The sequence below is a fragment of the Saccharothrix sabaoui genome (assembly GCF_051756985.1).
Taxonomy (GTDB): Bacteria; Actinomycetota; Actinomycetes; order Mycobacteriales; family Pseudonocardiaceae; genus Actinosynnema.
The window spans coordinates 57,672-104,726 of the sequence record NZ_JBPKJK010000009.1 but is presented as its reverse complement, the minus strand read 5'-3'; the positions used below and the strand labels follow the sequence as shown (position 1 = coordinate 104,726).

Here is a 47,055-nt window from a genome sequence, read left to right as displayed (position 1 = left end):
GCACCGAGCCGGATCGGCACCCCGGCCGGCACCTCGACCGGGGTGTTGGGCTCGATCACCTCGGTCGTGCCACCGACCGAGGTGCCGTTGGTCGAACCGAGGTCGACGACGTCCCAGCCTCCGTCGGACCGGGCCACCAGCACCGCGTGCTGCGAGGACACCCCCGGATCCAGCGGGGGGCTGCCGAGGTCGATCTCCGGGTTGGTACCGCGCGAGCGGCTCCGCCTGCCGATCGTGACCTGCTCGCGGTCCAGCTCGAACCGGCGTTCCGGGTGGTAGAGCGGAAAGTCCATCCCCGCCGCCTCCGAACCCTCACGGCGGCGGACCTCGTCGAACCACGCGCGGTCCGCCCGCACCACGGCCGTCCAGCGCGACCGCGCCAGCTCGGCCGCGACGGAAGGTGGCGGAGGCGCGGGCAGGTCGTTGTCGAGCCCGCACTCCTCGCAGAACCTGCCCTCCCTCGCCACCCCGCAGCCGGCACAGGTCATCCCGGCCTCCGGCGCCGGAGCCACCGACGCCGCAGGTCCCGACCTCTCCGGGAGCGGTACCGGTGGCGAGGCGGCCCCGAGCACGAGGCCGCAGACGTCGCAGTAGTCGGTGGCCGTCGAATCGTGCCCGGCCGCGCATACCGGCACGGCTCAGCCCTCGCCGCGGACCCGGCTGGTCCGCCGCGATCGGATGTCCAACTCCATCTCGGCCTCGTCGGAGACCTTGCTCTTCAACCGCACGGTGCCGGTCGCGGCGTCGTCCACGTCGACCACCTTCGCCAACATCTCCAGCTTCTCCCGGTCGCCCGCCGCGGTGGCCAGCGCGACCGCGCGACCGAGGCGCAGCGTGGCCGTGTGCTCGTCGCCGTCGCGACGGGCGGCGAGCCCGTGCTCGACCGCGTCCGCGTACTCCGACTGCCCGGTGTAGTGCGCGACCTTCCTGCTGACCTTGGCCGACAACGCGTCGTCGTCGGTCCACAGAGCCCGGACCAGGCCCTGCGCGAGGGTTTCCGCGGAGCCGCCGCGGACCACCATCGCCCGGCAGGCGAGCATCTCCGCGCCGACCGCCTGCGTGGGCACCTCGACGCACACGTGGTACTCGCGGCTCTCCGCGCCCCACGCACCGAGTGGGTAGTCGCCGTGCATCGGCCCGGTCTGCACCCGCTTCGCGGTCAGGTCCTCGACCTCCGGCGCGACCTGCTTGATGAACTTCACCTGCGCGCCCTTCGGCGTCCACAGCCGCAACGACACGTCCGCGACCCGTTTGCCCATCGCGGAGTTCATGATCGCGTGGAAGTCTGCGGCCAGGTCCTCCGGCTTCGCCACGATGTCCACCGTGCCCAGCAGGGCGGACGCGATCTTGCGCACCTCCGCGACGTTCCAGTCGGTGCCGACGCCGCGGCAGTCACAGCTGAACACGCCGACGCACTCTTCGACGGTCTGCTCCAGCACACCGGGACCGTCGCCGTTCTGGCCGTCGGTGAGCAGCAGCGCGTGCCGGATCGCCCGCGGGTGCTGCTCGGCGATCTGCCGCGCGAGGTTCAGCCAGTTGGAGAACGCGGTGCCCCCGCTCGCGGAGAGCTTGCGCACCGCCGCGACGGCCTCGGCCCTGGTCCGGGGGTCGGCCCGCGCCGCGCCCCGCTTCGGGTAGACCTGCCGTGCGCCGGTCGCGCCGGAGATCACGGCGAACAGCACACCGTCGCGCAACTGCTCGACCGCGACCGCGGTGGCCGCGCGCGCCGAGGCGATCCGGTCGCCCTGCATCGACCCGGAGGTGTCGATGATCAGCAGCTCCAGCGCCGCGGTGGCCACCGCGGGGGTCGCGTCCCCGGTGGCGGTCACCGCCACGACCGCGTCCACCCTGGTCGCCCCCAGCGAGAGGTAGGCGTTCTGGTCGACGGTGACGACGAACTCTGCTCCTGCACTCATACCTGCACTCCTTCCAACGGGATGACGACGACGCTGATGTTGTCCCGGCCGCCGGCGGCCAGTGCGACCTCGGTGAGCCGGTTGGCGACGGCCAGTGGTGTCGCCCCATCCCCCGCACCCGCCGCGAACCCGCCGATCCGTTCGGCCTCCGGCACCTCGTTCCACAGACCGTCCGAGCAGACGAGCAGGGTTCCCACGCCGTCGTGGGGCACGGAGACGACGTCGGGATCGGGCCGCGCGTCCGGGCCCAGCCAGCGGGTGATCGTGTGCGCGCGGCGGTCGGCGAACGCGGTCGCCTCGTCCATGAGCCCTTCCGCGACGACCTCGGCGGCCCACGAGTGGTCGCGGGTGAGCAAGCGGCCGGCCGGGCCGGCGAGCCAGTACGCCCGGCTGTCACCGACCCAGCCGACGGTCACCTCGCCGTCGGCGACGTAGGCGGCCACGAGCGTGCAGGACGGTCCGTCCGGCGAGGGGTTCGAACCGTCCAACGTGGCCACAGCGGTACCCGCGGCCTCCACCGCCGCGCGGACGCGGGAGACCGGTTCCACCGGCGCGTCCACGCCGAGCAGCACCGCCAGCGCCGCCTCGGACGCCGCGCGGGCGGCGCGTTCGGGTTGCCTCGTGGTGGACACACCGTCACACACCACAGCGGCGGTGGTGCCGTCGAGCAGGCGGCCGAGCGCGATCGCGTCCTCGTTGCGGTGGTGCACCAAGCCCCGGTCGCTGACACCGGCCAAGGCGCCGAGGTCGATGGTCGTCCGATCGGCCGGGTCCGGCAGGCGCAACCCGCACTCGTCGCAGTACCCGGTCGTGGTCCCGCTCACCGTGCCGCACGCCGGGCACTTCCGCACGACGTCCTTCGTGGCGGCCTCGGCGGAGGTGCTGCCCCTGCGCAGCAACGAATTACCGCACGCCTCGCAGAACCGATCCCCTCGCCCGACCGGTTCGGCGCACGCCGGGCAACCGCCGGCCCGCGCGTTCACACCCATGACACCGGCCGGATGGCGTTGGCCAGGTCGACCAGGTCGACCCTGGTGTCCTCGTCGGCGGCCAGCCGGGCGCCCGCCCGCAGCTCGGTCTCCAAGGCGGCCCGTACGCCGTGCTCGGTCCAGGAACTGCCGAGCAGCGGCGGGCGAGTCCCGTTGGTCGCCGTGACCAGCGGTAACGCGGCCCTGAACACCGACGCGCGCACCTCGTGCCCCGTGGCCCGGTCCAGGGTGAGCCTGCCGACCCGGTCGGCGGCCGCGCGCAGCACGCCCTCGTCGACCGGACCGCCGATCACCACCCGCACCGCGACGGTCTGCGCGGTCACGTACTGGCTCGAGGTCGGCGCGATCGTGTCCAGTGCGGCCAGCGCCACCTCGGGCCGACCGGCGCGCAACGCCACCCGCGCCTGGCCGAACGCCGCGTCGGCGACGTCCGGATTCGGCCGGTTGACCTGGAGGTAGTAGCGGCCGGCCACGGCGTCGTCGCCGGCGCACTCGGCCGCCGCGGCCAGCGCCAGCTTCGGCGCGGACTCGCCGGGCAGCGTCGCGAGCACGGTGTCGAACGCGGCAGTGGCGGCCCGCGCGTCACCGGCGGTCAAGGCCGCCACCCCCGTGAACCAATCACAGCGCCAGTCGCCGGGTAAGTCGGTTCGCAGCCGCCGCAACGCTTCACGGGCCGAACCGACGTCGCCGACTTCCAGGTGCGCGCGAATCACCCGCAGCCGCAGTTCGACGCTGGGCGTCGGGGTGACGGCCGCGAGGCGCAGGATCTCCTCCGGCGCCGCCGACGACGCCGTGGCGAGCAGCCCGGCCGCCGGGTCGGTGGTGTCCACGAGCGGAACCGGCAGCGCCGGGGCGACCGCCACCGGGTCGGGGCGGCCAGGGCTGCCCACGTCGCCCAGCAGGCCGATGCCGAACACCGATGGCGACGGACCGAACACCGTGGACACACCGGGGCGCGCTTTGCCGTCCTCGGCGGCGAGCACCTCGCGCAGCACGCCGGTCAGCTGGTCGGCCATCTCCTCGGCGGAGGCGAAGCGCCGCTTCGGATCGGGGTCGGTGGCGCGCAGCAACACCCGGTGGAACGACTCGTGCTGGGCGAGCAGCCGCTCGGTCGCCGGGTCGGGCAACGGCACCGGCTTGCCGCCGCGCAACGGCGACGTGCCCAGCGCCATCACCATGAGCGTGCGCCCGACGGTGTGGATGTCGGCGGCCGGCGACGGTCCCCCGGACTCGAAGTCCGGCGCCTGGTAGCCGGGCGTGCCGTACCAGTCGAAGCCGTCGGCGTTCCCGAACGGCACGACCGCGCCCATGTCGATCAGCTTGAGCCGGCGTTCGTACTGGATCACGTTGTCCGGTTTGAGGTCGCAGTAGGCCAGGCCCTGGCCGTGCAGGTAGCCGAGCGCGGGCAGGATCTCCAAACCGTAGGAGATGACCTGGGGCAGCGGCAGCGGCGCGAGGCGCTGACCGACTGCCTTGCCCCGGTCCTCCACGAGCTTGCGCAGCGACGAGCCGCCGACGTACTCCATCACGATGTAGCCGACGGGCTTGCCGTCGTCGTCGGGGTGCTCCACGAAGTTGTGGATCATGACGATGTTCGGGTGGTTCACCTCGGCGAGGAACCGCCGCTCGGCCTCGGCGGCGGCGCGCGCGGCCGGGTCGTCGATGTCGAGCAGTCCCTTGAGCACGACCCACCGGTCGTTGACGTTGCGGTCGGTGGCGAGGTAGATCCAGCCGAGCCCGCCGTGCGCGAGGCAGCCCTGGACGAGGTACTGACCGCCGACGAGCGTTCCCCGGGCGAGCGACGGCACGAAGTTGAACGGGGTGCCGTCCGTGGGGCAGAAACCGCGCAGCCGACCGGGTTTGCCGTCCTTGCCGCGGCCGACGGGCTGGTCGCACTTGCCGCAGTACCGCTTGCTCTCGGCGACCTGCGGGTCTTCGAGGATGGCCGCGACGGGGTCGACCACGGGCACCGGGGGGACGTCGACGAGCCCGGCGCCGAGACCGCCACCGCGCCGGGACGAGGCATGAGCGGTGGAGGTGGCGCCGGTCCGCCGCGACGCCCGGCCGCTGAGCCTGCTGGTCGAGGACGAGGCGGCGGTCTCCGACCTAGCGGAGGCCGCACCGGCCATCCCGCACGTGTCGCAGTAGCCGCCGTCGATCGCACCGCCACAAGCCGGCTGCGAACACGCACTCGACACCGGCTGCGACACCGGTACGGGCACGGGCGCGCTCACCGGCACCGCACCGGCCATCCCGCACGTGTCGCAGTAACCGCCGTCGATCGCACCGCCACAACCCGGCTGCGCGCAACGATCCCCCTGGCTCATGCCGACCTGCCTCCGGTGTCCGTGCCGGGCTCCACGAGCAGCCGGCGAAAGTCCGCCAAGTCCCTGGTGGCAGCGGCCAGATCGGACGGCCGCCGCCACAACGCCGCCTTGATGCGCTCGGCGACGACCATCACCGCGTCTTCTTCGGCCAACCCCAGCCGAACAGCCCGGGCCTGGTAGGCGCCGAATCGTCCGCGCAGTTCCTCGCGCCGCTCCAACAACCCCGTGGCCAGCTGACGGGCCGCGCGCAGTTCCGCGGCGGCGGCCGCGAGATCACGCCGCACCTCGATCACCTCGGCATCGCGCTTGACCCAGCTCAGGTCGTCCAGCCGCGCTACCGCGGCCTGGAGTCGCGGTGCTCTGTCGACCGGCAGGGCGGGCAATTCGCCGACGACCCGCTCGGCGGCGGCCGCGTAGTCGTCGGCGGTGGCCACCCGCAGGTCGGCGAGCGCTCGCGCGGCATCGACGAGGTCGGTCCGCGCCTGCTCCCAGCGTTCCCGCAGCACGAGCACCCGGTCGACCCGCGCGCGTTCCTCGGCGAGTTCGGCACCGAGCCGGGCCAGGGTGTCGTGGAGCGATCGGTCGGCCAACGCAAGTGGGTCGTTGCCCGCGAGCTGTTCGATCTCGTGGACTCGCAGCACCACCGGGGCCGGCTCTTGTTCCAGCGCGGCGTCGTCTTCGGCGAGTCGTCGCGCCTGCTCCAGCAGCGGCGCGAGAGCCTTGAGGGTGGCGGTATTGAGCTCGTCGCACCGCACGGCCAGCTCGCTGACCTGCCGGTACCCATCGTTCATCCGGGCTGCCAGCGCCGCGAGGGTGATCGACTCGATCTGCTCGGCGGCCCCGGTCAACCCGCGCTCAGGCAGCGGCACGGCCCGCCGGGACACCTCGACGGACGGTTCGACCAGCAGCTGTCGCAGTTCGGCGACCTCCGCCGGCCCGAGTTTGGAGCGCCGTCCCCGAACCCGTTCGGCGGCGTCGAGCACCGCGCGGTAAGTGTCGAAGTCCCGCCACAAGCCCGCGAAGACGACCTCAGCCGCGGTCCACCTCTCGGCGGTGATCCCCGAGGACAAGGTGGAGGTGAAGAGCCGGTGCCCCGGGTGCCCGTCGAGTTCGACGAGCGCGTTGGCCATGGCAGTCGCGTCGACCTGGTGCCGGTCGAGGGCCCTGACTAACGCAGCAGCTTCGTTGTCCGTCAACGCACGTCCGTTCGAACGATCCTGTACACCATCCGCGTCAACGACTCCGTGAGCGTCTTCGCAGACTATCCGACACCCCGCCCGCCAAGGACCTCTTCGCGCCGGCCTGGTCCGGTGCCCCGAAAGCCCCCGCCACCCCGGCGAGCCCAGGCGGTCGAAGCATTCACTTCGAAGAGCTCGGCGAACACCCCGCCGGGGATGGTGACGCCCTGGGGGAGGAACTCGCGGACGACGCGGTCGAGGTTCTCGTCGAACACCGACCAAGCGGCGGGTTCCTGACGCGGAGGTCCGAACGGTGCGCCTGCCGACAACTCCGCCCAGGCAGGTGGGAAGCGCGGTCAGGACACGGCCCCGGAATGGCCCGCGGGCATGCTGCTCCCCATGAGCGACCGGGACGAGGACGTGGAAATCCTGGCGCTACGGCACCAGGTCACCATCCTGGAACGGCAACTCGGAGACGCCCGCCCGCGGTTCTCCCCGGCGACCGCGCATTCCCAGCGGCACCGCTGCACCGACTCCCGGCCGCCACGCTTCATCGACTCCGACTGCTGGTCCGTCCGGAGACGATCCTGCGCCGGCACCGCCTCGGCATCAAGGTCGCCGCCTCCACCGTCTGGCAGATCCTCCAGAACGCCGGGATCGACCCCTCTCCCGAGCGCACCTCGACGACCTGGTCGACCTTCCTCCGCTCGCGAGCCGACGCGCTACCGGCCTGCGAATTCCTCGAAACCCGCACGTCGAACGGTGTCCGCCTGTACGTGCTCGCGGTGATCGAGCACACCAGCCACCGGATCACAATCCTCGGCGCCACCGCACACCCGACCGCCTCCCGGGTCACCCAAGCCACCGGGAACCTCGTCGTGGACCTCGAAGACGAGAGCCGACACGTGCGCTTCCTGATCCGCGACCGAGCGGCATCCTCAACGAGTACCACCACGCCGCCTGAACCGCACGGATGACGTTTTCGGCAGGTACACGGTCAGGTGGCGACGGCTCGCACACCGCGCAGGACGACGTCGAGGACCGTGTCCGCCTCGGCGCGAGCGGCCTGCGGATCGGCGGCTCGGGCGATGTACAGCGCTGAGCCGTAGAGGCCGCCCAGCGCGACGTGCGCCAACGGGTCGAGCGCGACGTCTGGCAGGGTGCCGGTGTCCACCAGCGCGCTCAGCACGGTACGCAACATCGGAAGCTCGACGCCCTCCATGCCGCCTTCCCACGAGTTGGCGGCCAGCACTGCCACGCTGTCGATGATCACGACCCGCCGGAACGCCGGCTGCAAGCAGGCATCGAGGAACGCGGACAAACCCGCTCGCACCGCGGCCCACGGATCGTGTTCGGCCATCGCCGCGGCCAACACGGTCTCGGCGGTCTCGTCCAGCACGACGTCGTAGACCGCCTTGAACAGCGCGTCCTTGCCTTTGAAGTGGTGGTAGAGCGCACCCTTCGCGATGCCGGCCCGCTGCACGATGTCGTCGATCGCGGTCGCCGCGAAGCCCTGCTCTACGAACCGCTCCCGTGCGATCGCGATCAGCAGCTCACGCGTCGCCTCTGCTTGCCGGTCCCGAAGCCGCTTGACACTCATCCGGCAAGCATAAAGACTGACCGTCGGTCGGTGAACGACCGTCGGTCGGCGAGGGGGCCGCGATGATGAAGACACTTCCGCCAGGGCAACGCCGCGTGGAGGGACTTCCGCGTTTTGGAACACACCTGCACCGGCCGCCGCCTCCCGTACCCGAGGACCCGGTGATCACCATCAGCGGCGCGGTGCGAACCTCCGCCGAGGTGCGGCTGGCGGACCTGTCCCAGCTGCCCCGGAACGAGATCGTGGCCGACTTCCACTGCGTTGCCGGCTGGACCGCGACCGACCTGCGTTGGGAAGGCGTGCGGTTCGCCGACTTCTGTCGCCGGTTCGTCGAACCCGAACTGGAGCCCGGGATCACCGTCACCCACCTGGCGTTCGAGGGCATGGACGGCGTCGCGTCCGTGGTCGAGTGGCGGGACGCGCTCGCCGACGACGTACTGCTGGCCGACCGGCTGAACGGACGCCCTCTCGACGGTGACCACGGCGCTCCGATACGGCTGGTAAGCCCGGCGCAGTACGGCCACATGAGCATCAAGCACCTCCGCATCGTTGAAGTGTGTTCGGCGCTGCCGACACACCGTCTCGGTGCCGGCATCCTCGACCGGGTGGTCGAGGCGCACCCGCGGGCACGCGTCTGGCACGAGGAACGCCACAGCCGCATCGCCGGACGGCTGGTCCGGCCGTTCTTCCGCGCCCTCATCCGCCCGATCCGCTATCTCTGCGCGAAAGGAGCGCAGGGAAAGTGAAAGCACCCGATGACATGTCGAAGACCCAGCGATGGATCATCGACGACATCGTCCACGACTTCGACGTCGAGGACGTCTGGGCCCTCCCCGTCACTGGCGGGCCCGACGACTTCGGGGCCGTCATCGACCTCATGAAAGCCATGGACTTTCCCGGCTCGGCGCCGCTGCCGGTGCGCCTGCTGTGGGGAATTCGCGACCTGCTCGGCCGCGTGTTCGGACTTGGGCGCATCTCGACGTCGGCGGACGACGCCGGCGCCTGGCCGCCCATCCCCGGAACCGACGAGCCGTCGCTGATCGGCCGAGTGCCGGCGGAACTCCGCGACACGGTGACGGATTCCCACCTCACGGACAAGCCATTCCGTCCGCTGTACCTCACCGACACCGAGTTGGCCGACGAGATGTCGAACCGGACGACGTACGGCGTGATGCACCTCGCCTGGGTGGACCAGGGCGGTGGCCGGTATCAGGGGCAGATGACCGTCTACGTCAAGCCGCGCGGCGCCGTTGGCAAGGCGTACATGGCGTTCATCAAGCCGTTCCGCCACGCGATCGTCTATCCGGCGCTCATGCGATACCTCGAACGGTCCTGGGCCGAACGACGCGGCGCGCGTTAGCCGAGATCTTGCACGCGGCGTTGTCGACACGGCCCTCCCGTCCGCGGGCACGCTGCGCCTGCCGAAAACTCATCCGCGCAGGCAGAGGACGTACATGTCCTCAAGAGGCGTCAAGCGCTCACGGGCACAACTGCCATCCGCAGTGCCGTCGGCCGACGCGGCATGATGACCGGCTGTGCTGCTCCGACTGGCCTACCTGAGCGTGACCAACACGTTCGCGCTGCTGCGCCTGCGCCCATGAGCGACCGGGACAAGGACCTGGAGGTTCTGGCGCTGCGGCACCAGGCCACTGTTCTGCAACGCCGACTCGGTGGCACCGCGACCTACTCGCCCGCCCCCACGCGGCCAGGTCACGACCCAAGCGTCCCGGCCGACCACGAACCGTCCGCTCCTGGTGCTGCGTCTGGCGCGCAAGAATCCCACCTGGGGCTACCGCCGCATCCACGGCGAACTCCTCGTCCTCGGCATCAAGGTCGCAGCCTCCACCATCTGGCAGGTGCTCCAGGACACCAGGGTCGATCCGGCTCCCGAGCGCACCCCGACGACCTGGTCGGCCTCTCTCCGCTCGCAGGCCGACGCATGTTGAACGGAGCCCGCCTGTATGTGCTCGCGGTGATCGAACACTCCAGTCGCCGGGTCCGCGTCCTCGGCGCCACTGCACACCCCACCGCACCCTGGGCAAGTTCCCGGCACTGTTCGACGCCGCCCTAGCCGACGCGGGCATCCAGGCCGTTCTCAGTGGAGTCCGGGTCCCGCGCATCAGCCGCGTGGTGCACGACGGCGAGGAAGCCGTGCGGTGGCCCACCGCCCGACCGACCGGCTGAGGTCACGATCTACGCAAGGCCGCGACCAGTTGTGGGGTGTGGCGGTCGAAGGCGACGCAGCGCGGACACTTCCGCTGCGCCTGGCTGCATGGGCAAGCCACTGGCCAAGCGTCACGGACGCCGCGTGGCAACGAGCCCTGACCGCTGCGAACCCAACCGCGCCGAGCACGCCCGCGCTGGTTCGCCGGTACGAACGCATTTCGCTCGGGGTGCACCTGCTCGACCGACACCGGCTCGGCCGCCGGCTTGGCGGGCGTCCCGCGGCGCTTCGGCGGCGCTTCAGCGGCGGGCTCTTCACTGCCTCCTCCGGTGGCAGTTCCTCGGTCGTGCCGTCCGCACGGGTCGCGCTGACCGGTCCGGCCGGTGGTGGATCGGCACGTGGACGAGTCCCGTGACGCTCCGCAACCAGCTCCGATGTGGACGGACGGGTGACACACGCCGCCGAGGAGCCCGCCATGCTGTTGATCGTCGCCCGTGCCGCCGTCCTCCCTGCGCTCGTGCTGCTCGCCGCGTGTACGGGGCCGACCGCTGAGACCACCGGTCCGGCGCCCAGCCCGACCCCGAGCAGCACTGCAGCTGCCGCGGCCACCACATCGGCCAAGAAGAGCCTGGCGGCGCAGGGTTCGTGTCGAAGAAGATCGGCGAACTGGCCGGGTACGAGTGCGAGGACGTCATCGACCCGTTCTCGCTCAAGGGTCTTGGCGCGGACGGGTTCGTTCACGACGCCCGGCCCGGCTCGTGCATGGACCAGGCGGGCGGGCTCTCGCACACGATCCCGCCCAACCCCGGGTACGCGGGAACGGTGGAAGTCGATGTGCCGGAGTCCGCCACCTCAGAGGCGTCTGCGTGGCCGGTGTCTGCCCGGGACGGTAGCCGCGGCTGGGTCCGGCCGGTCGATTGGGGCCACTCGATCCGGAGACCACCGGGAGCCGACGAGTGTCGGCGTGCGGCAGCCGCCGGCAGAGGTGTGCGCAGGGACCACCGTCCGGTCACCGCCCCGGCGGCCCGGAGCCGGGCGATGTGTCCGCTGCCGACGCCAAGGCACGTGCAGTCCGCTTCCGCACTGCGCCCGGGGCCGAGCCCGGTAGCAGGGTCAGCGCGGCGGTCAGCAGGAAGACCGCGCCCTCGTACAGCAGTGCGAGCCGGAACCCGGTGCTCAGGTCGGCGGGCACGGCGAAGTACACGAGCCCGGCCAGGGTGACCCCGATCGAGCCGCCGAGCTGCTGAGCGGTCGGGAGCAGACCCGCGGCCGACGCCGTGGCGTCGGCGTCGACCTGGGCCAGCACCACGGTGAACGCCGAGGCGGTGAAGGCGCCGAACGCGGCACCACCTGCTGCCAGCGCCACCGGTGCCACCCACCCGTGGGACGCCGATCCGATGACGGCACCGAGCGCGGCCATCACCGCAGCCAGCACCAGTGCCGCAGCCGTGAGCAGCCGGGTGCCGTGACGGCGGGAGAGGCGCGGGGCCGCCCGGCTCCCGATCACGGCCGCTGCGGCGAACGGCGCGGAGAACAGTGCGGCGGTGAGCGCGGAGTGGCCCAGCGCGGACTGCAGGTGGAGGAACAGCAGGAAGGTGAACGAGGGCACGCCCGCGTTGAACACGAAGACGAGGACGAGGCCCGATCGTGTCGTCCGGTCGCGGTAGACGGCCGGGTGCACCAACGGGTCGGGCCTGCGGCGCTGGGTCACGGCGAAGGCTCCCAAGGCGAGCGCGGCCCCGGCGAGGCACGCCCAGGTCCATCCCGGCCACCCCGCCTCGCGGCCGAGGGCGAGCGGGAGGACGAACAGCCCGAACCCGCTCGTCGCCAGCACCGCGCCGAGCCCGTCGAGCGGTGACGGGTGAGTCGTGCGCTGCGGCGGCAGGACCACCGCCCCGGCGAGCGCCACGACCGACACCGCGAGGGTCACCAGGAAGATCGGCCGCCAGCCGAGCCCCATCAGGTCCGCCCCGATGACGAGACCACCGAGCAGCGGTCCGGCCAGCGACGCGACCGCCATGGTGGCCCCGAACGCGCCCAGTGCACGCGCCTGCCGCGACGACGGCAGCGCGGTCCGGATGAGCGAGAGCACCTGGGGCGCCACCAGGCCGCTGCCCGCTCCCTGGACGAGCCGGGCCGCGACCAGGGCACCCGCGGAGGGGGCGACGGCGCACGCCGCGGAGCCGAGCGCGAACACGGCCATGCCCACCACGAACACCCGCCGGTAGCCGTACCGCTCCCCGAGCCGCGCCGCGACGAGGAGCAGGCAGGCGTAGGTGAGCGTGTAGCCGGCGACGACGAGCTGGAGCGCACCGGAGTTCGCCCCCAGGTCCTGCTGCATCGCCGGCGCGGCCACCTGCGCGATGGTGACGTTGAGCAGCTGCACGAACGTCGCGCTCAGCACCACGGGCAGAACGAGCGCACGAGGTTGCGCGGCGGGTTCGGACGGTGTCATCTCAGTAGGCGTGCGTGCGCAGACCGGCAGCCGCGATCAGCTCGTTCGCGAGTTCGACCGGGTGAGCGGCGAACGGCGTGTGGCTGGACGCGAGCGTCGCGACGACGAACGGGTTGTCCGGCATCGCCTCGTCCGCCTCGGTGATCATCAGGTCCTGCAGGGCCGGCGGCGCGGCCCGGTCCTCGCCACAGCGCAGGTAGGTGCGCGGGATCCGCCCCCACCGCTCGCGGGTCACCTCGACCGGGCTGCCGGGGATCGCGAGCGGCAGGTCGGGGCTCAGCGCGAGGCGCCAGCGGTCGAATCGTTCGGGCGGGGTGTCGTGGTAGTGGGTGCGGCGCAGCTCCTCCACGTACGCCGGGTCGTCCGAGTGCGGGTTGATGCGCACCGCGCCGATCACGGCCGGATCACCCAGCGGCAAGCCCTGCCCGAGCGCGCCCGCGTTCTGCTCTGCGCTGAGGTAGTCGAAGAACCGCGGGCGACCGGCCGGCACGAACGCCGAGAGGTACACCACCCGGTCGACGAGTCCGGGGGCACGTTCGGCGGCCAGCGATGCGGGCCCACCACCCGCGCTGTGCGACACGAGCACGACGGTGCGGTAGTGCCGCACGCGACGCAGGGTGTCGATGATCGCGTTGGCGAAGTCGTCCATGGTCATCGCGGCCAGCGCCGACTTCTCGGTCGACAGGCCGGGTTGGCCCGGCCGCAGGTAGCCCGAGGGCAACGGCGCGTCGAAGCCGTGACCGGGGAGCTCGACGGCGACGCTCGCGACGCCCGCTCCGGCCATCGCCCGCTGGGTCGCCGCCCACTGCCAAGAGGCGTGCCAGGCGCCGTGGACGAGCACGAACACGGTGCCGGCCGGCCCACCACGCCCGCCGGTCAGGGAGTTCACGGTCATGGAACCAGTTGACGTCCGCCCGCCGCCGCTATCGACTCACATATCTGACGAATGGGCTTTCGATATCTTCTGGGTATCGCGGCCGGCACTGGGGAGGACCGATGGAAGCACGTCACCTGCGCTACGCCCTGGCGCTCGCGGAGCACCGGCACTTCGGCCGGGCGGCGGCCGCAGTGGGCATCGCCCAACCGCCGCTGTCCAAGCAGATCGCCGCGCTCGAACGGGAAGTGGGCACGCAGCTGTTCGACCGCACACCAGGAGGGGTCTTCCCCACCGCCGCGGGAGAGGCGTTCCTGGTGAGGGCACGCCTCGCCCTCGCCGAGATGGCGGCCGCCACGACCGACGCGGGCCGCGCCGCGAGAGGCGAGACCGGGCACCTGCGGCTCGGCTTCATCGGCTCCGCGTTGCTGGACCCCCTGCCGGGGGTGCTCGGCCGTTTCGGCCGGGACCGTCCCGACGTGCGGCTGGGCCTGCACGAGATGGCGACGACGCGGAGCACCGCGGCGCTCGTGGCCGGCGAGCTCGACGTGGCGATCGGGCTGGGTGCGCCACGAGGCCCCGGGACCGAAGGGCTCGTGTCCGTGATCATCGGACGCGACCACCTGGTCGCCGTGGTGGACAGCGCCCACCCCTACGCGGGCCAGGCGAGCGTCGGGGTCGAGCAGCTGCGGCACCAGCACCTCGTCGTGGCGCCCGTCGATGACGAACCGGTCACCCTCGGCGTGCTGCGGACCGTCTTCGGGGAAGGCTCGACCGCGCTCGCCGACGCCACCGAGGCGCGCGATGTCCACACGATCATCGGGTTGGCCGCCAGTGGCGTCGGCGTAGGTCTCGGGCCGTCGCGCATGCGGATCGCCGCCCGTCCCGGCACCTGGTTCTGCGACGTGCTCCCGCACGTGCCCCTTCCCGATCTGACCCTCTCGTTCCGCGCGGCGGACCGCTCCCCCGTACTGGCCGCCTTCCTCGACACGGTCCGGGAACGGTGTCCCGACGTGGGCCGCGCACTCGACCGGCGACTCGGCCCACGCTGAGCACGGGTGGGAGGCCGAGACAGGAGGCCAGAGCCGCACCGGGGCTCGGGTCGACGCCCGGCTCGTCCTGCTCGGTCAATTCCGTTGCGATCGAGCGGACGCCCCTGCCGGGAGCCGTGAGTGACCGCTCGCGCGGCTGCCAGTGGACGAGGGTCCCACCGTCGGTGGGCTTCAGTTCGACTCGGCCCGGTAGTCACGGGTGATCGGCAGGAACTCCGCTTCGTAGGCGGACAAGGCCGGCTCCCGCAGTTCCGTGATCTGCTCCCGGCTGACGTTCTCCACCGCGCTGGACACGACTGCGCTCATCGATCAGCGCCATGCGCAGCGCGCAAGTGGTCACCGGTACCGGACACGGCCGGAGCCGGACTTCCGGACGACTCGGCGACGAGCCGACGGTGGATGATCCTGCGGGCAACACCGAGGATGAACGCGCGCAACGCCGCTGCCGGCTTGCTCGAAGGGACGAACCTCTGCTGCTTGATCTTCGCGGTGCGCTGTTGCTCGGTGATGAACGGGCGAAGCCCGGTCTCCCACGCGTTCAGGGCGTCGTCGAGATCGTCGGGGTGCTCCTGCACGGCCTTGCCGAGAGCAGCGCCGCCGCACAGCGAGGCCGAGGCGCCCATACCCGAGTAGGTGGTCAGGCACCACGCCGCATCACCGAGCAGGACCACCCGGCCCGAGCTCCACCGCGACATCCGCACCTGGTGGACCGAGTCGAACAGGACGTCGGGGGCATCCTCCAGGGAGTCCAGGACGTGGCGCACCACCGGGTCGTCCATTCCCGAGTAGACCGACCGCAGCTGCTCGATCCGCGATCCGCTGAACTGCTTCTGGATGTCATCGGTCCGGTACGTCAGCAGCGTCGTGGGCGCGTGATCAGCGAACCCGAACACCCACGCCGCGCGCTTGGCGCGCGGGACGACGACGGTGTCGGTCGGAGCGAACGAGGGCACGTGCTCCTTGAGCTGGAAGGCACACACCATCGCGTTCCAATCCGTCAGGTAGTCCTCGTCCGGGCCGAACACCGTCCGGCGCACGGTCGAGCGGAGCCCGTCCGCTCCGACCACGAGATCGAACGTCTCGCGGTACTGCGCGCCGGAACCGGCGCTTTCGAGCAGGACCTGCACTCCGTCGGCGCTCTGGGTGATCTCGACCGGGGTGGTGGCGAACCGCACCTCGACCGGGTCCTCGACACCACCGTCGGTGATGCTCTGCCACAGCGCGGCCTCGATGTCGCCGCGCAACACCGCCGCCGGACCGGGCTGGTCCAGAAATCCCAGTTCCGGCTTCGGGTTGCCGCGACGATCCAGCGCCCAGGTGTTCCCGCCCTCCTTCCACGCCGGGTTGCGGGTGTGCAGGTGGTCGGCGATGCCCAGGTCGGCAGCTGCCTGGCGACCCTCCGGGAACAGGAAGATGAAGTAGCCCCCGGTCCGACGCTCGGCAGCCCGCTCGATGATCACCGGCGTCCATCCCGCTCGGCGCAGCCCGATCGCCGCGGACATGCCCGCGATCCCCAGCCCGACGACCAACGCACGCTTCTGCATGGTGTGTTCCCCCTTCTGGTCCAGCTGGTTGTCCCGATGACGGAGGCGACGCTCACAACGCCTGGCAGGCAGCTGTTCCGTCGCCTCCGGAAGCTCGCCCCCGCTACCTCTGCGGGCCGGCCGGGTAGGTGACGCCGGTGAAGCCGGGCAGCTCGACGAGTTCGGGCCTGTTCCCGTTGGCGCTGAGCTGGTCGAGCACGAACTGCATGCCGGCGGTCGCGATCTGTGCGCCGGGGTCTTCCATGACGTAGCGAAGCCTGGTCACGACGGCCCGCTTGTCGTGGACCGACCGGACGCGCGGCATGGCGTCGACCACCTCGGTGTCGGGGTCGACCACGGGCGCCTGGTCGATCCTCTTCTCGAAGGCCGGGTAGTCCGGCCACATGAGACGGCTCATCTCGACCGAGGACAGGCAGCCGTACCAGAACTCGCGGTACTGCGACTCGGCCCGAGCGCAGAACTCGCTGTCGGCGAACTGCTCCGGTTCGATGGTGGGGGCGGTCGGGGCGATGATCAGCCGGGCCGGGTCGAGCCTGTGGCCCGACGCTTCGTGGAGCAGCGGGCACACGTTGTTGCTCTGCCAGGTCAGGCCGGCGCTCGGGCGTCCGGCGCCACCGGCGACGATCACCATCAGCCGGGCCCAGTCGATGGACTGCTCGTGGAGCCACTTCAGGCTCCGGTGCACCGAGTCCAGTGCCGAGAGGGCGAAGGTCGCCGCCATCACGTCGTTGAACGGCACGGGTACCGCGTCCGGCCCGTCGCCTTCGAGCAGGTTCGCGCGCAGGTGCTCGAAGTCCAGGAGCTCCGGGTTCCCGATCGCGCGTTCCAGGTAGTCCGCGGTGGTCGCACAGGTGTAGTCGACGAGGTCGGTGATCTTCTCCTCGTGCCCCTGCCACGCGGTGACCGCGACCTCGTCACGCCAGTGCGAGACGCTGTTGAAGTCCCGGACGACGCGGCACTGCTCGATGAGGTCCCTGGCGGCGGTCTTGCAGCTGGAGTCGCCGAGTTCGCGCAGCCGGGCCAGGTAGGGAATCGTGAGGCCGAGGTGCGAGACCGCGGTGATCTCGAAGAACCCCCTGGTGCCCTTCCTGAAGTCGACCGACGTGGGCGGGCGTCCGCCGCCCGGGAACAGCACCAGATCGGTGCCCGTCGCCAGCAGCAACGGGGCGTCGGAATGGGCCTCGCCCAGTCGCCGTTGCAGGTTCTGGCCGATGCTGCCGGGGGCGGAGGTGAACATCTCGAACAGCCGCATGAAGTGCGGGTCGGGCTGGTACCGCATTGAATCCGTCCTTTCGGTTCGGGCTGGGCGCTGTCGGCTCGGGTCAGGCGTCGTCGAGTGAGAACTCGTAGACGATGCTGTCCTGACGGAACCGCACGTCCGGGGTGAGACTGTTGGCGACGACCAGGAAGGTTTTGTCGTCGGCCTCGAAGAAGCTCGCGTCGGTGCCGCCGGAGGTGGGAAACTCCTCGATCACCTCGAACTTGCCGCCGTCCCACCTGTACAGCTGCGACATCAGATCGGTCTTGGCCACGGGGGGCTTTCCCCGGATGAAGCAGACGCGGACGAGGAACAGCTTGTCGCCGTGCCGGTGGAGTGCGAACTCGCGGCCTCCGGGGCCACCGAGTGACTGGTGCGGCTCGAACAGCTCACCATTCCAGCGGTAGAGCGTCGAGTCACCGTTGATGCACGCGAAGGCCAGCCACTCCTCGCCGTCCTGCGAGAAGTGCAGGAAACTCCGGCCGAACTTCTCCGCGAAAGTCTGGTAGGGGACGAAGGAATCGCCGTCCCAGCGGTAGACGACACTGGGGGTGACCTGGTCGGCATAGGCCAGGAAATGACATCCGCCAACGCGGAAGTAGTCCCAGTTGTAACCCCAGCGCCCTCCCAGGACCTGGAACTCCTTCCACCGCCCGTCGACGCGCTCGAAGATGACCGAACGTCCGTGCCCCTTGGGCGAGAGGCCCGGCATGGTCAGCCCCTGGGCCAGCGCCAGGAACTCGCGGTCGTCGATCGGGAAGTGGTGCCACTGCTTGGCCCCGAAGGTGGGCAGCGTCTCGTCGACGACCCACTCCCCGTCTTCGCCCTCGCGGTAGATGAGCGAGTTGACGTCCGTCTCGTACGGGCCCTTCCCGGTGCGGAGGTTGGCGAACGCCAGGTAGTTCCTCCCGCCACTGGTGAAGCTCAGCGCGTCCTCGCCGCTGGGACAGGGCAGGCGGTCGACCTCGACGAACTGCGCTTCCTCCCAACGGTAGAGAAGAGCGTCGACGTCGGCATCCCCGCCGTTCATGTCCGGCGCCCGACCTGGCAGGTCTTCAGCCAACTGGGGAACAACGAGGTGCAACCCGCGGTCAGTCCGGAAAACGTGTGCGCTGCGAGCGCCGGACGTGGCGAGACGCTGATGAACCGACAGGATCTTCGCACTCGGAGGGCTTGGGTCGGTGTTCGACACCGAAACTCCTTAACTAGATCGATGCGCTGAAGTCGACATTGATCAACGCCGACGAAGTTGTCGACCGAGTCGGGCGACTGCGGACGATGGAATCAATGACCGGACAAATCGACTTTCTCTCGTCGAGTGGCACGAGTCGCACCGTCCACCGATCGTCCGGGGGCGCCGAACGCGCCCGGCGGATCGAGTTCAGGCCGCCGGTGCGATGACGGGTGCGGTGCGGCCCATCGCCCGCGCGTACAGGGCCTCGAAGCGGTCCAGGGTCGTGGCGAGCGCGTGGCGGGAGATGATCTCGCTGCTGGCGGCGCCCATGCGGGCCCGCATCGGTGCGTCGTGCACCAGCGAGTGCAGGCGCTGCGCCAGCGCGGTGACGTCGCCGGGCTCGAACAGCCAGCCGTTGCGGCCGGGGCGCACGAGGTGCGGCAGCGCCATGGCGTTCGCGGCGATCACCGGCTTGCCCGCGGCCATCGCCTCCATCGTGGCCAGGCTCTGCAGCTCGGCGACACCGGGCATCACGAACAGGTCGGCGCGGGCGTAGGCGTCGAGCAGCTCGTCCTCGGGGACGAAGCCGTGGAACCGCACCCGGTCGGTGATGTCCAGGTCGCGGGCCAGCAGCTCCCACTCGGACTTGCAGGTGCCGTCGCCGACGATCTCGCCGAACGCGCCGGGCACGCGGGCCAGTGCGCGCAGGAACTCGTCGACGCGCTTCTCCTCGTCGAGGCGTCCGACGAACAGCGCGGTGGGGCGGTGGTTGCGGGTCACCGACCGCTGGTAGCGGGCGATGTCGATGCCGCACGAGACGGGCATCGCGCGTTCGGGGAAGCCGCTGTCGTGCAGTAGTCGCACGGCGCGCGGTGTGGGCGCGGTGACGATGTCGGCGCGGCCGAACACGCGGACAAGGTCGCGGTAGGCCCACTTGCGGGACATGCCCCGCAGGAAGGCCGGCACGTGGGCGTGGCTGAACAGGTTCTCCGGCATGAAGTGGTTCGTGGCCAGCGTGGGGATCCCCCGGGCCACGGCGGAGTTGAGGACGGACCGGCCCACCGCGAAGTGCGCCTGCACGTGCACGACGTCCGGCTTGAGCGCCTTGACCAGCTCGTCGGCCTCCTTCTTCGCCTGCCAGGGCAGGCAGAAGCGGAAGTCCGGGTACAACGGCAGCCGGTGCGACCGCAGCCGGTGCACCGTCACGCCTTCGACCGGCGTGGCGCGCGGCGAGTCCGGGGCGATGACACGCACGTCGTGGCCGTTGCCGGCCAGGCCGACGGCGAGGCGTTGCGCGAAGCGCGCGGCTCCGTTGACGTCCGGCGGGAACGTGTCTGCGGCGATCACGACGCGCAGCGCACTGGAGGTGTTCACGGGAAGCTCCGTTCGGGTGTTGACCGGTCGTGGTTGACGAGCGAGGGCGAACACGGTGCCGACAGCGGTGAGCACGCAGGCGATCAGCAGGGCACCGAGCACGGACGCCGGGCGCGAGAGCCCAAAGCCGCCCTGCTGCACCGACTCGACACGGCACGCACCAGCACCGACACGCACCCGGCCGTGAGCTCGGCGTCCGGCACGATCCGGGTCGCGGTCGCACTGCCGGACACGAGGGACACGAGGGACACGAACGCACCCACGCCCGCCATCGTCGGCAGGATCGCCGGGAGGTCGCGGAAACGCCGGTCCGGCAACGCGGTCAGGCCGATCGCGACAACACCGATCGGCTGCACGACCGTGAGCGGCCCCCTGCCGAGCTTCGCACCGGGCGCGGTGACCGCGTCGTGCTGCGAACGCGTCAGTTCGGCTACGGCAGCGACCGTCCTGGGGGCCGGGAACTGCTCGGGCACGTCAGTCAGTCCTTCGTGGCCGCTCAGCGCGGCGCTGGGCGAGCAGCAGGAAGGCGAGCACCGCGGCGATCACGAACAACCCGGCTGAGGTCGCGATGTAGGTGTACACGCCGGTGGCGGAGTTGACCGTGGCCCCGTCGACCGCGACCCTCGTGCCGGAGAGGACCGCCGCACCGGCGAAGCTCACGCCCACCGAGCCGATCGCGCTCATGACCGAGACCATGCTCGCGGTCACGCCCTGGCGGTGCGGTGCGGTGAGGACGGCCGCCATGTTGAACCCGGAAGCCAGCAGCGATCCCATGCTCAGGTTCAGCAGGAAGGCGAAGAAGACGGCGACGGGGAACGAGGACGCGCCGAGGAACATGCCGAAGGCGCCCACGGTGCCCACCAGAACGCCGGCGGCCAGAGCCAGGGCGGGGTCGGTGCGGGCCGCGAGCCGGCCCGAGAGCAGTCCTCCCGCCATGATTCCGACGGCGGGCAAGCCGAACAGCAGGGCGAGCGAACCCTGGGCGTCGAGCCCGTAGCCGAGTCCCTGGTCCGACGAGACCTGGGCGATGAGACCGAGCAGCTGGTCCATGCTCTGCCCCGCACCGGTGGCGAGCACGACCACGAGCAGTGTGAGCACCATCGGCCTGCCGAGGTTCCTGATGTCGATCGCAGAATCGGGAGCCCGGCTCGAGACGAGGTACCACCGCGCCAGCGCCACGACGCCGGTGGCGAGCAGCGCGAGCGCGCCCACGCTGAGCCAGCCGATGTCCGATCCGAGGCTGGTGTAGCCGAGCACCGCGACGACGCCTCCGCCGAGCACGAGCGTTCCCACGACGTCGACCCGTCCCGGCGTCCTCACCTCCGACTCCGGGACGAAGACGCGGATGCAGGTCACCGCGAGAGCCGCGAACAGCGCCGCGGCCACGAACACGACCCGGAACCCGAACTCCGCCACGAGCGATTCGACGCTGGAGGTCAGGGCGATCCCGACCACTCCCGCGCAGGTGGTCACCGCACCCACCGCGGGCATCGCGATCCGTGGTGCGCACAGGTCGCGGATGAGCGACACGGTCAGGAACACCGTCACCACCGCGGCGCCCTGCAGCACGCGCCCGAGTACGAAGATCCAGAGGTTGGGCGCGACGAGGCAGACCACGGCACCGCCGCAGGCGATGAGCAACGCGACTGTTAGCATCCGGCGTTTGCCGTGGATGTCGGCGCTCTTGCCGAACAGCGGCGCCCACATCGCCCCCGCGAGCATCGCGGTGGAGCCGAGCCACGCCGATTGGGTGGTGTCGAAGTGGTCGAGCATCTGCGGCAGGACGAACAGGGGCATGACGATCACCGAGTCCGCCGCGACGTTCGCCAGGAGCAACACGGCGATCTGCCCGACGAGCCGCGGGTTCCACCGCGTGTGCGGTGGTCCGCCCGGCGGGGCGTGGGTGCTCATGGTGGTATCCACGAAACTCCTTGGGCGAGGGGGATGCGGCACACGCGGACAGCGGGAGAAGTGCTCGCTCGTGACCGAACATAGGAATCGTCCTCACCCGACGGCAATGGCCAAAGGCTCCTCAGCGGTGGATTCTCACCAGGTTCCTACCCTTCTCAGGGCGAACTTTTGCGCGGCGCGGCGTGTCGCTCGGCGAGAATCATCCGCAGTGGCCGAGCGGGGAGAAGCAACCGGATGACGTGCACCGTATTGATCGCCGATGACGACCGCGCGATTCGCGAGTCGCTCGGTCGCGCGCTGGAGCTCGAGGGTTATTCCGTCGTCGAGGTCGACGACGGGGTGAAGGCGGTGACCCGAATCCGCCGGGAGAAGTTCGACGTCCTCGTCCTGGACGTGCTGATGCCGGGCCTCGACGGGCTCGGCGTCGTCCGGCTCCTGCGAGCGGAAGGCGACCGGGTTCCGGTGCTGATGCTCACGGCGCGCGTCGAGACCTCCGACCGGGTCGCGGGTCTCGACGCGGGCGCCGACGACTACCTGCCCAAGCCCTTCGAGCTCGACGAGCTCCTGGCACGCCTGCGGGCCTTGCTGCGCAGGGCCGTCCCGGCGGAGGACACCGACGACCGCGCCCTGTCCGCGGGGGCGTTGCGGCTCGATCCCGCGAGCCGGCGCGCGTGGTGGGCCGCGACCGAGCTGAATCTCAGCAAGACCGAGTTCGACCTGCTGGAACTGCTCATGCGCAACGAGGGCGTCGTGCTCGACCACACGACGATCTACGAGCGGATCTGGGGCTTCGACTTCGGCGGGGACTCGAAGAACCTCGCGGTCTACGTCGGCTACCTGCGCCGCAAGCTGGCGGCGGCGGGCGCCTCGTCCGTGATCCACACGGTGCGCGGCATCGGCTACGCGGTGCGGCGCCCGTGAACCTCGGAACCCGGCTCGCACTCGCCTTCGCCCTCGTCGTCGCGCTCACCGCGGGGGTGGTCGGCGTTCTCGCCTTCCGTTCCGGGGTCGAGCGCGTGACCGGTGAGGTGAACCGCGGTCTGCACACCGCCTCCGCCGCGGTGATCGACGGACACCACGGGGTGCTGCGCGACCCGGCCGGCGTTGTCGTCGGTGACGCGGGACAGGAGCAGCCGCTGCCGCTGACCGCACAGCGCATCGAACCAGGCGGTGGTGTCACACCGCTCGGCGGACGAGCCGTGGTCTTCCCGGTCAACGACGCCGACCGCGCCCTCGCCACCGGATCCGCTCGTGGCGCCACGAGCACCGCGGAGGTGATCGTGCGGCACGACACCTACCGAGTGCTGACCACCTCGCTGGGAGACGGTTCCGGTGCGGTGCAGGTGGGGATCGACGTCAACCAGTCGCGGCAGGTGATGAGCGGCATGGCCAAGGAGATCACCGTGCTCACCCTGCTCGTGACCGCGATCGCCGCGGGCCTCGGCTGGGTGCCGGCACGCCGGATCACCCGGCGGCTGGTGCGGCTGACCGCGATCGCCGAGGACGTCAGCGCCACCGGGCTGGGCGCCAGCGAGGTCCCGGTGGAGGGACGCGACGAGGTGGCTCGGCTGTCGTCGTCGTTCAACACCATGCTGCGCAGGCTCGCGGACTCACGGGAAGCGCAGGAACGACTGATCCAGGACATAGCGCACGAGCTCCGCACGCCACTCACGAGCCTGCGCACCAACGCCCACGTGCTGCACCGCCTCGACCAGCTCCGGCCGGAGTCCCGCGCGCGCCTGCTCGCCGACGTCGAGGGAGAGACCAGGGAGCTCTCCCACCTCGTCGACGAACTGATCGCCCTGGCACTCGCGCAAGGGACCGACGAGGAGGAGACCGACGTCGAACTCGCCGAAGTCGTCCGCGACGCGGCCGCACGGGCACAGCGCCGCACCGAACGCGAGATCGACGTCGACACCGACCGGACGCGGGTGCGCGGACAACGCCTCGCCCTGGAACGCGCCGTCGGCAACCTGCTGGAGAACGCCGCGAAGTTCGACACCGACGGCACCGCCCCGATCGACGTCGAGGTCCGCGCGGGCACGATCACCGTGTCGGACCGCGGACCCGGTCTCGGCACCGACGACCTCGGCCGGATCTTCGACCGGTTCTACCGCGCGGACACCTCGCGTTCACTACCGGGCTCCGGTCTCGGTCTGGCCATCGTGGCCGGCATCGCCGAAGCCCACGGCGGAACCACCTTCGCCAGGAACCGGACCGGGGGCGGAGCGACGATCGGCTTCACCATCGCCACCGGCCGTCTCCTGCCCGATCGCTGACCTCACCGAAAGCAAGCCGACCACATCAGCCACGGTCCCTGGCGGGCGTTTCCCACCAGGGACCACCGCCATCCGCTGATCTCTTCCTTTCCGAAGAAATCTGTGAGCGGAAAGCGTTCCTGCCGTCAACCTCCCCGAGAGAGCTTTCATCAATGTGCAACAATGCAGCTGTGGACCGCTACCGGCAATTCCACCAAGCGGCGATCAGCCAGGGTGTCCCGAAGGACGAGGTCGACAAGTTCGCGGGTCAACTCCGATTCGCGGTCTGGCTGAGCGGCGCGCGCGCCGACGAGGAGATCGTCGGCCAAGAGGGAGGGCTGCCCCGGTTGCCGGTGGGCACGGAGTGGCCGACCGACGGGGACGGGTACGCGTTGCCGTTCATCGCCTCCGTGGACTTCGCGGCCCTTCCGCGGGCCGAAGGGCTTCCTCTGCCGACGGACGGCTCGCTGCTGCTCTTCCTGCAGTACGAGGAAGATGCGATGGCTCATTTCAGGCCTGACGGGCAGCCGAAGTACGCGCGAGTTCTGCACGTCCCGGCAGGCACGGAGACGGCGGTGCCGCCATTGCCGCCCGAGCTCGAGGGAATGGATGACCACGGCATGCCGCTCCTCATTCCCGAGCGCACGCTCTCCGCATGGGTCGAGGCGGATCTGCCAGAGTGGATGGAAGAAACCGACGAGCACGCCATGGAATTCCAGCCGGATTACGTGAACGAACTGTTCACGGAGTTGAAGCACTTCGACCAACTGTGCGACATCGTCGACGGTCTTTGGCCGGGGCCTGGCAAACGGATGTCCACGATCCGCATCGGCGGCCACTGCATGGAGATAGGCGGCAGCGACAGCCCGTGGCACCAGATGGCGATCGCGAACCTCAAGAACCGGCCTGAAGCCGGCCTCGACCGTGCGGACACGTGGAACTTCCCCCTGATCGAGGCGGAGGAGCACCGGCTGATCCAGGAATGGGTGCCACTCGCCCAGTTCTACACGCAAAGCGACGTCCACTACGGATGCTTCCTGATCAGCTTCGAGGACCTCGCGGCCAGGCGCTTCGACAAGACGCGCTCGTTCACCATGTTCTCCGAGTAGGTTCCCGGACCTGACGGCGCAGAGGCACCCGCGTCCGACTCGGCCGATCCCAGGTCGGCCGGTCGGTGAGCCATGGCGGTCCGGTGTGCTTCCCGCACATTTGACGCTGTTTCCGGGGAGAGCGCATGACCTTCGCGACCGACGCCCTCGAAGGGCCGGCCAGTCTGCCGCAGCCCGCCGTGTCGGCGGTGACGGGTGCGTTGACGCCGGCGACAGCACCGGCTACCTCCTCGGCCGCCGTTTCGGCGATCGTCTGCGTGCCGGCAAGATCGTCCGCAAGGTGGGTCGACAGCACTGGTGTACCACCGGTTCCCGCCCGCCTCGATCGCGGGCGCCGTGTGCTGGTCGGCGCCGCACATCGGCATCGGCTCCGCAGCGGGCGCCTCGGCGAAGGACATCGAGTCCGTCTTCACCGGAGCGATGTGGGTCCTGCTCGGCGTCGCAGCGGTGTTCGACCCGATCGCCCTGTCCTACCAAGCCATGATCGACGTGGCCGCCCTCCCCGCGGCTTCGAGGACGGGTTCCAGTCCGACAGCGGCGGTTCCGGCTCATCCCGCCGCAGGTGCCGTTCGGGATTCGGACCGGCGAGAACGGCCACCGTGACGAGCCGCGCTCACCGGCGGTGCCAGAACGCCGGCAGCACGGTTGGAGCGCTCACCGTTGGGTGGCCCGCCATCACGCGAAGGCCGCGCCGATGGCGTCGCCGATCTCGTTCAGCACGTCGCGCGAGATCCGGACGTCGCGGGTGAAGGACAGGAATGCGTGGGGTACGCCCTCGACCGCTCGGTGCGTCACCGGTACTCCAGCCTCGCGGAGAGCGTCGGCGTACCGAATGCCCTGGTCGCGGAGCAGATCGAGCTCAGCGGTGACGATGAACGCGGCCGGGAGCCCGGTGAGGTCCTCCGCGCGCAGTGGGGAGACGCGGGGGTCGGCGCCCTCGTCGGGGGTGTTCAGGTAGGCGCCCCAGAACCACTCGAGCCAAGGGCGCGTCAGCAGGGGCCCGGCAGCGCAGTCGTACATCGACGCGCTGTCGTCGAATCGATCGGTCGCGGGATAGGCGAGGGCCTGGAAGGTGATGGCCGGCCCGCCGCGTCGCTCGGCTTCCTGCGCGGCGACAGCGGCGAGGTTGCCTCCCGCGCTCTCCCCGAACAGGGCGATGCGCTTCGGATCGGCGCCGAAGGTGCTCGCGTTCTGCTCGACCCACCGCAGCGCCGCGCAGGTGTCTTCGACGGCTGCCGGGAACCGGTGCTCTGGCGCCAGCCGGTAGTCGACGGAGACGACGATGGTTTTCGACCGCGTCGCGACGACCCTGGCGTAGTGGTCCTGGCTGTCGAGGTCGCCGAACACCCAGCCGCCGCCGTGGAAGAACACCGTCACCGGAGCGGGCGAGCCCGTCGGGATCGTCTCGGGCGTGTAGACGCGGATCGGGACGTCGTGGTCGCCGTTGCGGAAGGTCGTGTCGCGGACCTCCCGAACCGGGACGACGTCACCGGCGAACGAGGCGAACGCACGGCCGGCGGCGCGGTTCTGCGCCACGGTGAGGGTGTTGGCCGCGGGCGCGGGGGTCGCGGCCAAGTTGTCGAGCACGGTCTGGACCTGGGGGTTGAGGGCCATGAGCGTCACCTGTCACGTATGGGAATGATCTTGGAATGAACACTCCAACCGTAGGTATCGCGGGATTGGAAAGTCAATTCCAATCCCGGTAGGCTGAGTCCCGTGAAGACGCGCGGTGTCGAGACGCAGGTCAAGGCAGCGAGCACCGAGGGTGGCCGGCGCACGCGAGACCGCATCCTGCAGGCCGCCGCCGAACTGATGTTCAAGCAGGGCGTCGCCGGCACGAGCATCCCCGACGTGCAACGCCGTGCCCAGGTGAGCGCCTCGCAGATCTACCACTACTTCGGGGACAAGAAGGGCCTCACGGCGGCGGTGATCGACTACCAGAACACCGTGAAGCTCGACCAGCAGCGACCCCTGCTCGACCACCTCGACAGCATCGACGCACTGCGTGAATGGTGCGAAGGCGCCGCCGTCCGTCTGGACGCGGTGCACTGCGCAGGAGGGTGCGAGATCGGCTCGCTCGCGAGCGAACTGTCGGACATCGACCCCTCGGCTCGCCTCGGCCTGGCTACGGGATTCGCCGCGTGGCAAGCAGCGATCGAGTCCGGGCTTGCTCGCATGCGCGAGCGCGGCGACCTCGAAGCCGACGAGGACGTCGCGGCGCTCGCGGTCGCGCTGCTGGCTGCGATCCAGGGCGGCATGCTCCTGTCGCAGGTGAACCAAGACGCCACCCCGTACCGCCGCGCGGTCAACGTGGTCATCGACCACATCGCAGACCGCGTCGCGGCGGCTCGAGTTTCGCGGTCCACCGATCACTGAACCTGGCCAGTCAGTACCGCTTCGACGCGGTGGGCACCTACATCGGATCCGTCACACGAGCGACCTCGTCCATGATTGCGTGATCAACCGACCGTGCCGGATCCGGCGCGAAGAGCGGTGGGACTGTCCCAAGATCGCGTGCCGCTCGAAAAGTCATCGTCGCTGGTAGAGCAAACCTGTCACGGTGTTGCGAGCATGTCCGGGTGATCGTGTCCCTGCTGTTCAAGGTGGCCCGTAGGTTGCTGTCCGTCCCGTCGGTGCTTCTTCGGAGCGAGGCGGCGAAGGACGCCGAGCTGCTCGTGTTGCGGCACGAGAACGCGGTCCTTCGTCGACAACTGGCGGGTCAGGTTCGCTACGAGCCTGCGGACCGGTTCTGGTTCGCCGCCCTGTCCGGGCTGGTGGACCGTCGCCGGTGGCGGGAGGTCTTTCCGGTGACGCCGGGCACGCTGCTCGCCTGGCACCGCAGACTCATAGCTCGTCAGTGGGACTACTCCGCCCGTCGACGCACCGGACGCCCACCGACACGAGCGGCGGTCAAGTCGCTCGTGCTGCGGCTGGCCCAGGAGAACCCTCGGTGGGGTCATCGGCGAATTCAGGGTGAGTCGGCCCGACTCGGCCACAGGATCGCCGCCTCAACGGTCTGGCAGATCCTGCACGACGCGGGCATCGACCCGGCGCCCCGCCGCACCGGTCCGACCTGGAAGGAGTTCCTCACCGCCCAGGCCCAGGGCATCATCGCGGCGGACTTCCTCCACCTCGACACCGTGCTCGGCAAGCGCCTGTACGCGCTCGCGTTCCTCGAACACGGCACCCGACGCCTGCACATCACCGGCGTCACCGCCCACCCGACCCAGGCATGGACCACGCAACAGGCCAGGAACCTCGCCACCGACCTCGGACACCGGATGGAGTCCTTGCGCTTCCTGATCCGCGACCGCGACGGCAAGTACGGCCAGGCGTTCGACGCCGTCTTCCGGGCCGACGATCTTCGCGTGGTCACGAGCGAGCCGCAGGCGCCCCGGATGAACGCCCATTGCGAACGGGTCATCGGCACCATCAGACGCGAACTCCTCGACCACATCCTGATCACCGGCGAGAGCCACGCACGTCAGATACTCACGACCTACGAAGACCACTACAACCGGCACCGACCCCACCAGGCCCGAGACCAGCTACCACCCGAAGCCCGGCAACACCCCGCCGCGGTACACGACCTCGACACCCACAGAGTGCTCCGCACCCGCATCCTCGGCGGACTCATCAACGAGTACAGACACGCCGCCTGACCAGCAGCGATGACTTCTCGAGCGGCACACCCGACCGGCCGGGCGGTCGAGCGTGACGAGGAGGCGATCTCCGCTTGGCGCACCGAGGTGTGGCCGCGGGTAAAAGATCAGCCGCCCGGACCGGGGCCTGGATCTGCTTCGCCGACGAGTCCGGAACCTCGCTGAGCCCGCCGGTGCGCCGCACCTGGTCCCCGCTGGGACGCACCCCGGTCCTGCGGATCACCGGCAGGGAACGCAAGCGGATCTCCCTGGCAGGCATCTGCTGCTACCGGCCGGACCGGACCCCGCGGTTGATCTACGCCACCCGGTCGGGCGGGTTCACCCACGCCGAGTTCCCCGCCCTGCTGTGCCATCTGCACCGCAGTCTGGGCACCCCCGTCGTGCTGGTCTGGGACAACCTGCGCGGCCACATCACCGGCAAGACCAAGGAGTTCACCACGGCCAACACCGCCTGGCTGACCGTGGTCCAACTCCCCAGCTACGCACCCGAGTTCAACCCGACCGAGAGCGTCTGGGCCCATCTCAAGACCAACGCCCTCGCCAACCTGGCCGCCCGCAACCTCGCCGAACTCACCAAGGCCGCCCACCGAGGACTACGCCACATCCAACGCCACCCCGCATTACTCACCGGCTTCCTCACCGGCACCGGCCTCACCCTCGACCCAACATTATCAACCCCATAATCAAAGGTCGTTAGTGAAACCTCACATACAGCGACTTCGAGGATAATTCAGCTCGCGCGAGGCTGTCCCGCTCTCGGCTACGGGATGACCGAGATCCACATCGGGATGCCGAGGCGCTGGAAGATCATCGTCGCCGAGGTGAGCTCGGACTTGGCGAAGGAGAACAACGAATCCATGCTCAGCGGTCGATCGCTGCGGTGTATGGCGTAGACGACGGCGCTCGGGCGGTTGCCGAGGACTCCGGCACGACCAGGATCGAGCTCGTTCACTCTGTCGACGAACATGTCCCATGTGGACTTCTCCACTAGGTTCTCCACGGCAACGATACCCTGGGCGAATAGGTGGCTCAGCGGGCCGGAACCGGTTCGTGAGCTCACCCGCTTCACGTGGATCAATTCCTGGTTCGGCCCGAGCAGATCGCAGGCCTCGAAGCCCTGCTTTCCCGTAGGACGCAGGAGCTTCCGGTCCAGGCACAGGAAACCCTCCAGTGTTCCGGCGTGCAGGTTGTACGCCTGCTCATCGCGATTACCCGCGGCATCGGGAAGTGCTTCTCGCCAAGCAGGTAGCTGCCATGGCGGGTCGGACCGGAAGGCGGCCTCAATGACGCGGTCGACGTGGCCGCGGTACTGGTCGGTCAGGTCGTACCAGTAGCCGTCGAGCAAGACGAGGCGTTTTCCGCTTGCCAGGTCGACCTGGGCGGTGAGCCAGTGCAGTGCGGTGACGTCATCGCCGAGGCGGTCGTCGTCCTCGAAGTAGCCGGTGATGCGACCAGACTTGAGGACATGGGCGTAGGAGTCGATCTCCGTCTCCACCAACCCGTCACGGATGTGGGCGAGTGTCAGCTCGCTGGTATCGATCGTGCTCTGGCCTACCTTGCCTCGGTAGCTGACGACGTCCAGGCCTGCGTGGTACGCCGCCGGGTAGGCGACGCTCACCGAGTCGGCGCGGTCGCGCAGGTCGTGCCCCAAGCGTGCCCAAGCCTCGGGAAGGAAGTCGGCGTCGGACGGAACTCGGCTGATCCACGTGAGCGGCTCCAGTTCCGGCAACGGCGGCTCGCTCAAGACCCGGGTGATCTCACGGAGGTCGTCGATGAGGTTCACCCGATCCGACGGTATGGGCAGCCGAACGCGTTTGGTGCAGTCGATCGTGATGCGACGTTCCGACTTGCGGACCTGACTGATCCGCAGGGACTCCGTTGACCTGATCCTGCCCACGATCTGCCCCACTAGTTCGGCGTGCTCGCGGATGCCGAACGACCAGAGCGAAGTGCCGCCGGGAACGGTATTCCGATCAATGCGAGCTTTGCTGCTGAAATGGGTCCGGCTGATGGTCCGGACAGCAGCCGAGTCGAGCACCCGCAGGGCCAGGTTCAGCCCGAATTCGTGGTCGATGGCACCGGAGCGCAGCATACGCCAACCGCCGCCGAACGTGAGCGCGAAGGCCTCCTGTCCGATGCGGACGAACAGGATCGCCGAGGACTGGGCGCCCCAGAAGTTGAGCGATGTGCCGGTCAGGCCCTCGATCAGTGCCGCCCATGCGACCCTGGTGGGCTCCGGGCTGCCCGTCACGAGCAGGGCCTCGTCACCGAGCGCGGCGACAGGTGCCGCGACGTAGGCGTCGTCGGCGCTGCTCTTCGGACGAGCCCAGCAGTCCGCGAAACCGATGCTCGGACGCAGGCGGTAGAGGTTCGTCGTCCGAGCCGACTCCGGGGTTGACGCGTAGCTCTCCACCGCGGTTACCTTCGACTTCCGCGGTCGAGGTCGTGGTGGGCGATAGCTTCGACGACGGTAGCGGGGTTGACCCAGACCGACTGGGCTTCCGCGTGCCGCCACAGGTCAGCGGCACGGGACCAGCGGCCCTGGCGGGACTCGACGTTGCCCAGACCGAGCAGGGCACGGGTCATCTCGTAGCGGCTGTCCGCCTGCGCGGCGAATTCGACTGCTTCGCTGTAGTGCCGGCAGGCGTCGTCCAGACGGTCTGCGTGGAAGTCGACCCAGGCCAGGCAGTTGGTCCCCATGGCTGCCTCCAGCGGTTGCCGCGCCCGAGCTACCGCCTCACGGGCGTACTCGGCGGCAACGTCGTGCCTACCCACCGCCGTGGAGGCGAACGCCAGTCCGCGCAGGGCGATCAAGGTGTTGCGGGTCAGGCCGGTAGACCGGTAGAAGTCCAGCGCGGCGTCGAGGTCGATGATCGCCTCCTCAGCGCGCCCCTCGTACAGCCGCACCCAGGCGAGGCTGGATCGCGCGTCGATCTGCCCGCGCCGGTCTCCGGTCTCCGCGTGGACGGTCTGGGCACGCAGGTGCGCCTCGGCGGCCTCAGCTAGATCACCCATTTCCACGTGGGCCATGCCGAGGCTGTTCAGGATCATCGCCTGGGCGGCCCGATCACCCAGGGCGTCCGCGGTGGCGAGGGCGGTGCGATGGGTGGTCACCCATGGCCCGAAGAGGCGGTCGGCGAAGAAGAACCCCCGCAGGACGAGCGCGAGCTGCCAGGACCGTGCGTCACCGGCCGCCAACTCGACCACGCCTGTCAGCATGGGCCACCACGCGAGCAACCACTTCCTCGCCGTGTCCGCGTCCCGGAACGGGAGCCGCGCGGGAGGAGGCGGTGTACACGGGAGGTGGCGGTGCGGTTCGATCAGGCGATCGGCGGCCGCCGCGGCACCCAACGCGAGGTCGATCAGCCGCGACGTCGCGGCCTGGCGAGCCTGGTCGCACACATCGGATACCGCCTGATGCACGGCGAACGCTCGAACCAGGTCGTGCAGCCCGATGTCACCGTGCTCGTCGCGGGTGATCAGATTGGCGTCGTGCAGCCGGTCGAGGGCTTCGTCCACGGGTTCACCGCTCAAGTCGAGCCAGGCCTCGATGGACCATTCCGCGATAGTTCCGTAGGGGTGGATGGTGAGCAGGCCCAAGAGCTTGCGCTCGGCGGGCGGGAGAGTGCTGTAGGACAGGCCGAGCACACCCGTGACACTGCGTTCGCCATCGTCCAGCGCGGTCAGGAGACTGGTGCGGCGGTCGACGAGCGTGGCGAACCGGGTCGCGGTCCACGATCCGGTGGCGAACCTGGACGCCGCGATCCGAATCGCCAGCGGGAGCCCGCCGCACTGCCGCACCAGTTGCACCACGGCGGCGTCGTCGACCGAGGGACGCTCACCGCAGATTGCCCGGAACAGGGCGACCCCGTCGGAGTCGTCAAGCATTCCGAGAGGCACACGAATCGCTTCGTCCATCGCGGCGAGGTGGTGGCGGCTGGTCACGATCAGCCTGCTTGACAAGCCTGCGGGAATCAGCGGAACGACCTGGTCGGTGGATCTCGCGTTGTCCAGCACGACCAGGACGTTGCGCGTAGAAAGGATCTCGCGCGCCATCGTGATCCTGTCGTACGGGTCGACTGGGATCAGGCTGGCGTCGGTTCCGAGCTGGCGCAGCAACCGGTACGCTGCGTCCACGGCGCTTAGCGCAGGCTCGGCCGAGTAGCCGCGCAGGTCAACGAACAGGATGCCGTCGAGGAAGTTCGTCCCCACCAACTGTGCAGCCATGACCGCAAGCGTGGTCTTGCCCGAGCCCCCGAGGCCGGTGACGACGACGACCCGGTTGTCCTGCGGTGCGGCGATGACGTTGGTCAGCAGCTCCAGCTTCGGCCCGTGACCGACGAAGTGGCGGGGGGCGGCGGGCAGAGCAGAACGGTGCATGGACTTGGCCCGGCCGGTGGTGAACAGCGCCAACAACTGCCCGTTTGCCCGGAGTGCGCGATCATAGGCGTTGACGAGGTCGAACGAGGGGTTCTCCTTGTTGTTCTCGATCTTGCTCAGATGCCCCTTGCTGTAATCGATCATCCTGGCGAACTCGGCCAGCGAATGGCCGCGCCGGTCTCGCCAGCGGCGCAGGTCCGAGCCGATGTGACGCATCAGTGGGATCTCCTGTGGTGAAGGTGGTAGTCCGGTCCACGATTCACGGCCGTGGACCGGACGGGTGGCTACCCGAGCAGGAACAGCGGGGCGTCGAGCACGGTGGGGAGCAGGTGCGTGTGCATAGGTCTTCCCTTCGGCAAAGCGTTCGCGCACGCCGTCGTACGACAAACGAATCACTGGTGCTTGGGTCGGTCGACCGGTCGGTCTGCCCAATCTTGGGCGAGCCAGGCGAACGCGGTGAAGGGGTTTCCAGCGGGGAAACGGTTTCGGTACACGACAGGACCTCTGCCTGCGGCGTTTCAGGGGTTTCCGAAACGGTGCGCCAGCCATTCGGCGCAGTGGCGATCACGTCGCCCGCCGGTACACTGCGCGACCAGGGCATCGCACCGGGGGTGGACGGATGGACACGGTTAGCGACAGGCGAAGTGGCAATACCGAGACCCTGTTCAATGAATTGAAGTTGCTGCGCAAAGGGTTTGGAATCAACGGTTCTCAACCGATCGACGAGTTCGGGCCCGTGGTTCGCCTGGTCAGCGGCGCAATCGAGAGCGACACCGAGTGGCAGACCCGCCAGAAGATCCGCGCCACGTTCGACCGTCTGTCCGACGGTTTGAGGGAGCCGTACCGGACTGTCGCCCGTGCGGCGCTCGGCTTCGACGCACCACCCTTGGTCCGCTACACCGAGCGTCTGGTGGCCCTGGCACCGCAGGTGCCCGCGCTTAACCTGAGCCCGCGGTCGCTGCAACGCCGCAGCGACGAAGCGCTGCGGTTGCTCGCCGAACGCGCGCTGGCCGAACAGCGCGCCGAGGTGGCCGCCCGGAACCGGGCACCCTGGCATACCACTGTTCTGCGGACGAGAGTGCTGCTGGACCAACCGGAGGTCGAGGTGATCGAGACACGCAGGTTCACCAGCCATGTGAGCGGCCTGGACGTGATCCGGCACTCCCTCACGGTCGCGCCGCCCGGAACGGACGACCGCGACGCCGTGGGTGGACTGCGACTGCGTATGCTCTCCGGCGGAGAAGTGACCGCCACCCGGCGCGTCGCCGCCACTCGCGTCGAGTTCGACCTGCGACTCAGCCGCGTACTCGATGCCGACGAGGAGCACGACATCGAGTTCATGGTCGGGGTGCCGGTCATGTCGCCGTACTACGTCTGCACACCGGCCTACCCCTGCGAACTGTTCGACCTGCGGGTTCGGTTCGGCCGCTCGCGCGGGCCGAGCCGGGTCCAGGTAGTCGACGGCGCCTTCGCCCACGAGGCGGGCGACCCCACGGTGCGCCGAGCCACCGTCGGCCTGGACCCGGTCGGCGAGGTGCGGCACGTGTTCCGTGACCTCGCGCCGTACCGGTCCTACGGCCTGCTGTGGGCCTAGCGGCACCAAAGCCGGCCCTAGCGCAGGATCGGATTGCCCCACGCCAACTCCGGCAGCCGCGATGGCCGCCAGTCCGCATCCGCCCCGCGCATCAGGTCATTGGCGACTGTTCGCCATGACCTCGACATCTCCAGCCGCAATCGCAGCGCGCCCGCGACGTCGACCCTGATCATCTCCGGGGTCCCGGGCAGCACCTGGCGTTCGAACTGCGCGACCCCGTCGACGTGGACCTTGAAGAGTCCGACCTGAGACCGCTCGGTGTCGTCACCGAGCACCCCGATCGCCGAGCACATCGTCTGGAACCGGCCACCGAGGTCCAGGTCCAGGAAGCCCGTGGCTTCGGTAGATACCGAACTCGGTCGCATGACGATGCTGTCGGCGTACCGCACCCCTTTGAGGACCGCGTCGCCCGACCGGAGGTCTGGCGTGCTGAGCACCCAAGGCATCCGCGCCACCGTCAGCGGTTCGGCCGGCGGTGTCGTGCGCGCTCCCCCGCGCCACACACCGCGCTCGGGCATCTGGTGGCGGCCATCGCCGGTGATCGCGGCGATGAGGTCGGCCACCCCGTCCTCGGTGAACTCCGAGATTTCGAACCTCGTAGTGGAATAGGCGTTGAGAAAGATGGGGATCTCTTCGATCGAGCGCCCCGGGAGTACCACCGGGAGGATCCGCTCGGTCTGTTCCTTGAGGTTCCTCGTGAGGTTGTCACGAAGAATCGCGGCCTCAAATTGAGCACCCCGGCCCTCGTGGGGCGATGCCATCCCGTCCGCTCTCTGTTTGAACTTCGGTGATGCGATCACCAGGATGAAGTTCGCCTCGGAGAGCTGTTCGATCGCCCACAAGGACCAGTCCCGGCGGACGTTGTCGTACCAGAGGTCCACATGCACGTCGAGGCCCATGCGCATACGGAGGAAAGTCGCTAGTCGGTGCACTTGCTGTTGATGCTCGGGCGTGTCATGGGAATAGCTGATGAACACGCGCGGGGCCGCATCGTCAGTGCCGCCCACGGGTTCCCGAGCAGAGAGGTTCCCGTTGGTCACATCACCGATCGTGCCTCCTCCGGAGCTATGGCGCAGCGACCGGACACGCAGTTGTCCAGAAACTGTCGTACATGTGTCGAGTTTTTCCTCTGGGCCGCGCTCGGCGCCGTCGCCTACTATTGCGGCCGAATCGCCGTCACCGGTGCGTGTCCACGAGCTCGATCTCGCGGACACGGGAGGAGTTGGAGTGGCAGACCGACTGGGGCACAAGCAAGCTGCGGTCATGTTCATCCTTATGGCACTATCGAGGGAGGTTTCGAACACCGAATTGCGCGACACCGTCGGGTTTCCCCTTGACGGCGAGGAGCGGCGCGACCTCAACAACAGGAGCTTGGTGGAAAGCACCAGGCCGAAGCCGACGAGTTCCTTCGTGCACCGACTGACAAACAAAGGTTTGATGTGGTGTCAATCGGAGATGAAGCACGGCGAACCCACGCCGCCACGCCCGCGCAGCACCCTGGCGATCGCCCTGTACACGCTGCTCGGCGCGCTCGAGCAGTACCGGCAGCGTGAAGGGCTGCGGCTTGAGGAGATCTTCACGCCGGAGGTCGAACTGACCGAGGCTGAGATCGTTGAGCGGGTCCACAGCGCCTACTACAAGCTCGCCAGGGGATCGCGCGCCTGGGTGTCGCTGACCGACATGCGGGCGATGCTCGTCCAAGCGCGTCGGGAGGACGTCGATGCGGTGCTGAAGGAACTCGACCGGTCCGGCAAAGCGCACCTGGTTCCGGAATCCGACCGCAAAGTGCTCACTGATGCCGACCACGCCGCCGCGATCCGACTCGGCGGCGAGGACAACCACCTGATCTCCATCGAGGCGTCATGACCGACCGGCGTGCGGCTCTGGCCTCGCTGCGGATCAACTGGGCCAACACCCCCGACGATGTCTGGCAGGACTCCGCGTGGCACGTCGACGCCCTACACGCCGAGGCGGTGACGGCCATCGACAACGCCGTCGCCGACGCGCGCGGCAGCATCGGTCCCAGTCCGATCGGCCTGGTCCTGCAGGGGCAGAAAGGAGTGGGGAAGACGCACCTGCTGGGTCTGGTTCGGCGGCGGGCGCACGAGCAGGGCGGTTATTTCTTCCTCAACGACCTCACTGCGGGCGACGCGTTCTGGGAGAACACTGCCGAGTCACTGCGGCGCGGGCTCTCCCGCGACTCAGACGACGGCACCACCCAGTTGAGCCGGTTCCTCAGGCGTGCCTGTGAGCGCGGTCGCGTCAACCCAGACGTGTCCACCCGTATCGTCGACGGGTGGCCGGTAACGCGGGAGGACCTCGACGCGTTTCTCGCGGGCCTGCGCACACTCGACCGGCAGGTCGCGATCGAGTGTTCCGACACCGCGCGGGCGATGGTGCTGTACGCGCGGCACGACCCCGAGACAAGCTACGTCGGTGAATGCCACCTGACCGGGGTCGACGAGAACAAGTCCGATGAGCGGACTCCTTGGGGCATCCGGGCCACTCCCAAACCCGCCATGACCCGGGTCCAAGACATCACCCGACTGCTGGCGCTGAGCGGGCCGGTGGTAATCGGTGTGGACCAGCTCGACACCCTGATCGCCCAGTCCCAACGGCACGGCAGCGACTCTGGTCCGGCTGGGGAACTCCTGGTTGCGAGGATCGCTGACGGCTTGATGCGGTTGCGCGAGCTCACCCGGCGCACGGTGACCGTGCTGATGTGCCTGCCCCGCACCTGGTCGAGCATCGGCGCTGCGGCATCCGACACGGTGAGCGACCGGTTCCGCGAGTCGCTCATCCTCAACCGCGTCGCCGACGGCGATGTCGGGCGCGCTCTGGTCGAACGGCGCCTGTCCGTCGCCTACCAGGCGACGGGCTTTGACCCGCCGCACCCGACCTGGCCGGTCGCGCCCGAGGCCTTCGAGGGGGGCTGGGAACAGCAGACGCCGCGCGAGCTGTGGAAACGGCTCAGCACTCACATCGACGCGAGCCTGCGGGCAGGCGAGATCAGCGAACTGACTACCTTCACCGACGACGGGCGCGCTGCAGACCGGGACCACGCGGCGGTGGACCTGGCGGTCGAGCCGGGTCGGTTTGATGAGCTGAATGAGGAGTTCGAGAAGCTGCGGTCGGCTGTGAACGTCGAGTCGCTGCTCGACCCGGCCGCCGAGGACGGGGTGGTCCGCGCGGTCCTGTCCGCCGCTCTGCGCTCGTGGGTCACCGAGCTGGGCGGGCACCGCATGGAATGGGAACGTGGTCCCGACGCGAGTGACCTGCACGTCCGGCTGATCCACACGGTGGACGAGGCGTCCGATTTGACTGAGCAGTGGGCGTTCCGGATGATCTCGGCACCGCATCACAACGCCGTGCTCAGCCGCCTGCGCAAGGCCAAGTCCGCGGCAGGGCTCGAGATGGGTGGCAGCAATCGCCTGGTCATCATCCGCAACGGTCACTGGTCCCAGGGGCCGACCACGTCCGCAGAGGTTAAGGCGTTCGAGGCGGCCGGTGGCACGCGGTGCATGATTTCGGACGACGATCTGCGGACGTTCTGGGCGCTGTCGCAGATCTGGACGGAGAGCGCGGAATTCCTCGCGTGGCTGGTCGATCGCAAGCCCGCGAGTAGCTCCGAGCTACTGTCGAGCGTGTTGCCCACCGTCGTCGAGAGTGGTGGCGGAGCCCGAACCGCACCGCTGTCGAACACGGTGCCGCTGGGGACCGCGGCAGACGGCCGGGCGGTGACCGTTGAGCTGGCCGAGCTGCGTCAGCACGCCGCGGTGTTCGCCGGTTCGGGCTCCGGCAAGACTGTGCTGCTGCGCCGCATCGTGGAGGAGTGCGCCCTGCGTGGAGTGTCGGCGATCGTGCTGGACCCGAACAACGACCTCGCGCGGCTCGGCGATGCCTGGCCGGATCCTCCCTCGGCCTGGGCCGCCTACGACGCCGACCTGGCGCGACGCTATCTGGACGAGACCGATGTCATGATCTGGACACCCGGCTGGACTGCCGGGAGGCAGCTCACGCTGCGGCCGCTGCCGGACTTCACCGAGGTCCTCGGCGACCCCGACGAGTTCGAGGTCGCCGTCGAGATGGCAACGGGGACCTTGGGGGCGCAACTGCGGATCACGGGCACTACGGGGCGTGCGAACATCCGGCGAGCCGTGCTGCGGGAGGCGATCACTCACTACGCGACGAACGCTGCGAGTGGTGCGAGTGGTTTGCCCGGCTTGATCGCGCTTCTGTCCGATCTACCGGACGACGCCAGCACCCTCAACGACAGTCGCCGCATCGGGGCCGAACTAGCCGAGGCTCTCAAGGCAGCGATGGTGAATGACCCGCTGCTGGCGGGGGGCGGCGAACCGATCGACCCCGGCGTGCTCATCACTCCGCCCCAGGGCAAGCGCGCGAAGGTATCAGTAATCAGTTTCATCGGCCTGCGCGCGGAGGAGCAGCGGCGCAACTTCGTCAACCAGTTGCAGATGGAACTGTTCGCGTGGATCAAACGCAATCCGGCGGGCGACCGCCCCCTAGGTGCTCTGTACGTGATGGACGAGGCTCAGTCCTTCGCCGGGGCGGGGTCGATGACCGCCAGTACACATAGCACGATTGTGCTGGCCTCACAGGCCCGCAAGTACGGCCTCGGCCTGGTTTTCGCCACCCAGGCACCAAAGGGTTTGCACAACCAGGTGGTGGGGAACGCGATGACCCAGTTCTACGGCCGCCTGAACAGCAACGTCCAGATCGATGCGGTGAACGACCTCGCCCGAGCGAAGGGAACGCCGGTCAAGGACATCTCCCGCCTGGCACGCGCGCAATTCTACCTCTCGGGTGAGGCATCCGGCTTCCACAAGATCACCACACCGCTGTGCCTGACGCACCACCCCGCCGCGCCGCTCAGCCCGGAGGAGGTGGTCGAACGCGCCCATGCCGCCAGAAAGAACCTATGACGAACATGTCCCTACACCCTCGAACTGAGCCTCTGCACTCATCCTGGACGGTTCGACGCCTTCGACACTAGGGGCCACGACTCGACAGGGACGAACGGCGGTGTCGATCCGCAAGGCACCTTCGTATTATCTGGGCCATCCTTGTTTTCGGTCGACGCGTTCTTTCTCTGTGCGGACCGCCACGCAGCGACCCGCGCGACTGCCTGAGGTTCCCCCGATAACCCGAGGCGGTTGTCACCTGGATCGGGTCGGTGATGCCGGGATGGCAGTCGGTTCGGCCTGGGTGGCGTGCCAGGCGGCTTCGTACTCGTCGGGGCTAAGCCTGCGCAGCTCGGAAAGACATCGTCGCTGGTAGAGCGAAGGCTTCACCGTCTTGAGAGCATGTCCGGGTGATCGTGTCCCTGCTGTACAAGATAACCCTGTACCTGCCAAGAACTCCATTCATGCAGGTAAAGGGAGGCATCGCCAATGCCAGACCACTACAACCACTGCCACAGCCAGCCACCCATCAAGCAGCGGTCACCCGACTCGACATCCGCCGACTACAACGACTGGGCGGCATCCTCAATGAATACCACTATGCTGCCTGACCTACACGGATGACATTTTCGGCAGGCATCGACCACGACGCTGCGGTGCTGTACGGGTGCGTTCGAGCCGAGGCTCGTCGATCCGACCCAGACGCCGTACCTACGGTCGCAACTACTGCTGCTGTGGCTTCCACGCATGCCTGCAGGCCCAAGAGGCTTCAATGCACGGCTGTTGCAGGAGCGCTACTTCCGGCGTAGCCGTCGTTCGGAGACGCACTCGATGAGGACTTCTCGATCATCCATCGCCTGCCGAGGAATAAGCGCAAGCCCTCTGCTGCCGTGGGGCTGGTGGTGTGCTTCCGAAGACGGCTGGCGACGTCCGCCACGCAAGCCCATTCGTCGGCGCCGATATCAGGGTCGGCCATCATCTCCCGTACCGCCTCGGCAACGAGGTTGCTCGCCTTCCAATTGGGTGCCGTGACCTTGCCGAACCGCTGGAACGCGACGACCGGTAAGGGCTCGAATCTCCAGATCGTTCCCGACCGCTTGGCAATCATGCGACAACGGAGTCGGGACAGCGCCGGTCCGGGGTCGCGCTGCTCGAGTGTCCGAAGAAGTCGTGCGGGTATCGTGAGCGAGCCAGTCAGAAGTATGACGCTCAGCACAAGCCTCTCGTCGTGGCAGAGGCCGTCGATCAGGGACCGGAAGGGTGCAGCAAGCGTGGCCAAAGACGGCGTCATGCTGGTGAGCTGCGTTGCGTATTCGGCGTAGGAGAGAAGCCCTTGTCGGTCTTCAAGGTGATGGGCTGCGGTCACAAGCGCACCCGCGTGGTGGCCGAGCAGATGTGCCACTTTGGAAAGTGCAGTCGATTCGCCGTCGTTCTCGGGCGGCCTGCGGCGGGAGAGGACGGCAACGGCGTCGTGGTGTGCCATCGGGCCCAGTTCGATCACTGGCATGCGAACGTCGAAGAGATTCTCATTGCTCACGAACACTGTTCGCAGACCGGGTGGCGCAGCGTACTGGCCGAGTGCAACAACATCCAGGTGCGCCGGCACGTCGTCGACGACGAGGACGCCTGGGTGGTCGGGACCGCACAGTCGACCGAAGCGTTCCAGGGCGGATACGTAGGCGTCCACCGCCATGGCTGACGTTGCGGTGCCGCTCAGGCTGACCCACCACGCTCCGGCCGGGTGTGCGCCGTGGAACCGTGTCACGTAGGCTGCGGCGAGCGCTGACTTGCCGGAGCCGGGAAGACCGCAAATCGATGCGGCGGCAGTGCTGCGCCAGGCCTGGGTCATCGGAAAGGTCGGCGCGATCAACCCGCTGTGAAGTTCCCACAATTCGCGGTACCGACCGACGAATCCGAAGGTGTCAGTGGCGTGGGGACCTGGTCGCATGAGGGGCCCCGACGCTCCGATGCCGGTCGGGATCGGAGCCGTCCGCGCCTTGATCTCCCGTGCCAGTTCGTCGAGCGCCCCGTCAGTGGTCGCCGGTCGCGCGAACAGGGCGTCGGCGAGCTCTGCGGGTGCCAGATGGCGGTTGTTCGGCTCCGGGTTGATGACCATGACCCTGCGGAGCGCGTCGCCTTCCCGCTGTCCGGCGAGAAACGCGATCATCAGCTCATGTTGACAGGCGGCCCTGATCGCATAGTCGGCAGAGTAGTACGCGACCAGGGTCTTGGAGGATGCAAGGGCGTTCGCGATGCTGCTGCTGATGCCGGTGAATCGGGTGATTGAGTCCTCGTCCAGGAACACCCGCACGCCGATTCGGCGCAGCGCCCTCGCCAGTGCCCTCACCGGCGTGCGGTCCGAGCCGCTGCGCGACAGGAACACGTCGAACCGGGGTGTTCCGGCGTCGCTCGACACGTGGCTGCTCCTTCCTCCTACCCGGCACGGTACCGGGTCTGCAGTCCTCGGCATACCGTTACATTGTCTCCATTGAAATGTGTAACGCCTGGGTCGACCCGCCTCCGTTCAGAGCGCTTCCTGCAGCGGCGAGAACCCGCTAAGCTGCCCCCGGCGAGAGGAGGCCTGTTCGATGCCCGGTGACGACATGTTCGGGGCCCGACTGCGAGAGCTGCGGGTGGGCAACGGGCTGAGCCTCCGGGCACTGAGTCGCGTCATCCATTACAGCACTGCGCAGATCAGCCGGGTCGAAACGGGGATCTCGCGTCCGACGGTCGAATTCGCCGTCCTTTGCGACAGGGCTCTCGACACCGGCGGCGAACTGGGAAGGCTCGCGGCAAGGAGTGCGGCTCGCCCTCGGCGTGCAACCCACCCTTCTTTTGCCCCGCCTCTGGAGCCGACTCACTTCGTCGGTCGTCACGATGACGTCACCAGCCTCATTCAGTACCTCAAGCCCTCCGACGGCAACAGATCACCTGATCACGCGCGGATATGCGTCCTCCACGGTATCGGCGGAGCGGGCAAGACCGCGCTGGCAATCCGATTAGCCAGACTGCTCCGGGACCAGTACCAAGACGGCTGTATCTACGTCGATCTGGAGGGCTACCGTCTCCACGGCAACCCTCATGCATCATCCGATGTAGTCGCCTCGGTCCTCCGCCAGTTGGGGGTACCCGGCGAGCTGATTCCGGATGACGTCGGCGAGCGCGCTGCCCAGTATCGGCAGTTGATGTCTGATAAGCGCGTCCTCCTGATACTCGATGGAGTCAAGTCGAGCGATCAGGTGCGACCTCTGATACCGCCGATACCGACATCGGCCGTCCTAGTGACCGGTCGCGCACAACTCACTTCGCTGGACGACGCCCTGCAATGGCAGGTGAAGACGCTGGACCGGAAGTCCGCGATCCACCTCTTCCACCTGGTTGCCGACCTGCCTGAAGATTTGGCCGATCGTGGTGACCCGGAGTTGGTCGGCTCCATCGTGGAACTCTGTGGCCGCCTTCCGCTCGCGGTCCGGATCGTAGCGGCCCGGTTCCGGGACAACTGGTCTAGAACTCTCGAAGACGTGGCTTTGCGGCTCACCGACGAGAAGTCTCGTTTTGAAGAGCTTGACGACGGCGAGCGGAGCATGATGGGCGTTTTCTCGGCGTCCTGCGCTTCCCTTTCTCCGGACCAGCATCGGATTCTGGTCCTCATTGCACACCACCCGGGAAGTCGAATCGACACGCCGAGTGTGGCGGCGTTGGAAGACCGCTCCTCAGCCGACGCCGAACTCGTCTTGGACCGACTGAAACGCGCTGGATTGCTCGAACACCACTCCAGGAATGCATACCGGCTGCACGACCTGTTCCGCGCGTATCTGCGCCGGACCTGGACGGATGCCGTGTCCGCCGAAGAACTCGACGTCGCACGACGCAATCTCTTCGAGTATTATGTTCGTGCGGCGGACGCGGCGGACAGGGCTATCGTCCCGCACCGCCATCGAATAACCTTGTCACTTCAGGGCGAGTCCCGCACTCAACCTGACTTCGCGGACTTCGATTCCGCGATGGCCTGGATGAGCGCCGAACTGGAAAATTTCCCGATACTCTTAAAGTACATGACGGATGCCGGGTACGACGAACTTTGCTGGCAATTCGCCTACTGCTTGCGCGGATACTTCTACGAGGCCAAGCAGTGGGATGTCTGGGTAGACTGCTACCACGTCGCCGCCGATGCCGCGGCTCGTACGCGCGATCGCCGAGCGGAAGGTCTCATCCTCAACAACCAGGGCATGGCGCTGTCCAGGTTGGGCAGGCACAGGGAAGCCGAGAAGTGCTACGTGATGGCCGAGGGCGCGTTCCGTGACGTGAATGACGTCCACGGGGAGATCAACGCGGTCAAAAACCGTTCCTGGCTGTACTACTACGAGGCCGACTACGAGAACGCGCTGCGGTTGGGTCGCCGGTGCTATGACTTCTACCGATCCGACCAGGCGGAATGGCACGCTGCCATCGCACTGCGTTGCGTCGCACGTGCCGAACTCGAACTCGGAATGCTGGAGGAAGCCACCGCGGACCTGCGCACGGTCCTGGCCGACTACGAACGGCTCGGGTTCCGGCCCAAGCAGATCGCCAAGGTCTACATCGATCTGGGGCGCGCGGTGATCGGCGGCGGCGACCGGGACGGCGCCATCGACTATCTCAAGGCCGCCATCGACCAGGCACGATCCGGGTCCGGGATCTATGAGGAGGCGATCGCTCTGGAGTCGCTGGGAGACATCGTCTCCTCCTTCGGGAAACACGAGGAGGCCGATCAGCACAAGACGGCCGCCCTTGACCTCTACTCCGCGATCGGCGCACCCGAGGCCAAGCGGCTTCGGCCCAGCGTGGCCCGCCCCGCTTCGACAGAACCATCGTTAAAGGCCGGTCGAACGGAAGGGCCGACCGTGCTCGCGGTCGCAACCGAGTGGTCGTCCGGTCATGGCGGCCTGAGTACCTTCAATCGGCGGCTGTGCGTCTCATTGGCTGAGGCAGGCGCCGAAGTGTTCTGTTATGTGCCCGTTGCGTCGGATGCCGAGGTCCGAGATGCCGCGGTGGTCGGAATCGAACTGGTCATCGCCAAACGCACCCCTGGCGAACCGCGTGACAAGTCGTTGACCCGACGACCGGCACTGCCCGCAGGTGCCGTCCCGGACGCCGTCATCGGGCACGGCCGGAAGACAGGGCCGGCGGCCGTGCGCATCGTCGAGGACTACTTCACCACAGCGCGGCGGGTTCACTTCATGCACACTATCGCCGACCACGTCGAGTTCGACAAGGTCGCCCCGGAGCCGGGCCTCATGGAACGGGGTGAAGAACGCGTCGAAGACGAGTGGGAGCTCGCCAGGGGTGCCGCGCTCGCCTACGGAGTCGGCCCTGTGCTCCACGACCGGCTGTGCGTCGGCCTCGGCGGCTACCCCGGAGCCCGGACACCATTGCGGTTCGACCCTGGGTTCGACATCGCCGAGCCGGGACTGAACCATAACTCGCCCCGTGGTGGCCGGGTCGTCCAAATCCTGATAGCTGGCCGACTCGGCGAGAGCGAGGCTGACATCAAGGGCCTCGACCTGGCAGTTCGTGCGATCGCCTATCTGCTCGAACTGAGGGATCCACGAGAGCCCGAAATCGAACTGGTGATCCGGGGCGTTCCCATCGGTGGCGAGGCACGCCTGCGAGAACTGGTCGAGGTCTGGACCGACGGCAAGCCCGTACGAATACTGCCTCGTGCGTACACCGCGCGTGCGGAGGTCGTCGAACAGGACATGCGACGGGCCACGCTGGTCGTCATGCCCTCGCGTACCGAGGGCTTCGGGCTTGTAGGCCTGGAGGCGATCGTCGCCGAGAAGCCGGTGTTGGTCAGCGGGTCGAGCGGCCTCGGGGTGCTCCTCGACGAACTCCTTCCACACAATGTGGCCGGTCGGGTGGTGGTACCGATCAAACGCGACAAGTTCGACGTCCGGCGTTGGGGTGAGGCAATCAGGTCAGTCCTCATGAATCCTGAGGCCGCCGGCGTCACTGCGGCCACCGTCCGCGAGGTGATGGCGAGCAAACGGACCTGGGAGATGGCAGCAAAGGGCTTGCTCGATGCGCTGCGGACCGCGCCCATAGCAGCAGGCACGGAAATCGGAATGCCAGAATAGGCAGCGGTTGTCGAAGGTGTGCCGCTCGAAAAGGCATCGTCGCTAATAGAGCGTATGGGGTGCCAATAGTCGGCCACACGGTCTGACCTGCGGTTAGGTGTATGAGGCCATGACGTTGGTGACGCCGTCGTGGAGCCGGGTGACTGGCGGTTGGTTTCCAGCGGCAGTGTGTGGTCGATGTAGTTGTAGTGCACGTTCCAGACGGCCTGTGGGATGCCAGACCTCTGCGCTGAGGCGCTGAGCTGCGGCAATCGCGCACTACGTGCTGCAGGAGCATGATCGTGAGGCGTGGCACTACGACTGGTGTACCTGATCTTCGTGCGGCTCGTCGGCTGGCTGGTTCTGCTCGGCCGGTCATCGGCGGCCAAGGACGTGGAGCTGCTGGTACTGCGGCACGAAGTCGCCGTGCTACGTCGGGTCAGTCCCCGCCCGCGGTTGGACTGGGCCGATCGCGCGGTGCTCGCCGCGTTGGTCCGACGACTACCCGACCGGTTACGGCAACACCGGTTGGTGACACCGGGCACCGTCCTGCGGTGGCACCGGCGTCTGGTCGCGAGGAAGTGGACCTACCCGAACCGCACCGGCCGACCTCCGATCGACGACACCATCGTGGCGATGATCGAACGGATGGCCCTGGAGAACACCGGGTGGGGCTACCGCCGGATCCAGGGCGAGCTGCTCAAGCTCGGCCATCGGGTAGCCGCGTCAACGGTTCGCCGTGTGCTCAAGCGCCTGCGGGTACCGCCCGCGCCCCAGCGTGACACCGGCATGTCATGGCACAGATTCCTGCGCGCCCAGGCAGCTGGCCTATTGGCCTGCGACTTCTTCCACGTCGACTGCGCCGTCACCCTCAAGCGCGTCTACGTGTTCTTCATAATGGAGGTCGCCACGCGTTACGTGCACATCCTCGGCACCACCACGAACCCGGACGGCCCTTGACCACGCAACAAGCCCGCAACCTACTCATGGACCTCGGCAACCGGGCCGACGACTTCCGGTTCCTGATCCGCGACCGGGCCGGACAGTTCACCGCCTCGTTCGACGCGGTCTTCTCCGCCACCGGCATCCAGGTCGTGAAGATCCCACCACGGTGCCCGCAAGCCAACGCTTACGCCGAACGGTTCGTCGGCACCGTCAGACGCGAAGCCACCGACCGACTGCTCATCATCAACGAACACCACCTGCGGACCGTGCTGGA

At 68.7% G+C, this 47,055-nt stretch carries 38 protein-coding genes and 1 pseudogene (1 of these 39 cut by a window edge); 19 read left to right on the top strand and 20 right to left on the bottom strand.

What is annotated here, in order from left to right; all coding sequences use genetic code 11:
- From ACR807_RS04915 to ACR807_RS04895, 5 genes are all read right to left on the bottom strand, one after another.
- On the bottom strand, nt 1-488 hold a 488-nt coding region (locus ACR807_RS04915), incomplete at its 3' end, for an FHA domain-containing protein (RefSeq protein WP_438919987.1).
- Nucleotides 489-638: 150 nt separating this feature from the next.
- The gene (locus ACR807_RS04910) at nt 639-1,916 is read right to left on the bottom strand and encodes a vWA domain-containing protein (RefSeq protein ID WP_438919986.1); all 1,278 of its coding nucleotides are present in this window, start codon (nt 1,914-1,916) and stop codon (nt 639-641) included.
- Nucleotides 1,913-2,905 (bottom strand): PP2C family protein-serine/threonine phosphatase, encoded by a 993-nt coding sequence (locus ACR807_RS04905; RefSeq protein ID WP_438919985.1) that lies wholly within the window; start codon nt 2,903-2,905, stop codon nt 1,913-1,915. Before ACR807_RS04905 ends, ACR807_RS04910 begins: the two co-directional genes overlap by 4 nt.
- Nucleotides 2,896-5,103: a serine/threonine-protein kinase gene (locus ACR807_RS04900; RefSeq protein ID WP_438919989.1), complete on the bottom strand. Its 2,208-nt coding sequence runs from the start codon at nt 5,101-5,103 to the stop codon at nt 2,896-2,898. The genes ACR807_RS04905 and ACR807_RS04900 overlap by 10 nt, the downstream gene beginning before the upstream one ends.
- A gap of 125 nt (nt 5,104-5,228) precedes the next feature.
- The gene (locus ACR807_RS04895) at nt 5,229-6,428 is read right to left on the bottom strand and encodes a hypothetical protein (protein ID WP_438919984.1); all 1,200 of its coding nucleotides are present in this window, start codon (nt 6,426-6,428) and stop codon (nt 5,229-5,231) included.
- Between the two features lie 758 nt (nt 6,429-7,186).
- Here ACR807_RS04895 and ACR807_RS04890 point away from each other — a divergent pair.
- Nucleotides 7,187-7,387: a hypothetical protein gene (locus ACR807_RS04890; protein ID WP_438919983.1), complete on the top strand. Its 201-nt coding sequence runs from the start codon at nt 7,187-7,189 to the stop codon at nt 7,385-7,387.
- Between the two features lie 20 nt (nt 7,388-7,407).
- Here the strand turns inward: ACR807_RS04890 and ACR807_RS04885 are convergent, their stop codons facing one another.
- The gene (locus tag ACR807_RS04885; protein WP_438919982.1) at nt 7,408-8,010 is read right to left on the bottom strand and encodes a TetR/AcrR family transcriptional regulator; all 603 of its coding nucleotides are present in this window, start codon (nt 8,008-8,010) and stop codon (nt 7,408-7,410) included.
- Between the two features lie 161 nt (nt 8,011-8,171).
- Between ACR807_RS04885 and ACR807_RS04880 the strand changes: the two genes are divergently transcribed.
- The 3 genes from ACR807_RS04880 to ACR807_RS04870 all read left to right on the top strand — a co-directional run bounded on the left by ACR807_RS04880 (nt 8,172) and on the right by ACR807_RS04870 (nt 9,956).
- Nucleotides 8,172-8,756, top strand: coding sequence for a molybdopterin-dependent oxidoreductase (locus ACR807_RS04880; protein WP_438919981.1), 585 nt, complete (start codon nt 8,172-8,174; stop codon nt 8,754-8,756).
- Between the two features lie 14 nt (nt 8,757-8,770).
- Entirely contained in the window at nt 8,771-9,370 is a 600-nt protein-coding gene (locus ACR807_RS04875) for a DUF2867 domain-containing protein (protein WP_438919980.1), read from the top strand.
- 394 nt (nt 9,371-9,764) lie between these two features.
- The gene (locus tag ACR807_RS04870) at nt 9,765-9,956 is read left to right on the top strand and encodes a hypothetical protein (RefSeq protein WP_438919979.1); all 192 of its coding nucleotides are present in this window, start codon (nt 9,765-9,767) and stop codon (nt 9,954-9,956) included.
- A 1,227-nt stretch (nt 9,957-11,183) separates the two neighbouring features.
- Here ACR807_RS04870 and ACR807_RS04865 read toward each other — a convergent pair.
- Together ACR807_RS04865 and ACR807_RS04860 are read right to left on the bottom strand one after the other, a co-directional pair.
- Nucleotides 11,184-12,629, bottom strand: coding sequence for an MFS transporter (locus tag ACR807_RS04865; RefSeq protein ID WP_438919978.1), 1,446 nt, complete (start codon nt 12,627-12,629; stop codon nt 11,184-11,186).
- 1 nt (nt 12,630) lies between these two features.
- Nucleotides 12,631-13,524 (bottom strand): alpha/beta fold hydrolase, encoded by an 894-nt coding sequence (locus tag ACR807_RS04860; protein ID WP_438919977.1) that lies wholly within the window; start codon nt 13,522-13,524, stop codon nt 12,631-12,633.
- A gap of 101 nt (nt 13,525-13,625) precedes the next feature.
- Here ACR807_RS04860 and ACR807_RS04855 point away from each other — a divergent pair, with 101 nt between their 5' ends.
- The gene (locus ACR807_RS04855) at nt 13,626-14,555 is read left to right on the top strand and encodes a LysR family transcriptional regulator (RefSeq protein WP_438919976.1); all 930 of its coding nucleotides are present in this window, start codon (nt 13,626-13,628) and stop codon (nt 14,553-14,555) included.
- 171 nt (nt 14,556-14,726) lie between these two features.
- On the opposite strand, the gene ACR807_RS04850 is transcribed toward ACR807_RS04855, so the two are convergent.
- From ACR807_RS04850 to ACR807_RS04825, 6 genes are all read right to left on the bottom strand, one after another.
- Complete coding sequence (locus ACR807_RS04850) at nt 14,727-14,861, bottom strand: hypothetical protein (protein WP_438919975.1); 135 nt, start codon at nt 14,859-14,861, stop codon at nt 14,727-14,729.
- Complete coding sequence (locus ACR807_RS04845) at nt 14,858-16,099, bottom strand: FAD-dependent monooxygenase (protein WP_438919974.1); 1,242 nt, start codon at nt 16,097-16,099, stop codon at nt 14,858-14,860. The genes ACR807_RS04850 and ACR807_RS04845 overlap by 4 nt, the downstream gene beginning before the upstream one ends.
- Nucleotides 16,100-16,202: 103 nt before the next feature.
- Entirely contained in the window at nt 16,203-17,378 is a 1,176-nt protein-coding gene (locus tag ACR807_RS04840) for a DUF5624 domain-containing protein (protein WP_438919973.1), read from the bottom strand.
- A 43-nt stretch (nt 17,379-17,421) separates the two neighbouring features.
- Nucleotides 17,422-18,549: a hypothetical protein gene (locus ACR807_RS04835; RefSeq protein ID WP_438919972.1), complete on the bottom strand. Its 1,128-nt coding sequence runs from the start codon at nt 18,547-18,549 to the stop codon at nt 17,422-17,424.
- Nucleotides 18,550-18,738: 189 nt separating this feature from the next.
- Nucleotides 18,739-19,905 (bottom strand): glycosyltransferase, encoded by a 1,167-nt coding sequence (locus ACR807_RS04830; RefSeq protein ID WP_438919971.1) that lies wholly within the window; start codon nt 19,903-19,905, stop codon nt 18,739-18,741.
- A 474-nt stretch (nt 19,906-20,379) separates the two neighbouring features.
- Nucleotides 20,380-21,816 (bottom strand): MFS transporter, encoded by a 1,437-nt coding sequence (locus ACR807_RS04825; protein WP_438919970.1) that lies wholly within the window; start codon nt 21,814-21,816, stop codon nt 20,380-20,382.
- 234 nt (nt 21,817-22,050) lie between these two features.
- Here ACR807_RS04825 and ACR807_RS04820 point away from each other — a divergent pair, with 234 nt between their 5' ends.
- From ACR807_RS04820 to ACR807_RS04805, 4 genes are all read left to right on the top strand, one after another.
- Nucleotides 22,051-22,737 (top strand): response regulator transcription factor, encoded by a 687-nt coding sequence (locus tag ACR807_RS04820; RefSeq protein WP_438919969.1) that lies wholly within the window; start codon nt 22,051-22,053, stop codon nt 22,735-22,737.
- Nucleotides 22,734-24,095, top strand: coding sequence for a sensor histidine kinase (locus tag ACR807_RS04815; RefSeq protein WP_438919968.1), 1,362 nt, complete (start codon nt 22,734-22,736; stop codon nt 24,093-24,095). The genes ACR807_RS04820 and ACR807_RS04815 overlap by 4 nt, the downstream gene beginning before the upstream one ends.
- Nucleotides 24,096-24,265: 170 nt before the next feature.
- The gene (locus ACR807_RS04810) at nt 24,266-25,183 is read left to right on the top strand and encodes a DUF1963 domain-containing protein (RefSeq protein ID WP_438919967.1); all 918 of its coding nucleotides are present in this window, start codon (nt 24,266-24,268) and stop codon (nt 25,181-25,183) included.
- A 297-nt stretch (nt 25,184-25,480) separates the two neighbouring features.
- On the top strand, nt 25,481-25,786 hold the full coding sequence (locus ACR807_RS04805; RefSeq protein ID WP_438919966.1) for a hypothetical protein: 306 nt from the start codon (nt 25,481-25,483) through the stop codon (nt 25,784-25,786).
- A 72-nt stretch (nt 25,787-25,858) separates the two neighbouring features.
- On the opposite strand, the gene lipP1 is transcribed toward ACR807_RS04805, so the two are convergent.
- Entirely contained in the window at nt 25,859-26,797 is a 939-nt protein-coding gene (lipP1, locus tag ACR807_RS04800) for a LipP1 family hormone-sensitive lipase (RefSeq protein WP_438919965.1), read from the bottom strand.
- A 102-nt stretch (nt 26,798-26,899) separates the two neighbouring features.
- Here lipP1 and ACR807_RS04795 point away from each other — a divergent pair, with 102 nt between their 5' ends.
- From ACR807_RS04795 to ACR807_RS04785, 3 genes are all read left to right on the top strand, one after another.
- Nucleotides 26,900-27,559, top strand: a complete 660-nt coding sequence (locus ACR807_RS04795) for a TetR/AcrR family transcriptional regulator (RefSeq protein WP_438919964.1) — start codon at nt 26,900-26,902, stop codon at nt 27,557-27,559.
- 203 nt (nt 27,560-27,762) lie between these two features.
- Nucleotides 27,763-28,845, top strand: coding sequence for an integrase core domain-containing protein (locus ACR807_RS04790; protein ID WP_438919963.1), 1,083 nt, complete (start codon nt 27,763-27,765; stop codon nt 28,843-28,845).
- A 74-nt stretch (nt 28,846-28,919) separates the two neighbouring features.
- Entirely contained in the window at nt 28,920-29,528 is a 609-nt protein-coding gene (locus ACR807_RS04785) for a transposase (RefSeq protein ID WP_438919962.1), read from the top strand.
- Nucleotides 29,529-29,605: 77 nt separating this feature from the next.
- Here ACR807_RS04785 and ACR807_RS04780 read toward each other — a convergent pair whose 3' ends face one another.
- Together ACR807_RS04780 and ACR807_RS04775 are read right to left on the bottom strand one after the other, a co-directional pair.
- Nucleotides 29,606-31,258, bottom strand: coding sequence for a DUF6119 family protein (locus tag ACR807_RS04780; RefSeq protein ID WP_438919961.1), 1,653 nt, complete (start codon nt 31,256-31,258; stop codon nt 29,606-29,608).
- A 5-nt stretch (nt 31,259-31,263) separates the two neighbouring features.
- Entirely contained in the window at nt 31,264-33,441 is a 2,178-nt protein-coding gene (locus ACR807_RS04775; RefSeq protein ID WP_438919960.1) for a tetratricopeptide repeat protein, read from the bottom strand.
- Nucleotides 33,442-33,844: 403 nt separating this feature from the next.
- On the opposite strand from ACR807_RS04775, the gene ACR807_RS04770 reads away from it, so the two are divergent.
- On the top strand, nt 33,845-34,819 hold the full coding sequence (locus tag ACR807_RS04770) for a hypothetical protein (RefSeq protein ID WP_438919959.1): 975 nt from the start codon (nt 33,845-33,847) through the stop codon (nt 34,817-34,819).
- Between the two features lie 17 nt (nt 34,820-34,836).
- Here ACR807_RS04770 and ACR807_RS04765 read toward each other — a convergent pair whose 3' ends face one another.
- The gene (locus ACR807_RS04765; protein WP_438919958.1) at nt 34,837-35,859 is read right to left on the bottom strand and encodes an SEFIR domain-containing protein; all 1,023 of its coding nucleotides are present in this window, start codon (nt 35,857-35,859) and stop codon (nt 34,837-34,839) included.
- A 187-nt stretch (nt 35,860-36,046) separates the two neighbouring features.
- Here ACR807_RS04765 and ACR807_RS04760 point away from each other — a divergent pair, with 187 nt between their 5' ends.
- From ACR807_RS04760 to ACR807_RS04750, 3 genes are all read left to right on the top strand, one after another.
- Nucleotides 36,047-36,685, top strand: a complete 639-nt coding sequence (locus tag ACR807_RS04760; RefSeq protein WP_438919957.1) for a hypothetical protein — start codon at nt 36,047-36,049, stop codon at nt 36,683-36,685.
- The gene (locus tag ACR807_RS04755) at nt 36,682-39,762 is read left to right on the top strand and encodes a helicase HerA domain-containing protein (RefSeq protein ID WP_438919956.1); all 3,081 of its coding nucleotides are present in this window, start codon (nt 36,682-36,684) and stop codon (nt 39,760-39,762) included. Before ACR807_RS04760 ends, ACR807_RS04755 begins: the two co-directional genes overlap by 4 nt.
- Nucleotides 39,763-40,151: 389 nt before the next feature.
- Nucleotides 40,152-40,352 carry a hypothetical protein gene (locus ACR807_RS04750; protein WP_438919955.1) on the top strand — a complete coding sequence of 67 codons (201 nt, stop codon included), beginning with the start codon at nt 40,152-40,154 and terminating at the stop codon, nt 40,350-40,352.
- 158 nt (nt 40,353-40,510) lie between these two features.
- Here the strand turns inward: ACR807_RS04750 and ACR807_RS04745 are convergent, their stop codons facing one another.
- Entirely contained in the window at nt 40,511-42,157 is a 1,647-nt protein-coding gene (locus ACR807_RS04745; RefSeq protein WP_438919954.1) for a TIR domain-containing protein, read from the bottom strand.
- Between the two features lie 172 nt (nt 42,158-42,329).
- Between ACR807_RS04745 and ACR807_RS04740 the strand changes: the two genes are divergently transcribed.
- Entirely contained in the window at nt 42,330-45,857 is a 3,528-nt protein-coding gene (locus ACR807_RS04740) for a glycosyltransferase (protein ID WP_438919953.1), read from the top strand.
- Nucleotides 45,858-45,950: 93 nt separating this feature from the next.
- On the opposite strand, the pseudogene ACR807_RS04735 reads toward ACR807_RS04740, so the two are convergent.
- Nucleotides 45,951-46,060, bottom strand: a pseudogene (locus ACR807_RS04735) (IS481 family transposase); the annotation flags it as partial.
- Between the two features lie 85 nt (nt 46,061-46,145).
- Here ACR807_RS04735 and ACR807_RS04730 point away from each other — a divergent pair.
- A complete protein-coding gene (locus ACR807_RS04730) occupies nt 46,146-46,796 on the top strand; it encodes a helix-turn-helix domain-containing protein (RefSeq protein WP_438919952.1) in 651 nt (216 codons plus the stop codon).
- Nucleotides 46,797-46,822: 26 nt separating this feature from the next.
- Nucleotides 46,823-47,055 carry the 5' portion of an integrase core domain-containing protein gene (locus ACR807_RS04725; RefSeq protein ID WP_438919951.1) on the top strand. It continues 160 nt past the right edge of the window, so only the first 233 of its 393 coding nucleotides appear in the window; its start codon is at nt 46,823-46,825; the stop codon falls past the right edge of the window.

What these genes read in the sequence shown, in the direction of transcription:
- ACR807_RS04910 (WP_438919986.1), bottom strand. Translation starts at nt 1,916, where the DNA reads ATGAGTGCAGGAGCAGAGTTCGTCGTCACCGTCGACCAGAACGCCTAC.
- ACR807_RS04905 (WP_438919985.1), bottom strand. Translation starts at nt 2,905, where the DNA reads ATGGGTGTGAACGCGCGGGCCGGCGGTTGCCCGGCGTGCGCCGAACCG.
- ACR807_RS04885 (WP_438919982.1), bottom strand. Translation starts at nt 8,010, where the DNA reads ATGAGTGTCAAGCGGCTTCGGGACCGGCAAGCAGAGGCGACGCGTGAG.
- ACR807_RS04875 (WP_438919980.1), top strand. Translation starts at nt 8,771, where the DNA reads ATGTCGAAGACCCAGCGATGGATCATCGACGACATCGTCCACGACTTC.
- ACR807_RS04865 (WP_438919978.1), bottom strand. Translation starts at nt 12,629, where the DNA reads ATGACACCGTCCGAACCCGCCGCGCAACCTCGTGCGCTCGTTCTGCCC.
- ACR807_RS04860 (WP_438919977.1), bottom strand. Translation starts at nt 13,524, where the DNA reads ATGACCGTGAACTCCCTGACCGGCGGGCGTGGTGGGCCGGCCGGCACC.
- ACR807_RS04855 (WP_438919976.1), top strand. Translation starts at nt 13,626, where the DNA reads ATGGAAGCACGTCACCTGCGCTACGCCCTGGCGCTCGCGGAGCACCGG.
- ACR807_RS04850 (WP_438919975.1), bottom strand. Translation starts at nt 14,861, where the DNA reads ATGAGCGCAGTCGTGTCCAGCGCGGTGGAGAACGTCAGCCGGGAGCAG.
- ACR807_RS04845 (WP_438919974.1), bottom strand. Translation starts at nt 16,099, where the DNA reads ATGCAGAAGCGTGCGTTGGTCGTCGGGCTGGGGATCGCGGGCATGTCC.
- ACR807_RS04840 (WP_438919973.1), bottom strand. Translation starts at nt 17,378, where the DNA reads ATGCGGTACCAGCCCGACCCGCACTTCATGCGGCTGTTCGAGATGTTC.
- ACR807_RS04825 (WP_438919970.1), bottom strand. Translation starts at nt 21,816, where the DNA reads ATGAGCACCCACGCCCCGCCGGGCGGACCACCGCACACGCGGTGGAAC.
- ACR807_RS04820 (WP_438919969.1), top strand. Translation starts at nt 22,051, where the DNA reads ATGACGTGCACCGTATTGATCGCCGATGACGACCGCGCGATTCGCGAG.
- lipP1 (WP_438919965.1), bottom strand. Translation starts at nt 26,797, where the DNA reads ATGGCCCTCAACCCCCAGGTCCAGACCGTGCTCGACAACTTGGCCGCG.
- ACR807_RS04775 (WP_438919960.1), bottom strand. Translation starts at nt 33,441, where the DNA reads ATGCGTCACATCGGCTCGGACCTGCGCCGCTGGCGAGACCGGCGCGGC.
- ACR807_RS04770 (WP_438919959.1), top strand. Translation starts at nt 33,845, where the DNA reads ATGGACACGGTTAGCGACAGGCGAAGTGGCAATACCGAGACCCTGTTC.
- ACR807_RS04755 (WP_438919956.1), top strand. Translation starts at nt 36,682, where the DNA reads ATGACCGACCGGCGTGCGGCTCTGGCCTCGCTGCGGATCAACTGGGCC.
- ACR807_RS04740 (WP_438919953.1), top strand. Translation starts at nt 42,330, where the DNA reads ATGCCCGGTGACGACATGTTCGGGGCCCGACTGCGAGAGCTGCGGGTG.